Source organism: Escherichia sp. B1147 (assembly GCF_001660175.1).
GTDB classification, from domain to species: domain Bacteria; phylum Pseudomonadota; class Gammaproteobacteria; order Enterobacterales; family Enterobacteriaceae; genus Escherichia; species Escherichia whittamii.
Window position 1 is genome coordinate 1 of record NZ_LFHY01000016.1, and the last position, 54913, is coordinate 54913.

Annotated in this window: 69 protein-coding genes, 1 other RNA gene and 1 other annotated feature (1 of these 71 cut by a window edge); of the genes, 20 read left to right on the plus strand and 50 right to left on the minus strand. The window is 51.2% G+C overall.

What is annotated here, in order from left to right; genetic code table 11:
• Positions 1-358: 358 nt before the first annotated feature.
• The 3 genes from clpB to rluD form a co-directional block, all read right to left on the minus strand.
• Positions 359-2932 (minus strand): ATP-dependent chaperone ClpB, encoded by a 2574-nt coding sequence (gene clpB, locus A9180_RS17440; RefSeq protein ID WP_002431841.1) that lies wholly within the window; start codon positions 2930-2932, stop codon positions 359-361.
• A gap of 129 nt (positions 2933-3061) precedes the next feature.
• Entirely contained in the window at positions 3062-3793 is a 732-nt protein-coding gene (yfiH, locus tag A9180_RS17445; RefSeq protein WP_064529881.1) for a purine nucleoside phosphorylase YfiH, read from the minus strand.
• Positions 3790-4770, minus strand: a complete 981-nt coding sequence (rluD, locus tag A9180_RS17450) for a 23S rRNA pseudouridine(1911/1915/1917) synthase RluD (RefSeq protein WP_059272167.1) — start codon at positions 4768-4770, stop codon at positions 3790-3792. Before rluD ends, yfiH begins: the two co-directional genes overlap by 4 nt.
• Positions 4771-4904: 134 nt before the next feature.
• On the opposite strand from rluD, the gene bamD reads away from it, so the two are divergent.
• The 4 genes from bamD (at position 4905) to pheA (ending at position 7665) form a co-directional block, all read left to right on the plus strand.
• Positions 4905-5642 (plus strand): outer membrane protein assembly factor BamD, encoded by a 738-nt coding sequence (gene bamD / locus A9180_RS17455; protein ID WP_000197669.1) that lies wholly within the window; start codon positions 4905-4907, stop codon positions 5640-5642.
• 270 nt (positions 5643-5912) lie between these two features.
• Complete coding sequence (gene raiA / locus A9180_RS17465; protein ID WP_059272170.1) at positions 5913-6254, plus strand: ribosome-associated translation inhibitor RaiA; 342 nt, start codon at positions 5913-5915, stop codon at positions 6252-6254.
• A gap of 102 nt (positions 6255-6356) precedes the next feature.
• Positions 6357-6482, plus strand: a sequence feature (Phe leader region).
• Positions 6358-6405, plus strand: a complete 48-nt coding sequence (pheL, locus tag A9180_RS24380; RefSeq protein ID WP_100229775.1) for a pheA operon leader peptide PheL — start codon at positions 6358-6360, stop codon at positions 6403-6405. It overlaps the preceding feature by 48 nt.
• Before the next feature lie 22 nt (positions 6483-6504).
• On the plus strand, positions 6505-7665 hold the full coding sequence (pheA, locus tag A9180_RS17470; RefSeq protein ID WP_064529882.1) for a bifunctional chorismate mutase/prephenate dehydratase: 1161 nt from the start codon (positions 6505-6507) through the stop codon (positions 7663-7665).
• Positions 7666-7706: 41 nt separating this feature from the next.
• On the opposite strand, the gene tyrA is transcribed toward pheA, so the two are convergent.
• Positions 7707-8828 (minus strand): bifunctional chorismate mutase/prephenate dehydrogenase, encoded by a 1122-nt coding sequence (gene tyrA, locus A9180_RS17475; RefSeq protein ID WP_064529883.1) that lies wholly within the window; start codon positions 8826-8828, stop codon positions 7707-7709.
• Between the two features lie 10 nt (positions 8829-8838).
• Positions 8839-9909 (minus strand): 3-deoxy-7-phosphoheptulonate synthase AroF, encoded by a 1071-nt coding sequence (aroF, locus tag A9180_RS17480; protein WP_064529884.1) that lies wholly within the window; start codon positions 9907-9909, stop codon positions 8839-8841.
• 212 nt (positions 9910-10121) lie between these two features.
• Between aroF and A9180_RS17485 the strand changes: the two genes are divergently transcribed.
• The 4 genes from A9180_RS17485 to A9180_RS17500 all read left to right on the plus strand — a co-directional run bounded on the left by A9180_RS17485 (position 10122) and on the right by A9180_RS17500 (position 12867).
• On the plus strand, positions 10122-10484 hold the full coding sequence (locus tag A9180_RS17485; protein ID WP_064529885.1) for a DUF2799 domain-containing protein: 363 nt from the start codon (positions 10122-10124) through the stop codon (positions 10482-10484).
• Between the two features lie 150 nt (positions 10485-10634).
• Positions 10635-11153: a YfiR family protein gene (locus tag A9180_RS17490; protein ID WP_064529886.1), complete on the plus strand. Its 519-nt coding sequence runs from the start codon at positions 10635-10637 to the stop codon at positions 11151-11153.
• The gene (gene dgcN / locus A9180_RS17495; RefSeq protein ID WP_064529887.1) at positions 11146-12369 is read left to right on the plus strand and encodes a diguanylate cyclase DgcN; all 1224 of its coding nucleotides are present in this window, start codon (positions 11146-11148) and stop codon (positions 12367-12369) included. Before A9180_RS17490 ends, dgcN begins: the two co-directional genes overlap by 8 nt.
• Before the next feature lie 15 nt (positions 12370-12384).
• Positions 12385-12867 (plus strand): OmpA family protein, encoded by a 483-nt coding sequence (locus A9180_RS17500; RefSeq protein ID WP_064529888.1) that lies wholly within the window; start codon positions 12385-12387, stop codon positions 12865-12867.
• Positions 12868-12943: 76 nt separating this feature from the next.
• On the opposite strand, the gene rplS is transcribed toward A9180_RS17500, so the two are convergent.
• From rplS to ffh, 5 genes are all read right to left on the minus strand, one after another.
• Positions 12944-13291 carry a 50S ribosomal protein L19 gene (gene rplS / locus A9180_RS17505; RefSeq protein ID WP_000065253.1) on the minus strand — a complete coding sequence of 116 codons (348 nt, stop codon included), beginning with the start codon at positions 13289-13291 and terminating at the stop codon, positions 12944-12946.
• A gap of 41 nt (positions 13292-13332) precedes the next feature.
• Positions 13333-14100 (minus strand): tRNA (guanosine(37)-N1)-methyltransferase TrmD, encoded by a 768-nt coding sequence (gene trmD / locus A9180_RS17510; protein WP_064529889.1) that lies wholly within the window; start codon positions 14098-14100, stop codon positions 13333-13335.
• Between the two features lie 30 nt (positions 14101-14130).
• Entirely contained in the window at positions 14131-14679 is a 549-nt protein-coding gene (gene rimM, locus A9180_RS17515; RefSeq protein ID WP_000043335.1) for a ribosome maturation factor RimM, read from the minus strand.
• Between the two features lie 18 nt (positions 14680-14697).
• Complete coding sequence (gene rpsP, locus A9180_RS17520; protein WP_000256450.1) at positions 14698-14946, minus strand: 30S ribosomal protein S16; 249 nt, start codon at positions 14944-14946, stop codon at positions 14698-14700.
• 136 nt (positions 14947-15082) lie between these two features.
• Positions 15083-16444, minus strand: a complete 1362-nt coding sequence (gene ffh, locus A9180_RS17525) for a signal recognition particle protein (protein WP_000460033.1) — start codon at positions 16442-16444, stop codon at positions 15083-15085.
• 166 nt (positions 16445-16610) lie between these two features.
• Here ffh and A9180_RS17530 point away from each other — a divergent pair, with 166 nt between their 5' ends.
• From A9180_RS17530 to A9180_RS17540, 3 genes are all read left to right on the plus strand, one after another.
• Positions 16611-17402 carry an inner membrane protein YpjD gene (locus A9180_RS17530; RefSeq protein ID WP_064529938.1) on the plus strand — a complete coding sequence of 264 codons (792 nt, stop codon included), beginning with the start codon at positions 16611-16613 and terminating at the stop codon, positions 17400-17402.
• A 19-nt stretch (positions 17403-17421) separates the two neighbouring features.
• Positions 17422-18708, plus strand: coding sequence for an HlyC/CorC family transporter (locus A9180_RS17535; RefSeq protein ID WP_077883540.1), 1287 nt, complete (start codon positions 17422-17424; stop codon positions 18706-18708).
• A gap of 121 nt (positions 18709-18829) precedes the next feature.
• The gene (locus A9180_RS17540; protein ID WP_064529890.1) at positions 18830-19435 is read left to right on the plus strand and encodes a hypothetical protein; all 606 of its coding nucleotides are present in this window, start codon (positions 18830-18832) and stop codon (positions 19433-19435) included.
• A gap of 33 nt (positions 19436-19468) precedes the next feature.
• On the opposite strand, the gene grpE is transcribed toward A9180_RS17540, so the two are convergent.
• On the minus strand, positions 19469-20059 hold the full coding sequence (gene grpE / locus A9180_RS17545; protein WP_064529939.1) for a nucleotide exchange factor GrpE: 591 nt from the start codon (positions 20057-20059) through the stop codon (positions 19469-19471).
• A gap of 122 nt (positions 20060-20181) precedes the next feature.
• Between grpE and nadK the strand changes: the two genes are divergently transcribed.
• The 3 genes from nadK to bamE all read left to right on the plus strand — a co-directional run bounded on the left by nadK (position 20182) and on the right by bamE (position 23300).
• Positions 20182-21060 (plus strand): NAD(+) kinase, encoded by an 879-nt coding sequence (gene nadK / locus A9180_RS17550; RefSeq protein WP_001059169.1) that lies wholly within the window; start codon positions 20182-20184, stop codon positions 21058-21060.
• 85 nt (positions 21061-21145) lie between these two features.
• Positions 21146-22807 carry a DNA repair protein RecN gene (gene recN, locus A9180_RS17555; RefSeq protein ID WP_064529891.1) on the plus strand — a complete coding sequence of 554 codons (1662 nt, stop codon included), beginning with the start codon at positions 21146-21148 and terminating at the stop codon, positions 22805-22807.
• Positions 22808-22955: 148 nt separating this feature from the next.
• Positions 22956-23300 carry an outer membrane protein assembly factor BamE gene (bamE, locus tag A9180_RS17560; protein WP_064529892.1) on the plus strand — a complete coding sequence of 115 codons (345 nt, stop codon included), beginning with the start codon at positions 22956-22958 and terminating at the stop codon, positions 23298-23300.
• 57 nt (positions 23301-23357) lie between these two features.
• Here bamE and A9180_RS17565 read toward each other — a convergent pair whose 3' ends face one another.
• Both A9180_RS17565 and ratA read right to left on the minus strand, forming a co-directional pair.
• Positions 23358-23648, minus strand: a complete 291-nt coding sequence (locus A9180_RS17565) for an RnfH family protein (protein ID WP_064529893.1) — start codon at positions 23646-23648, stop codon at positions 23358-23360.
• A complete protein-coding gene (gene ratA, locus A9180_RS17570) occupies positions 23638-24075 on the minus strand; it encodes a type II toxin-antitoxin system toxin RatA (RefSeq protein WP_064529894.1) in 438 nt (145 codons plus the stop codon). Before ratA ends, A9180_RS17565 begins: the two co-directional genes overlap by 11 nt.
• 170 nt (positions 24076-24245) lie before the next feature.
• Between ratA and smpB the strand changes: the two genes are divergently transcribed.
• The 3 genes from smpB to A9180_RS17585 all read left to right on the plus strand — a co-directional run bounded on the left by smpB (position 24246) and on the right by A9180_RS17585 (position 25910).
• Positions 24246-24728, plus strand: a complete 483-nt coding sequence (gene smpB, locus A9180_RS17575) for an SsrA-binding protein SmpB (RefSeq protein ID WP_000162574.1) — start codon at positions 24246-24248, stop codon at positions 24726-24728.
• 213 nt (positions 24729-24941) lie between these two features.
• Positions 24942-25304: a transfer-messenger RNA gene (ssrA, locus tag A9180_RS17580) on the plus strand.
• 123 nt (positions 25305-25427) lie between these two features.
• On the plus strand, positions 25428-25910 hold the full coding sequence (locus A9180_RS17585; protein ID WP_064529895.1) for a hypothetical protein: 483 nt from the start codon (positions 25428-25430) through the stop codon (positions 25908-25910).
• A 26-nt stretch (positions 25911-25936) separates the two neighbouring features.
• Here A9180_RS17585 and A9180_RS23460 read toward each other — a convergent pair whose 3' ends face one another.
• The 26 genes from A9180_RS23460 to A9180_RS17705 all read right to left on the minus strand — a co-directional run bounded on the left by A9180_RS23460 (position 25937) and on the right by A9180_RS17705 (position 43834).
• Positions 25937-26155 (minus strand): ogr/Delta-like zinc finger family protein, encoded by a 219-nt coding sequence (locus A9180_RS23460; RefSeq protein ID WP_000980501.1) that lies wholly within the window; start codon positions 26153-26155, stop codon positions 25937-25939.
• Between the two features lie 68 nt (positions 26156-26223).
• Entirely contained in the window at positions 26224-27324 is a 1101-nt protein-coding gene (locus A9180_RS17590; RefSeq protein ID WP_001011796.1) for a phage late control D family protein, read from the minus strand.
• Positions 27321-27806 (minus strand): phage tail protein, encoded by a 486-nt coding sequence (locus tag A9180_RS17595; protein ID WP_000980413.1) that lies wholly within the window; start codon positions 27804-27806, stop codon positions 27321-27323. The genes A9180_RS17590 and A9180_RS17595 overlap by 4 nt, the downstream gene beginning before the upstream one ends.
• A complete protein-coding gene (locus tag A9180_RS17600; RefSeq protein WP_064529896.1) occupies positions 27803-30880 on the minus strand; it encodes a phage tail tape measure protein in 3078 nt (1025 codons plus the stop codon). The genes A9180_RS17595 and A9180_RS17600 overlap by 4 nt, the downstream gene beginning before the upstream one ends.
• Complete coding sequence (locus A9180_RS17605; protein ID WP_000763311.1) at positions 30873-30992, minus strand: GpE family phage tail protein; 120 nt, start codon at positions 30990-30992, stop codon at positions 30873-30875. The genes A9180_RS17600 and A9180_RS17605 overlap by 8 nt, the downstream gene beginning before the upstream one ends.
• A 14-nt stretch (positions 30993-31006) precedes the next feature.
• Positions 31007-31309, minus strand: a complete 303-nt coding sequence (locus tag A9180_RS17610; RefSeq protein ID WP_001281009.1) for a phage tail assembly protein — start codon at positions 31307-31309, stop codon at positions 31007-31009.
• Between the two features lie 54 nt (positions 31310-31363).
• The gene (locus A9180_RS17615) at positions 31364-31879 is read right to left on the minus strand and encodes a phage major tail tube protein (RefSeq protein WP_001207660.1); all 516 of its coding nucleotides are present in this window, start codon (positions 31877-31879) and stop codon (positions 31364-31366) included.
• A gap of 9 nt (positions 31880-31888) precedes the next feature.
• Positions 31889-33061 (minus strand): phage tail sheath protein, encoded by a 1173-nt coding sequence (locus A9180_RS17620; protein WP_042343489.1) that lies wholly within the window; start codon positions 33059-33061, stop codon positions 31889-31891.
• A gap of 134 nt (positions 33062-33195) precedes the next feature.
• Entirely contained in the window at positions 33196-33798 is a 603-nt protein-coding gene (locus A9180_RS17625) for a tail fiber assembly protein (protein WP_064529897.1), read from the minus strand.
• Positions 33798-35534 (minus strand): phage tail protein, encoded by a 1737-nt coding sequence (locus A9180_RS17630; protein WP_064529898.1) that lies wholly within the window; start codon positions 35532-35534, stop codon positions 33798-33800. The genes A9180_RS17625 and A9180_RS17630 overlap by 1 nt, the downstream gene beginning before the upstream one ends.
• Positions 35531-36136, minus strand: a complete 606-nt coding sequence (locus A9180_RS17635; protein WP_064529899.1) for a phage tail protein I — start codon at positions 36134-36136, stop codon at positions 35531-35533. Before A9180_RS17635 ends, A9180_RS17630 begins: the two co-directional genes overlap by 4 nt.
• Positions 36129-37037 carry a baseplate assembly protein gene (locus A9180_RS17640; RefSeq protein WP_064529900.1) on the minus strand — a complete coding sequence of 303 codons (909 nt, stop codon included), beginning with the start codon at positions 37035-37037 and terminating at the stop codon, positions 36129-36131. The genes A9180_RS17635 and A9180_RS17640 overlap by 8 nt, the downstream gene beginning before the upstream one ends.
• A complete protein-coding gene (locus A9180_RS17645) occupies positions 37024-37383 on the minus strand; it encodes a GPW/gp25 family protein (protein WP_053902277.1) in 360 nt (119 codons plus the stop codon). Before A9180_RS17645 ends, A9180_RS17640 begins: the two co-directional genes overlap by 14 nt.
• Positions 37380-37958: a phage baseplate assembly protein V gene (locus A9180_RS17650; protein WP_064529901.1), complete on the minus strand. Its 579-nt coding sequence runs from the start codon at positions 37956-37958 to the stop codon at positions 37380-37382. The genes A9180_RS17645 and A9180_RS17650 overlap by 4 nt, the downstream gene beginning before the upstream one ends.
• Before the next feature lie 68 nt (positions 37959-38026).
• On the minus strand, positions 38027-38473 hold the full coding sequence (locus tag A9180_RS17655; RefSeq protein WP_000829119.1) for a phage virion morphogenesis protein: 447 nt from the start codon (positions 38471-38473) through the stop codon (positions 38027-38029).
• Positions 38466-38897 (minus strand): phage tail protein, encoded by a 432-nt coding sequence (locus tag A9180_RS17660; protein WP_001039945.1) that lies wholly within the window; start codon positions 38895-38897, stop codon positions 38466-38468. The genes A9180_RS17655 and A9180_RS17660 overlap by 8 nt, the downstream gene beginning before the upstream one ends.
• On the minus strand, positions 38860-39108 hold the full coding sequence (lysC, locus tag A9180_RS24635) for an Rz1-like lysis system protein LysC (protein WP_223704555.1): 249 nt from the start codon (positions 39106-39108) through the stop codon (positions 38860-38862). The genes A9180_RS17660 and lysC overlap by 38 nt, the downstream gene beginning before the upstream one ends.
• Positions 38993-39421 carry an Rz-like lysis system protein LysB gene (gene lysB, locus A9180_RS24795; protein ID WP_042091090.1) on the minus strand — a complete coding sequence of 143 codons (429 nt, stop codon included), beginning with the start codon at positions 39419-39421 and terminating at the stop codon, positions 38993-38995. The genes lysC and lysB overlap by 116 nt, the downstream gene beginning before the upstream one ends.
• Positions 39418-39795, minus strand: a complete 378-nt coding sequence (locus A9180_RS17670) for a DNZ54_00345 family protein (protein ID WP_064034983.1) — start codon at positions 39793-39795, stop codon at positions 39418-39420. Before A9180_RS17670 ends, lysB begins: the two co-directional genes overlap by 4 nt.
• 1 nt (position 39796) lies before the next feature.
• The gene (locus tag A9180_RS17675) at positions 39797-40309 is read right to left on the minus strand and encodes a lysozyme (RefSeq protein ID WP_001069905.1); all 513 of its coding nucleotides are present in this window, start codon (positions 40307-40309) and stop codon (positions 39797-39799) included.
• Positions 40290-40505: an HP1 family phage holin gene (locus A9180_RS17680; protein WP_000171568.1), complete on the minus strand. Its 216-nt coding sequence runs from the start codon at positions 40503-40505 to the stop codon at positions 40290-40292. Before A9180_RS17680 ends, A9180_RS17675 begins: the two co-directional genes overlap by 20 nt.
• 3 nt (positions 40506-40508) lie before the next feature.
• The gene (locus A9180_RS17685; RefSeq protein WP_000868175.1) at positions 40509-40712 is read right to left on the minus strand and encodes a tail protein X; all 204 of its coding nucleotides are present in this window, start codon (positions 40710-40712) and stop codon (positions 40509-40511) included.
• On the minus strand, positions 40712-41176 hold the full coding sequence (locus A9180_RS17690) for a head completion/stabilization protein (RefSeq protein WP_000673530.1): 465 nt from the start codon (positions 41174-41176) through the stop codon (positions 40712-40714). The genes A9180_RS17685 and A9180_RS17690 overlap by 1 nt, the downstream gene beginning before the upstream one ends.
• Before the next feature lie 95 nt (positions 41177-41271).
• The gene (locus A9180_RS17695) at positions 41272-41922 is read right to left on the minus strand and encodes a terminase endonuclease subunit (protein WP_000059191.1); all 651 of its coding nucleotides are present in this window, start codon (positions 41920-41922) and stop codon (positions 41272-41274) included.
• A 3-nt stretch (positions 41923-41925) separates the two neighbouring features.
• Positions 41926-42984 (minus strand): phage major capsid protein, P2 family, encoded by a 1059-nt coding sequence (locus tag A9180_RS17700; protein ID WP_000742511.1) that lies wholly within the window; start codon positions 42982-42984, stop codon positions 41926-41928.
• 16 nt (positions 42985-43000) lie between these two features.
• The gene (locus tag A9180_RS17705) at positions 43001-43834 is read right to left on the minus strand and encodes a GPO family capsid scaffolding protein (protein WP_000216248.1); all 834 of its coding nucleotides are present in this window, start codon (positions 43832-43834) and stop codon (positions 43001-43003) included.
• A 142-nt stretch (positions 43835-43976) separates the two neighbouring features.
• Between A9180_RS17705 and A9180_RS17710 the strand changes: the two genes are divergently transcribed.
• Both A9180_RS17710 and A9180_RS17715 read left to right on the plus strand, forming a co-directional pair.
• A complete protein-coding gene (locus A9180_RS17710; protein WP_001098422.1) occupies positions 43977-45743 on the plus strand; it encodes a terminase ATPase subunit family protein in 1767 nt (588 codons plus the stop codon).
• Positions 45743-46777: a phage portal protein gene (locus A9180_RS17715; protein ID WP_064529902.1), complete on the plus strand. Its 1035-nt coding sequence runs from the start codon at positions 45743-45745 to the stop codon at positions 46775-46777. The genes A9180_RS17710 and A9180_RS17715 overlap by 1 nt, the downstream gene beginning before the upstream one ends.
• Positions 46778-46824: 47 nt before the next feature.
• Here the strand turns inward: A9180_RS17715 and A9180_RS17720 are convergent, their stop codons facing one another.
• The 11 genes from A9180_RS17720 to A9180_RS17770 all read right to left on the minus strand — a co-directional run bounded on the left by A9180_RS17720 (position 46825) and on the right by A9180_RS17770 (position 54232).
• Positions 46825-48234: a hypothetical protein gene (locus tag A9180_RS17720; protein ID WP_000008839.1), complete on the minus strand. Its 1410-nt coding sequence runs from the start codon at positions 48232-48234 to the stop codon at positions 46825-46827.
• Positions 48235-48555: 321 nt separating this feature from the next.
• Positions 48556-48789 (minus strand): DinI-like family protein, encoded by a 234-nt coding sequence (locus tag A9180_RS17725; protein WP_001217575.1) that lies wholly within the window; start codon positions 48787-48789, stop codon positions 48556-48558.
• Positions 48790-48799: 10 nt separating this feature from the next.
• Positions 48800-48988 (minus strand): hypothetical protein, encoded by a 189-nt coding sequence (locus A9180_RS17730; protein ID WP_001154434.1) that lies wholly within the window; start codon positions 48986-48988, stop codon positions 48800-48802.
• 153 nt (positions 48989-49141) lie between these two features.
• Positions 49142-51556, minus strand: coding sequence for a replication endonuclease (locus A9180_RS17735; RefSeq protein ID WP_064529903.1), 2415 nt, complete (start codon positions 51554-51556; stop codon positions 49142-49144).
• Positions 51553-52410 (minus strand): DNA adenine methylase, encoded by an 858-nt coding sequence (locus A9180_RS17740; RefSeq protein ID WP_001513126.1) that lies wholly within the window; start codon positions 52408-52410, stop codon positions 51553-51555. The genes A9180_RS17735 and A9180_RS17740 overlap by 4 nt, the downstream gene beginning before the upstream one ends.
• Positions 52407-52634 carry a TraR/DksA family transcriptional regulator gene (locus tag A9180_RS17745; RefSeq protein WP_064529904.1) on the minus strand — a complete coding sequence of 76 codons (228 nt, stop codon included), beginning with the start codon at positions 52632-52634 and terminating at the stop codon, positions 52407-52409. The genes A9180_RS17740 and A9180_RS17745 overlap by 4 nt, the downstream gene beginning before the upstream one ends.
• On the minus strand, positions 52634-52867 hold the full coding sequence (locus A9180_RS17750; protein ID WP_001244231.1) for a DUF2732 family protein: 234 nt from the start codon (positions 52865-52867) through the stop codon (positions 52634-52636). Before A9180_RS17750 ends, A9180_RS17745 begins: the two co-directional genes overlap by 1 nt.
• Positions 52868-52934: 67 nt before the next feature.
• Positions 52935-53276: a DUF5347 domain-containing protein gene (locus tag A9180_RS17755; protein ID WP_001311552.1), complete on the minus strand. Its 342-nt coding sequence runs from the start codon at positions 53274-53276 to the stop codon at positions 52935-52937.
• Entirely contained in the window at positions 53240-53440 is a 201-nt protein-coding gene (locus A9180_RS17760) for a phage filamentation protein Fil family protein (RefSeq protein ID WP_000956182.1), read from the minus strand. Before A9180_RS17760 ends, A9180_RS17755 begins: the two co-directional genes overlap by 37 nt.
• 7 nt (positions 53441-53447) lie before the next feature.
• Positions 53448-53957, minus strand: coding sequence for a phage regulatory CII family protein (locus A9180_RS17765; protein WP_000460856.1), 510 nt, complete (start codon positions 53955-53957; stop codon positions 53448-53450).
• A 32-nt stretch (positions 53958-53989) separates the two neighbouring features.
• Positions 53990-54232 (minus strand): Rha family transcriptional regulator, encoded by a 243-nt coding sequence (locus A9180_RS17770; protein ID WP_000102105.1) that lies wholly within the window; start codon positions 54230-54232, stop codon positions 53990-53992.
• A gap of 119 nt (positions 54233-54351) precedes the next feature.
• Between A9180_RS17770 and A9180_RS17775 the strand changes: the two genes are divergently transcribed.
• Positions 54352-54913 carry the 5' portion of a phage repressor protein CI gene (locus A9180_RS17775; RefSeq protein WP_000616877.1) on the plus strand. Its footprint extends 71 nt past the window's final position, so the window shows 562 of its 633 coding nt (coding positions 1-562); it begins with the start codon at positions 54352-54354; its stop codon lies beyond the right edge, outside the window.

Genomic DNA, 54913 nt, shown 5'->3' on the forward strand with positions numbered 1-54913 from the left:
GAATCCGTATCTTCGAGTGCCCACACAGATTGTCTGATAAATTGTTAAAGAGCAGTTGCGACGTGGCTTTCAGCTCACTGTCGCGAGGTGGCGTATATTACGCTTTCCCCTTTCAGAGTCAAGCGCTTATTTCGCTTTTCTCTGCCGAAATCCTCAGTAGAACCTCGCTGACCCGGCGGCTTGTTTGCCGTTGTTCCGTGTCAGTGGTGGCGCATTATAGGGAGTTATTCTGAAGTGACAAGCGAAAAATATAAAAAATTTATCGTTCGTTCAATTCTTAAGCAAAACACCTTAAAAACGGCCCTTTTCGGTTGGAAAAGAGGCAAAAAACGAGCCCCGAAGGACTCGTTTTTCTTATTTACTGGACTGCGACAATACGATCTTCATTAACTTCCAGGCGAATGACTTTACCTGGAACCAATTCACCAGACAGTATTTGCTGTGCCAGTGGGTTTTCGATCTGCTGCTGGATTGCACGTTTCAGAGGACGTGCGCCATAGACTGGGTCGTAACCATTCTCGCTCAACAGTTTCAGCGCCTCGTCAGAAATGTGGATTTCATAACCACGCTCTTCCAGACGTTTGTACAGACGTTTCAGCTGAATCTGCGCAATTGATGCTATGTGTTGTTCACCCAGTGGATGGAAGACAACCACTTCATCGATACGGTTAATGAATTCTGGACGGAAGTTATGGCTAACCACGCCGAGCACCAGCTCTTTCATGTGCGCATAATCCAGTTCACCAAAACGTTCCTGAATAAGATCAGAACCGAGGTTAGAGGTCATAATGACCACCGTATTACGGAAGTCGACCGTTCTCCCCTGCCCGTCAGTCAAACGTCCATCATCCAATACCTGCAACAGAATGTTGAAAACATCCGGATGGGCTTTTTCCACTTCATCCAGCAGGATGACGGAATAAGGACGACGACGCACCGCTTCGGTCAGGTAGCCACCTTCTTCATAACCGACATATCCCGGAGGTGCACCAACCAGACGAGACACCGAGTGTTTCTCCATAAACTCGGACATATCAATACGGACCATCGCCTCGTCGCTATCAAACATAAAGTTCGCCAGCGCCTTACAAAGTTCAGTTTTCCCCACACCAGTCGGGCCGAGGAACAGGAATGAACCAATTGGGCGATTCGGGTCAGCAAGCCCTGCACGGCTACGACGAATAGCGTTAGATACCGCATCAACCGCTTCGTTCTGGCCAATGACACGATGGTGCAGTTCTTGCTCCATACGCAGCAGTTTTTCGCGTTCACTTTCCATCATGCGAGAAACAGGAATCCCCGTCCAACGCGCCAGCACTTCAGCAATTTCGGCATCTGTCACTTTATTACGCAGCAGACGCATGGTTTTACCTTCGAGCTGCGTTGCGGCTTCCAGTTGTTTTTCCAGTTCCGGAATTTTGCCGTATTGCAATTCAGACATCCGCGCCAGGTCACCCACACGGCGAGCCTGTTCAATGGCGATTTTGGCCTGCTCCAGTTCCGCTTTAATGGTCTGCGTGCCAGAGAGCGACGCTTTCTCTGCTTTCCATTCTTCTTCTAACTCGGAGTACTGACGTTCTTTGTCGCTCAGTTCTTCGTTGAGCATATCCAGGCGTTTTTTACTGGCTTCATCAGACTCTTTCATTAACGCCTGTTGTTCCAGTTTGAGCTGAATAATACGACGATCGAGTCGGTCGAGTTCTTCCGGTTTTGAGTCAATCTGCATACGAATGCTGGATGCCGCTTCATCGATCAGGTCGATAGCTTTATCCGGCAACTGACGGTCAGCAATGTACCGATGGGACAACGTCGCCGCAGCAACAATTGCCGGGTCAGTAATTTGCACATGATGGTGCAGTTCATAACGTTCTTTCAGACCACGCAGAATAGCAATGGTGTCTTCCACCGTTGGCTCGGCAACAAACACTTTCTGGAAGCGACGTTCCAGCGCAGCATCTTTTTCGATGTACTGGCGATATTCGTCCAGCGTCGTGGCACCCACGCAGTGCAGCTCACCACGCGCCAGCGCCGGTTTCAGCATGTTCCCGGCGTCCATTGCGCCATCGGCTTTACCTGCACCGACCATGGTATGTAATTCGTCGATAAACAGGATGACGTTGCCTTCCTGTTTGGCGAGATCGTTAAGTACGCCTTTTAAACGTTCTTCAAACTCACCGCGATATTTCGCCCCGGCCACCAGCGCGCCCATATCCAGCGCCAGCACGCGGCGGCCTTTCAGCCCTTCCGGCACTTCTCCATTGATAATACGCTGCGCCAGACCTTCAACGATGGCAGTTTTACCAACACCGGGTTCACCAATCAGCACCGGGTTATTTTTAGTACGACGTTGCAGTACCTGAATGGTACGGCGAATTTCTTCATCACGACCAATCACCGGATCGAGTTTGCCCTGTTCGGCACGTTCGGTAAGGTCGATGGTGTATTTTTTCAAAGCCTGACGTTGGTCTTCAGCTCCTTGATCGTTCACGCTTTCACCTCCGCGCATTTGTTCAATCGCTTGAGTAATGTTGGCGGTGGTCGCCCCTGCTGCTTTCAGGATGTCGGCCAGCGTGCCGCGAGACTCAAGTGCCGCCAGAACGAATAGTTCTGACGAGATAAAGTTATCACCACGTTTTTGCGCCAGCTTGTCGCAAAGATTAAGAACGCGCACCAGATCCTGTGATGGCTGGACATCGCCACCTGTACCTTCAACCTGTGGTAAACGGTTTAATGCCTGATTGATATCTGTGCGCAACTGGCCAGCATTGATGCCGGCAGATGTTAATAAAGGACTAACCGAACCCCCTTCCTGATTCAGCAGGGCGCTCATTAAATGAAGTGGTTCGATGAATTGGTTGTCGTGCCCGAGTGCAAGTGATTGGGCATCGGCAAGAGCAAGCTGGAATTTATTAGTAAGACGATCCAGACGCATAACTCCTCCCATAACGGATCAAAGTTGCTACTGGAGATTAAATGAGGTCATCCCTCAATTATTCAAGGTTATTGACCAGATTAATGTGAAAAGAAAATCACGCGTACCGGATCGTCTTGATTCTTTAGGTTATATCAGCCAAATGAAACTTGCCATACGACCCGTGGTCTTGTCGCGACGATAAGAGAAGAATGTCTCATTTTCCGTGTATGTACAGCGGTCACTGCCGAAAATTTGTTCGACACCGACGTTCGCCAGACGCTGCCGGGCAAGCTGATAAATATCCGCCAGATACTTATCACCATGCTGAATGAAAGCTGTACTCGCTTTGGCGTCTACTGCCATAAACGCCTCACGAACCTCCGGCCCAACTTCAAACGCGCGTGGACCGATTGCCGGACCTAACCAGGCAAGAATGTTTTCGGGCTTATCGGCAAAACAGGAAACCGTCTCTTCCAGAACGCCAGCGCACAATCCGCGCCAGCCTGCATGGGCAGCAGCGACTTCCGTTCCCGCCCGATTGCAAAACAGCACGGGCAGGCAATCGGCTGTCATCACGGCACAAACCGTGCCGGGTGTGTTGCTATAAGAGGCATCCGCTCGTTTTGAAGCATAAGGTTCGCCAGTAAGCTTAAGCACATCTTTGCCGTGTACCTGCTCAAGCCAGACCGGTTTTGAAGGCAAATTGCCCGCAGCAAAAAGCCGCTTGCGATTCTCCTCAACGTGCTCCGGGTTATCACCACAATGGGCCCCCAGGTTGAGCGAGTCGTAAGGCGGTAAGCTTACGCCGCCGATACGGGTAGAGCTACAGGCCGCAACGCCTTTTGGCAGCGGCCACTGCGGGACAATCAACTTACTCATAACCAGTCCACTTCATCCTTATGCTCTTCGAAATCGGCACGCATCACCTCAATCAGCTCCACCATATCTTGTGGAATAGGCGCATGCCATTCCATTTCGATGCCGGAGATTGGGTGATAAAGACGCAGCATGGTTGCATGAAGCGCCTGACGGTCAAACTTACGCAGCGTGGAGATAAACGCTTCCGAAGCACCCTTCGGCGGACGCGGACGACCACCATAAACCGGATCGCCCACCAGCGGATGGGTGATATGCGCCATATGCACGCGGATCTGGTGCGTACGTCCAGTTTCCAGACGCAGCCGCAGACGCGTGTGCACACGGAAGTGTTCCATAATGCGATAGTGAGTGACCGCCGGTTTGCCCATCGGATGCACCGCCATATGGGTACGTTTTGTCGGATGGCGACTGATTGGCTCGTCCACCGTGCCACCTGCTGTCATATGGCCAATTGCCACCGCTTCGTACTCACGGGTAATTTCACGCCGTTGCAGAGATTCCACCAGGCGCGTCTGGGCCGGAACAGTTTTTGCGACAACCATGAGGCCAGTGGTGTCTTTATCCAGACGATGGACAATGCCCGCACGCGGTACATCGGCAATGGGCGGATAATAATGAAGCAATGCATTCAATACCGTGCCATCCGGGTTACCCGCACCGGGGTGTACCACCAGGTCGCGCGGTTTATTAATTACGATAATGTCTTCATCTTCATAGACGATATCCAGCGGGATATCCTGTGGTTCAAAACGCGCTTCTTCTTCAATCTCAGCGTTGATGGCAACCTGCTCGCCACCTAATACTTTTTCTTTCGGCTTATCACAAACTTTGCCGTTAACCAGCACGCGCTGGTCGAGGATCCATTCTTTTATACGCGAACGTGAATAATCCGGGAACATTTCGGCCAAAGCTTGATCTAAGCGTTGACCGAGTTGGTTTTCGGACACTGTTGCAGTGAGTTCTACTCGTTGTGCCATATATACTGCTTCTTCGTTTATCGTTGGGGTTTTACGGCTTTGCCGTTTAATATAGTGTGCTATTGTAGCTGGTCTTAACCGGGAGCAGGAACAGAGAATCTCCCGTAATACATTTTGAGGAAAGTCAAAACGTCATGACGCGCATGAAATATCTGGTGGCAGCAGCCACATTAAGCCTGTTTTTGGCGGGTTGCTCGGGTTCAAAGGAAGAAGTACCTGATAATCCGCCAAATGAAATTTACGCGACTGCGCAACAAAAGCTGCAGGACGGTAACTGGAGACAGGCAATAACGCAACTGGAAGCGTTAGATAATCGCTATCCGTTTGGCCCGTATTCGCAGCAGGTGCAGCTGGATCTCATCTACGCCTACTATAAAAACGCCGATCTGCCGTTAGCGCAGGCTGCCATCGATCGTTTTATTCGCCTCAACCCGACCCATCCGAATATCGATTATGTCATGTACATGCGTGGCCTGACCAATATGGCGCTGGATGATAGCGCATTGCAAGGGTTCTTTGGCGTCGATCGTAGCGATCGCGATCCTCAACATGCACGAGCTGCGTTTAATGACTTTTCCAAACTGGTCCGCGGCTATCCAAACAGCCAGTACACCACTGATGCAACCAAACGTCTGGTGTTCCTGAAAGATCGTCTGGCGAAATATGAATACTCCGTTGCAGAGTACTACACCGAACGTGGCGCATGGGTTGCCGTCGTCAACCGCGTCGAAGGTATGCTGCGTGACTACCCGGATACCCAGGCTACGCGTGATGCGCTGCCGCTGATGGAAAATGCTTACCGCCAGATGCAGATGAACGCTCAGGCTGAAAAAGTCGCGAAAATTATTGCCGCTAACAGCAGCAACACCTAACAGGTGTTATATACGCAAAACGGCAGCCCTGGAGCTGCCGTTTTTTTATTCGATTTGAACGCTAACTAAAGCGATTTAGTCGCGACTGATCCTATCAAATATGGCTCGCTTTGAGACATTCCTCAAGTAAAAAAACACCTCTTCCTGCGATTTCTCACAAAAAAACTTCGTTGACAAAAAGTGACAAAATTATGAGATTTTCATCACACATTTTGACATCAGGAGCGGTATGCTGAATTCACCAAGACGGGAAGACAAGAGGTAAAATTTATGACAATGAACATTACCAGCAAACAAATGGAAATTACTCCGGCTATCCGCCAACATGTCGAAGACCGTCTCGCCAAACTGGAAAAATGGCAAACTCATCTGATTAACCCACATATCATCCTGTCTAAGGAGCCACAGGGATTCATCGCTGACGCCACTATCAACACACCTAACGGCGTTCTGGTTGCCAGTGCAAAACACGAAGATATGTACACCGCTATTAACGAATTGATCAACAAGCTGGAACGGCAGCTCAATAAACTGCAGCACAAAGGCGAAGCACGTCGTGCCGCAACATCGGTGAAAGACGCCAACTTCGTCGAAGAAGTTGAAGAAGAGTAGTCCTTTATATTGAGTGTATCGCCAACGCGCCTTCGGGCGCGTTTTTTGTTGACAGCATGAAAACAGTACGGGTACTGTACTGAAGTCGCTTAAGGAAACAAACATGAAACAAACGCCGTTTTTCTTCGCATTCTTTTTTACCTTCCCCTGAATGGGAGGCGTTTCGTCGTGTGAAACAGAATGCGAAGACGAACAATAAGGCCTCCCAAATCGGGAGGCCTTTTTTATTGATAACAAAAAAGGCAACACTATGACATCGGAAAATCCGTTACTGGCGCTGCGCGAGAAAATTAGCACGCTGGACGAAAAATTGCTGGCGTTACTGGCAGAGCGGCGCGAGCTGGCCGTTGAGGTGGGAAAAGCCAAACTGCTTTCTCATCGCCCGGTGCGTGATATCGATCGTGAGCGCGATTTGCTGGAAAGACTCATTACGCTTGGTAAAACACACCATCTGGATGCCCACTACATTACTCGCCTGTTCCAGCTCATCATTGAAGATTCCGTATTAACTCAGCAGGCTTTGCTCCAGCAACATCTCAATAAAATTAATCCGCACTCAGCCCGGATTGCTTTTCTCGGCCCCAAAGGCTCTTATTCGCATCTTGCGGCGCGCCAGTACGCTGCCCGTCACTTTGAGCAATTCATTGAAAGCGGCTGCGCCAAATTTGCCGATATTTTTAATCAGGTGGAAACCGGCCAGGCCGACTATGCCGTCGTACCGATTGAAAATACCAGCTCCGGTGCAATAAACGACGTTTACGATCTGCTGCAACATACCAGCTTGTCGATTGTTGGCGAGATGACGTTAACTATCGACCATTGTTTGCTGGTTTCCGGCACCACCGATTTATCGACTATCAACACGGTCTACAGCCACCCGCAGCCGTTCCAGCAATGCAGTAAATTCCTTAACCGTTATCCACACTGGAAGATTGAATATACCGAGAGTACGTCCGCGGCGATGGAAAAAGTCGCACAGGCAAAATCACCACATATCGCTGCGCTGGGAAGCGAAGCTGGCGGTTCCTTGTATGGTTTACAGGTGCTGGAGCGCATTGAGGCGAATCAACGACAAAACTTCACCCGATTTGTCGTGCTGGCACGTAAAGCCATTAACGTGTCTGACCAGGTTCCGGCAAAAACGACGCTGTTAATGGCTACCGGGCAACAAGCTGGTGCACTGGTTGAAGCGTTGCTGGTATTGCGCAACCACAATCTGATTATGACCCGTCTGGAATCACGCCCGATTCACGGTAATCCGTGGGAAGAGATGTTTTATCTGGATATTCAGGCCAATCTTGAATCAGTGGAAATGAAAAAAGCATTGAAAGAGTTAGGTGAAATCACCCGTTCAATGAAGGTATTGGGCTGTTACCCAAGTGAGAACGTAGTGCCTGTTGATCCAACCTGATGAAAAGAGCCGGATGATGTGAATCATCCGGCACAGGATTATTACTGGCGGCTATCGTTCGCCTGACGTAATAACACGCGGCTTTCATTCTGGAAGCGTTGTGCATAATCGCCGAACCAGTTCTCCACCTTGCGGAAACTGTCAATAAATGCCTGCTTATCGCCCTGCTCCAGTAACTCAATCGCCTCACCAAAACGCTTATAGTAACGTTTGATCAACGCCAGATTACGTTCTGAAGACATAATAATGTCGGCATAAAGCTGCGGATCCTGGGCAAACAATCGCCCGACCATCGCCAGCTCAAGACGATAAATGGGCGAAGAGAGCGCCAGAAGCTGCTCAAGCTGAACATTTTCTTCTGCCAGATGCAGGCCATAAGCAAAAGTGGCAAAGTGGCGCAACGCCTGGATAAACGCCATATTCTGATCATGTTCGACGGCGCTAATGCGATGCAGTCGCGCGCCCCAGACCTGAATTTGCTCAAGAAACCATTGGTACGCTTCTGGCTGGCGTCCATCACACCAGACCACGACCTGCTTCGCCAGGCTGCCGCTATCCGGACCAAACATCGGGTGAAGCCCCAGCACTGGACCATCATGCGCCGCCAGCATGGCCTGTAACGGTCCATTTTTTACTGATGCCAGATCGACCAGAATACAGTCTTTCGGTAAACGTGGTAATTTGCCGATAACTTGTTCTGTAACATGAATCGGCACGCTGACAATCACCATACCGGCATCGGCAACAATCTCAGCCGCGCGCTCCCAGTCATGTTGTTCAAGAATCCGCACCTGATAGCCAGAGAGCGTCAGCATCTTCTCAAACAAACGTCCCATCTGCCCGCCGCCACCAACAATAACTACCGGACGTAGTGACGGACAAAGTGTTTTAAACCCTTTGTCGTTTTCACTGGAGTAGGACTCACGCATTACCCGACGCAGCACATCTTCAATCAGGTCTGGCGGCACGCCGAGGGCTTCCGCCTCTGCGCGCCGCGAGGCCAGCATGGATGCCTCGCGCTCCGGAACATAAATGGGCAACCCAAAGCGGCTTTTCACCTCACCGACTTCGGCAACCAGCTCCAGACGCTTTGCTAATAAATTCAGCAGCTCTTTATCGACTTCATCAATTTGATCGCGCAATGCGGTCAACTCAGCAACCATAATAAACCTCTTAAGCCACGCGTGCCGTCAGCTGCCCATTCAGATCCTGATGAATTTCACGCAGCAAGGCATCGGTCATTTCCCAGCTTATGCAGGCATCTGTTACGGATACACCGTATTTCATTTCACTGCGCGGTTGCTCGGAAGACTGATTGCCTTCGTGGATGTTACTTTCAATCATCAGACCAATAATTGAGCGATTGCCATCTTTAATTTGGGCAACCACGGATTCTGCCACCGCAGGCTGACGGCGATAATCTTTATTGGAATTACCGTGGCTGCAATCTACCATCAGTGAGGGGCGCAGTCCCGCCTGTTCCATCTCTTTTTCACATTGCGCGACATCCGCTGGGCTATAGTTCGGTGCTTTTCCGCCACGCAGGATCACATGTCCGTCCGGATTACCCTGGGTTTGTAGCAGCGCCACCTGCCCTGCCTGATTAATACCAACAAAACGATGCGGTTGTGCAGCGGCACGCATAGCATTGATTGCTGTCGCCAGACTGCCATCAGTGCCGTTTTTAAAACCAACCGGCATGGAAAGCCCGGATGCCATTTCACGGTGCGTTTGCGATTCCGTGGTACGAGCACCAATTGCCGACCAGCTAAACAGATCACCCAAATATTGCGGGCTGTTTGGATCTAACGCTTCCGTCGCCAACGGTAGCCCCATGTCCACCAGCTCAAGCAGCAATTTACGCGCAATTTGTAGCCCGGCTTCTACATCAAAGGAGCCATCCATATGGGGATCGTTAATCAACCCTTTCCAGCCGACGGTAGTACGTGGTTTTTCAAAATAGACGCGCATCACCAGATAGAGGCTATCGCTGACCTCTGCGGCAAGGGCTTTAAATCGACGAGCATATTCCAGAGCGGTTTCAGGATCATGAATGGAACAAGGACCACACACCACCAGCAGCCGGGGATCGCGCCCGGCGATGATATCTGAAATAGTTTTACGCGAATCGGCAATCTGGGCTTCTTGTTGCAGGCTTAACGGAAAAGCTGCCTTCAACTGTTCCGGGGTCATCAGAACCTGTTCGTCGGTAATGTGTACGTTGTTCAGCGCGTCTTTTTGCATGATGGCGATCCTGTTTATGCTCGTTTGCGATAGTTGATCCTCAGCGAGGATGACGCAACGATAACACAACAAGTAAAGATTTCAATCCATATTTCGTGCATAAAAGTTTACACATGCAATTTTATTGCGTTTTTATCACCAAATAATGTAAAAATAAATTTACGCACATAATAAAAACAATCCGCTATGCTTTGAAAAAGGAGAAAAAAACAATGAAACACTTTATCGCCCCGTTGTTAGCCTTGGTTATTAGCGGTTGTCAAATTGATCCCTATACTCACGCGCCAACCTTGACCAGCACTGACTGGTATGATGTTGGTATGGAAGATGCGATATCAGGCGTTGCCATAAAAAATGACGATACTTTTAACGATTCACAGGCTGATCGGGGGATATATCTTAAAGGATATGCCGAAGGGCAAAAGAAAACCTGCCAAATCGATTTTACTTATGCCCGAGGGCTTTCCGGTAAAAGTTTCCCTGCCAGCTGCAACAATGTAGAAAATGCCAGCCAATTGCATGAAGTATGGCAAAAAGGAGCTGATGAAAATGCCCGCACAATGAGACTCAATTAATTTAAATCCCACCACAAAATTAATCATAAGATTTAACTTATTAGATTTTTAATTCTCTTCTGGATGACGACCACACAAAATAATGATATTTTAATGAACATTCTGAAAAATTTTCGATGCGTTTCGAGCGAAGATGGTGAGGATCACTGAATGCGCTTTTCTCACCTACTGTTCTTACTGTCGCTATTCCTTCTGGCAGGCGCGCCATTACTCGCTCAGGAAACCACTGGCGTTGCGAAAAATGTGCGTTTAATGGTTTCCGGTATCGTAAGCTACACTCGCTGGCCGACGATATCTGGCCCGCCAAGACTATGTATTTTTTCATCTTCACGTTTTAGCACCGCCCTGCAAGATAATGGCGCGACGTCTTTACCTTATCTGCCCGTCATCATTCACAGCAAACAAGAAGCACTGATTTCAGACTGCAACGGTTTTTATTTTGGCAGCGAGTCACCGACATTCCAGACAGAATTAATCGAACAATATCCGTCCAGAGCGTTATTATTAATTGCCGAACAAAATACCGAGTGCATTATTGGCAGCGCATTTTGTCTGGTCATCAATAATAATAACGTCAGGTTTGCCGTCAACCTGGATGCCTTATCGCGGAGTGGTGTTAAGGTCAACCCGGATGTCTTAATGCTCGCTCGGAAGAAAAAAGATGGATAACGATAATTCTCTTAATAAGCGACCTACGTTTAAAAGAGCATTACGCAACATCAGCATGACCAGTATCTTTATCACCATGACGCTGATCTGGCTGCTGCTTTCCGTGACGTCGGTACTGACCCTGAAACAATACGCGCAAAAAAACCTGGCGCTCACCGCAGCAACCATGACTTATAGTCTGGAAGCAGCGGTCGTTTTTGCCGATGGTCCGGCTGCGACAGAAACCCTGGCCGCGCTGGGGCAGCAAGGTCAATTTTCAACCGCTGAAGTACGTGATAATCAGCAAAATATCATTGCATCCTGGCACTACACAGCCAGAGAAGCAGGAGATAGATTCAGTAATTTCATTAGCCACTGGCTCTTTCCCGCGCCGGTAATTCAACCCATTCGCCACAATGGAAAAATCATTGGCGAAGTCCAGTTAACCGCACGCGACAGTTCAATCAGCCATTTTATCTGGTTTTCGCTCGCTGTCCTGACTGCATGTATTCTGCTGGCATCAGGCATCGCAATTACCCTCACCCGCCATTTGCACAATGGTCTGGTTGAAGCGTTAAAAAACATCACCGATGTCGTACATGATGTGCGTTCCAATCGCAATTTTTCCCGACGAGTGTCGGAAGAACGTATTGCAGAGTTTCACCGCTTCGCTCTCGACTTCAACAGTCTGCTGGATGAAATGGAAGAGTGGCAGCTTCGTTTACAGGCCAAAAATGCGCAGCTTCTACGTACCGCGCTACATGACCCATTAACCGGGCTGGCTAACCGCGCAGCATTTCGTAGCGGTATCAACACGTTGATGAACAGTTCCGACGCCCGAAAAACGTCGGCATTACTGTTTCTTGATGGTGATAATTTCAAATATATCAATGATACCTGGGGTCATGCGACGGGAGATCAGGTCTTGATTGAGGTGGCAAAACGATTAGCTGAATTTGGCGGGCTGCGACATCAGGCATACCGAATAGGCGGCGATGAATTCGCTATGGTCCTCTATGGCGTACAGTCGGAATCTGAAGTGCAGCGGATTTGTACGGCACTTTCGCAAATTTTTAATCGCCCATTCGATCTTAATAATGGCCATCAAACCACTATGACATTAAGCATTGGTTACGCTATGACCATTGAGCACGCCTCCGCCGAAAAATTACAAGAGCTGGCCGATCACAATATGTATCAGGCCAAACACCAGCGCGCCAAAAAGCTGGTGAAATAACAAGGAAATATCTACATGATAAAGCAACTGGTAGTTCCCCTGGTGTTCTCTTCACTGATACTGACTGGCTGCCAGTCACCACAAGGGAAGTTTACTCCAGAACAAGTCGCCGCTATGCAGTCTTATGGTTTTACTGAATCCGCTGGCGACTGGTCGCTGGGCTTATCTGATACCATTCTGTTTGCTAAAAATGACTACAAACTGCTCCCGGAAAGTCAGCAACAGATCCAGACAATGGCCGCAAAACTGACCTCCACAGGTTTAACCCATGCCCGTATGGATGGACATACCGACAATTACGGCGAAGACAGTTACAACGAAGCTTTATCGCTGAAGCGGGCAAATGTCGTCGCCGATGCGTGGGCTGAGGGGGGACAAATTCCTCGCAGCAATCTCACCACTCAGGGCTTAGGGAAAAAATACCCCATCGCCAGTAACAAGACCGCACAGGGTCGCGCTGAGAACCGTCGCGTCGCTGTGGTGATTAGTGCACCGTAAACACAATTTCAATAGATAAAAAAAGGGCCAGCCAATTGGCCAGCCCTTCTTAACAGGATGTCGCTTAAGCGAAATCTTAGTTAAGACGCTCTTTGATACGAGCAGCCTTACCAGTACGCTCACGCAGGTAGTACAGTTTAGCTTTACGAACAGCACCACGACGTTTGACAGAAATGCTGTCAACTACCGGAGAGTGAGTCTGGAAGACACGCTCAACGCCTTCGCCGTTGGAAATTTTACGAACAGTGAATGCAGAGTGCAGACCGCGGTTACGAATAGCGATAACCACGCCCTCGAATGCCTGCAGACGTTTTTTGGAACCTTCAACAACCCATACTTTCACTTCCACGGTATCACCCGGACGGAAGGAAGGTACGTCCTGCTTCATCTGCTCTTGTTCAAGTTGCTTAATAATGTTGCTCATAATTTAATCTCTTATCCTGGGTAAACTGATATCTCGGGGGCTTACGCCATCCCATCATGTTTATGTTGCTGTTGTGCGTGTTCCGTTTTGAACTCCGCCAGCAACCTTGCTTGCTCTTCAGTCAGAGCCAGGTTTTCCAGAAGTTCAGGTCTTCTAAGCCAGGTACGGCCCAGCGACTGTTTCAAACGCCAGCGACGTATCTCAGCATGGTTGCCCGACAGTAACACTGACGGAACTTCCATCCCTTCTAACACCTCAGGCCGCGTATAGTGCGGGCAATCCAGCAAACCTTCAGCAAAGGAATCTTCCGTTGCTGATGCCTCATGCCCCAGTACTCCCGGAATAAACCGGGAAACGGAGTCAATCAGCGTCATTGCCGGTAACTCACCACCGCTGAGAACGTAATCGCCGATTGACCATTCTTCGTCAATTTCGGTTTGGATCACGCGCTCATCTATACCTTCGTAGCGACCGCACACCAGAATCAATTTTTGATTCGTTGCCAGTTCGCTGACGCCCGCTTGATCAAGCTTGCGCCCCTGCGGTGACAGATAGATCACCTTAGCGCCTTCACCCGCCGCGCTTTTTGCTGCATGAATGGCATCCCGTAAAGGTTGCACCATCATTAACATCCCCGGTCCGCCGCCGTAAGGACGATCGTCCACGGTACGGTGCCGGTCATGCGTGAAGTCACGTGGACTCCAGCTCTGGATGTTCAGCAGGCCATTTTTAACTGCCCGGCCAGTTACCCCGTAATCGGTAATTGCGCGGAACATTTCAGGAAACAGGCTAATTATGCCAATCCACATAGCGCCGTCTTTTACCGTTTATCCGGTGGTTTAAAAACCAGGATCCCAATCTACTTCGATTGAACGAGTAGTGAGATCGACTTTCTTGATAACCTGCCCATCGAGGAACGGTACGAGACGTTCCTTGATACCAAACGCATCTTTCAGGTTTGCCTTAATGACGAGAACGTCATTAGATCCGGTTTCCATCATGTCGACGACTTTACCGAGATCGTAGCCTTCAGTGGTCACTACCTGGCAGCCCATCAGGTCTTTCCAGTAGTAGTCACCCTCTTCAAGCTGGGGCAACTGCGAAGAATCCACGACAATTTCACAATTCGTCAGCAGGTTCGCCGCATCACGATCGTCTACGCCTTTCAGCTTGATGATCATGTCCTGATTGTGGTGCTTCCAGCTTTCCAGCTGAACTTGCTGCCACTGACCCGCCTTCTGAATAAACCAGGGCTGATAGTCAAAAATGCTTTCGGCGTCTTCGGTGGAAGAAAACACTCTGAGCCACCCACGAATACCGTAAGACGAACCCATTTTTCCCAAAACGATGGGATCAACAGGTGCTTGCGCGGTGAGTTGTTTGCTCATCATGACCACCGTGACAGATTAAGCTGCTTTGTTTACTTCTTTGATCAGCGCAGCAACGCGATCAGAAATAGTTGCGCCCTGGCCAACCCAGTGAGCGATGCGATCCAGATCCAGGCGAGTGCCTTCTTCTTTTTCGCTAGCGATTGGGTTGAAGAAACCAACGCGCTCGATGAAGCGACCGTTGCGTGCATTACGGCTGTCAGCGACAACAACCTGGTAGAACGGACGCTTTTTAGCGCCGTGACGTGCTAAACGAATAGTTACCATAACATCCTCTTGTGTGAATAAAACAACCGGACCCCATCGAGGAACGGAGTCCGGTGTCATATTAAAAGCCCGAAAATTTTACTGATTTCTGGAGAAAATGCAATCAGCAGTTAATAACTCTGTCGCATAAGGTCATTTAGCGACCAGGAAATCCCGGTGGCATCATTCCCTTCATGCTTCTCATCATCTTCGCCATTCCGCCTTTCTTCATTTTCTTCATCATGCGCTGCATGTCGTCGAACTGCTTCAGAAGACGGTTAACATCCTGTACCTGCATACCGCAACCGGCGGCGATACGACGTTTACGCGAACCTTTGATGATTTCTGGCTTAGCGCGCTCTTTCAGCGTCATCGAGTTGATGATGGCTTCCATACGCACCAGCACTTTATCGTCCATCTGTGACTTGACGTTATCCGGGATCTGCCCCATACCCGGCAGCTTACCCATCAGGCTAGCCATGCCGCCCATATTTTTCATCTGGCGCAATTGCTCAAGGAAATCGTTGAGATCAAAGCCATCGCCTTTTTTCAGCTTGCTGGCTAATTTCTCAGCCTGCGCGCGGTCAACTTTACTTTCGATATCTTCGATCAGCGACAGCACGTCGCCCATGCCGAGGATACGGGAAGCGATACGATCCGGATGGAACGGCTCCAGCGCTTCGGTTTTTTCGCCGACGCCGAGGAATTTAATCGGTTTACCGGTGATGTGACGAATAGAGAGCGCCGCACCGCCACGGGCGTCGCCGTCGACTTTGGTCAGCACCACGCCGGTCAGCGGAAGCGCTTCGTTGAAGGCTTTCGCGGTATTCGCGGCATCCTGACCAGTCATGGCATCGACGACAAACAGGGTTTCAACCGGATTAATCGATGCATGGACCTGTTTGATCTCGTCCATCATCGCTTCGTCAACGTGCAAACGACCGGCGGTATCCACCAACAGCACGTCGTAGAATTTCAGTTTGGCTTCTTTCAGCGCCGCATTAACGATATCAACCGGCTTCTGACCAACATCTGAAGGGAAGAAATCGACGCCTACCTGTTCGGCCAGCGTCTCAAGCTGTTTGATTGCCGCCGGGCGATAAACGTCGGCAGAAACCACCAGCACTTTCTTCTTGTGCTTCTCACGCAGGAACTTACCGAGCTTACCGACGCTGGTCGTTTTACCCGCACCTTGCAGGCCCGCCATCAGCACGACCGCAGGGGGTTGTGCGGCGAGATTCAGGGTCTGGTTCTCTTCGCCCATCGCCGCAACCAGTTCGTTACGGACGATTTTGACAAACTCCTGCCCCGGCGTCAGGCTCTTATTAACTTCATGACCAACCGCTTTCTCTTTTACGCGATTGATAAACTCACGCACTACCGGCAGGGCGACGTCCGCCTCCAGTAGCGCCATGCGCACTTCGCGCAGCGTATCTTTAACGTTGTCTTCAGTAAGGCGTCCACGGCCACTGATATTGCGCAGCGTGCGCGACAAACGATCGGTTAAATTATCAAACATTGTCTCTCGCCTGGGGTGGAAACGGTTGGCCGCAATCGCGACACATCATCTGTATTTTGCCGCAGTATAACATGAAGGCGTCTTTGTTGTTATGCAACGGTTGGAGCAGCGTTCTCCTGACGCTATACTGCTTCTCTTTCTCATTGCTCAAACTGTCGACATCACTATGCCCGTTTTTGCTCTGCTCGCGCTCGTCGCCTACTCTGTCAGCCTCGCGCTGATTGTTCCCGGTCTGCTGCAAAAAAACGGCGGCTGGCGGCGAATGGCTATTATTTCTGCGGTCATCGCGCTGGTCTGCCACGCAATCGCTCTGGAAGCCCGCATCCTGCCTGGCGGTGATAGCGGACAAAACCTTAGCCTGCTGAACGTTGGTTCGCTGGTCAGTTTGATGATCTGTACGGTGATGACTATCGTGGCTTCCCGCAACCGCGGCTGGCTGCTATTGCCGATCGTCTATGCCTTCGCGCTAATCAACCTGGCGCTGGCGACATTCATGCCCAATGAATACATCACCCATCTTGAAGCAACGCCGGGGATGCTGGTGCACATTGGCTTGTCACTCTTTTCCTATGCCACGCTGATTATCGCCGCCCTGTATGCCCTACAACTGGCGTGGATTGATTACCAGCTGAAGAACAAGAAGCTGGCGTTTAATCAGGAAATGCCGCCGTTGATGAGTATCGAGCGCAAAATGTTCCACATCACACAGATTGGCGTAGTGCTGTTAACGCTCACTCTTTGTACTGGGCTGTTCTACATGCACAACTTGTTTAGCATGGAGAATATCGACAAGGCTGTGCTCTCTATCGTGGCGTGGTTTGTCTATATTGTGCTGCTGTGGGGGCATTACCATGAAGGATGGCGTGGGCGCCGCGTCGTCTGGTTTAACGTCGCTGGCGCGGTCATTCTGACGATGGCCTACTTCGGCAGCCGAATTGTCCAGCAGTTAATCAGCTAAACCAGAAAAGGAGTTTCCCCTGGAACACATATCTACTACCACGCTGATCGTTATTCTGATCATCATGGTGGTCATTTCAGCCTATTTTTCCGGTTCCGAAACCGGAATGATGACACTCAACCGCTATCGTCTGCGGCATATGGCGAAACAGGGCAATCGTTCGGCAAAGCGCGTCGAAAAATTGCTGCGTAAACCAGACCGCCTGATAAGTCTGGTATTAATCGGCAATAACCTGGTCAATATCCTCGCTTCCGCGCTCGGCACCATCGTTGGGATGCGTTTGTACGGTGATGCGGGCGTAGCAATTGCGACCGGCGTGCTGACCTTTGTAGTGCTGGTTTTTGCCGAAGTGTTGCCGAAAACTATCGCTGCGCTATACCCGGAAAAAGTCGCTTATCCGAGTAGCTTTCTGTTAGCGCCGCTGCAAATTTTGATGATGCCGCTGGTCTGGTTGCTGAACGCTATTACCCGCATGTTAATGCGCATGATGGGCATCAAAACCGATATCGTGGTTAGCGGCTCTTTAAGCAAAGAAGAGTTGCGCACCATTGTGCACGAATCGCGCTCACAAATTTCCCGTCGCAATCAGGATATGCTGCTGTCGGTGCTCGATCTGGAAAAAATGACTGTTGATGACATCATGGTGCCGCGCAGTGAAATTATCGGCATTGATATCAACGATGACTGGAAATCGATTCTCCGTCAGCTCTCCCACTCCCCCCACGGACGCATCGTGCTATACCGCGATTCGCTGGACGACGCCATCAGCATGCTGCGAGTACGCGAAGCCTGGCGACTCATGTCCGAGAAAAAAGAGTTCACCAAAGAAACCATGCTACGTGCTGCGGACGAAATCTATTTTGTGCCTGAAGGCACACCGCTCAGTACGCAATTAGTTAAATTTCAACGCAATAAAAAGAAAGTCGGTCTGGTGGTCAACGAATACGGAGACATTCAGGGGCTGGTCACGGTCGAAGATATTCTGGAAGAGATTGTCGGAGATTTCACCACGTCGATGTCGCCAACACTTGCCGAAGAAGTCACGCCGCAAAACGACGGTTCGGTGATTATTGATGGCACAGCCAACGTGCGAGAAATCAACAAAGCCTTTAACTGGCATCTACCGGAAGATGATGCCCGCACAGTTAATGGCGTTATTCTGGAAGCGCTGGAAGAGATCCCGGTTGCAGGCACTCGCGTACGTATTGGCGAGTACGATATCGATATTCTCGATGTACAAGACAATATGATTAAGCAGGTAAAAGTTTTTCCTGTAAAACCGCTGCGCGAGAGTGTGGCGGAGTAACACAAGGGCGAACTCCGGTTCGCCTTTTTTATCGCCATCTTTTAGGATTCCATCAATTCCTGTCATTTACTTAGCGATGCAATAATGTCCTTTTCAATCATTAAGAAAGGATCTTGATGCTATGTCAGATGATTATGTAATTGAATGGGATAAGGATTTTGCGGACGATCTCAACGTCGTCGCCAACGTTTTTTTACCGCACAACCCAACATTATGGCCCACTATTTTCTCTCAACTTTCGACGCAACCTGAAATCTTTGAAGACGAAGATGAGGACGAGTATGGATTGCAAGACGTTCTCGATTGCAGTGGTGGCGACCTGGGAAATCGCGATCTGGCACAGGCATTTTTACAGGTTCTGCGCGGCGAAGAATTAATTCACCTCGTTGACTGGAAAGGCGAAGATGAAGATGGCGAACTGGCCAATTTTGCTGCTGATCGTTTTTATGAACTAACAAAAGACCTGACGGCATCTGAGGAATTAAGATGCCTTCTTGTCGAAATAACCCAGGAAGATGAAATCGCCGATGCCTGCGAAGCCGGGGATCGTTACCTTGACGAGATATTTGAACGCATCCAGACCGAACTCAATAAGCGGGGTTACCAGATTTTTGATCTGAATGAAGGAGCGGACGCCTATAATGTGGTCGTTCTGCCAATGAGCGAATATGAAAAAATAGATGATTTCAACACGCCGTGGCTGGAAGTGCAGGATTTTTTAAGCTAAAAAATGGCCGACTTTAGGTCGGCCATCTGACATTTACTTCGCTTTCGCTACAGTAACCATCGCTGCGCGAATCGTACGACCGTTCAGCGTATAACCTTTCTGCATAATGCCCAGCACGTTACCCGGTGCTACGTCGTCAGATTCCACCATTGCGATGGCCTGATGCACATTCGGGTCCAGCGGCACGTTGGTTTCAGAGATAACGTCAACGCCAAATTTACGCACTACATCCAGCATCGACTTCAGCGTCAACTCAATGCCTTCAACCATCGCGGACATATCCGGATTAGCTTTATCAGCCACTTCCAGCGCGCGATCCAGACTATCAATTACCGGCAGCAATTCGTTGATGAATTTCTCCAGCGCGAATTTATGCGCTTTTTCGATATCCAGTTCAGTACGACGACGCAGGTTTTCCATTTCGGCTTTTACGCGCAAAATGCCGTCACGTTCACGGGTCTGAGCTTCAGCCAACTGAGCTTCGAGATTCGCAATTTTTTCATCGCGCGGATCCACCTGCCCAGCAGAAGCGTCTGGCTCAACTGCCTCAATCTCTTCGTGCTGATCCATGATAATTTCTTCCGGGGCTTGCCCCTCAGGCGTTTTCTGTTCTTTACTACTCATGAATTTCTCCGCGTTTTTTTTCGCATTCATCTCGCTAACTTCGCTTATTATGGGGATCAGTTTCAGGGTTTCAAGGGAAGCACTCACATTGTCATCAATCTTCGCAACAAGGACCTCGGAAAATGAATAATCATTTCAAGTGTATTGGCATTGTGGGACACCCACGGCACCCCACTGCACTGACAACACATGAAATGCTCTACCGCTGGCTGTGCACAAAAGGTTACGAGGTCATCGTCGAACAGCAAATCGCGCACGAACTGCAACTGAAGAATGTGAAAACTGGCACACTCGCCGAGATTGGGCAACTGGCTGACCTCGCAGTAGTTGTTGGCGGCGACGGTAATATGCTCGGCGCAGCGCGCACGCTCGCCCGCTATGACATCAAAGTTATCGGCATTAACCGTGGCAACCTGGGTTTCCTGACCGACCTTGATCCCGATAACGCCCAGCAACAGTTAGCCGATGTGCTGGAAGGTCATTACATCAGCGAAAAACGTTTTTTGCTGGAGGCGCAAGTTTGCCAGCAAGATTGCCAGAAGCGCATCAGCACCGCGATTAATGAAGTGGTGCTACATCCTGGCAAAGTGGCGCATATGATTGAATTCGAAGTATACATCGACGAGATCTTTGCGTTTTCTCAGCGTTCTGATGGACTGATTATTTCGACGCCTACAGGTTCTACCGCCTATTCCCTGTCGGCGGGCGGCCCGATTCTGACCCCCTCTCTGGATGCGATTACCCTGGTACCAATGTTCCCGCATACGTTGTCAGCGCGACCACTGGTCATAAACAGCAGCAGCACCATCCGTCTGCGTTTTTCGCATCGCCGTAACGACCTGGAAATCAGTTGCGACAGCCAGATAGCACTGCCGATTCAGGAAGGTGAAGATGTCCTGATTCGGCGCTGTGATTACCATCTGAATCTGATTCATCCGAAAGATTACAGCTATTTCAACACATTAAGCACCAAGCTCGGCTGGTCAAAAAAATTATTCTAATTTTTCGCCAGCCTCTTTACTGTATATAAAACCAGTTTATACTGTACACAATAACAGTAATGGTTTTTCATACAGGAAAACGACTATGTTGGCACAACTGACCATCAGCAACTTTGCTATCGTTCGTGAGCTTGAGATTGATTTTCACAGCGGCATGACCGTAATAACCGGTGAAACCGGCGCGGGTAAATCTATCGCGATAGATGCCCTCGGCCTTTGTCTCGGTGGTCGAGCTGAAGCCGACATGGTACGTACCGGCGCTACTCGCGCTGACCTGTGCGCCCGTTTTTCACTGAAAGATACACCAGCGGCTCTGCGCTGGCTGGAAGAAAACCAACTGGAAGATGGCCGTGAATGTCTGCTTCGTCGCGTAATCAGTAGCGATGGTCGCTCCCGTGGTTTCATCAACGGCACGGCTGTTCCGCTGTCACAACTGCGCGAGCTGGGTCAGTTGCTCATTCAGATCCATGGTCAGCACGCTCATCAATTACTCACCAAATCCGAGCACCAAAAATTCCTGCTTGATGGCTACGCCAATGAAACCTCTCTGCTCCAGGAAATGACCGCACGTTATCAGTTGTGGCATCAGAGCTGCCGCGACCTCGCGCACCATCAACAATTAAGTCAGGAACGCGCCGCCCGCGCGGAGCTGCTGCAATACCAATTAAAAGAACTTAACGAATTTAATCCGCAGCCCGGCGAATTCGAACAAATCGACGAAGAGTACAAGCGTCTGGCAAACAGCGGTCAATTGCTGACTACCAGCCAGAATGCACTGGCATTAATGGCCGACAGTGAAGACGCGAACCTGCAAAGCCAGCTTTACACTGCAAAACAATTGGTCAGCGAATTGATCGGTATGGACAGCAAACTGTCCGGCGTACTTGATATGCTGGAAGAGGCCACCATCCAGATTGCTGAAGCCAGTGACGAACTGCGCCACTACTGCGATCGTCTGGATCTCGACCCTAATCGGTTGTTCGAACTTGAACAACGTATTTCAAAGCAAATTTCGTTGGCACGTAAGCACCACGTCAGCCCGGAAGCATTACCACAGTATTATCAATCACTGCTGGAAGAGCAGCAGCAACTGGACGATCAGGCTGACTCGCAAGAAACCCTCGCGTTGGCAGTCACTAAACACCATCAGCAGGCACTGCAAACAGCACGCGCGTTACACCAGCAACGCCAGCATTATGCAAATGAGTTGGCGCACCTGATCACCGACAGTATGCATGCGCTCTCCATGCCGCATGGGCAATTTACGATTGATGTTAAATTTGACGAGCACCACCTGGGCGCTGACGGTGCTGATCGTATTGAGTTTCGGGTAACCACCAACCCAGGCCAACCAATGCAGCCCATCGCCAAAGTCGCATCCGGCGGTGAATTGTCGCGTATCGCACTGGCAATCCAGGTCATTACCGCACGGAAAATGGAAACCCCGGCGCTTATTTTCGATGAAGTGGATGTGGGAATTAGCGGCCCGACAGCGGCAGTCGTCGGCAAACTGCTACGTCAACTTGGCGAATCAACCCAGGTGATGTGTGTTACCCATTTGCCGCAAGTCGCAGGATGCGGTCATCAACACTATTTTGTCAGCAAAGAAACCGATGGCGCGATGACCGAAACGCATATGGAGTCGCTGGACAGAAAAGCGCGGTTACAGGAACTGGCGCGCTTATTGGGCGGTAGTGAAGTTACACGCAATACGCTGGCAAACGCGAAAGAACTGTTGGCGGCGTAAACTTTTTTACCGCTTCACGGTCAGAGTAGACAGCAAAACGCCGTAGGACCGGAAAGCAAAAGGTTTTAAAGTGATGAAAGGTCTATTATCATCGGCATATTACATATGAGCCACGTACTGCTCGGGCCCGAAAAGGAATCAAATCACTATGCGCTGTAAAACGCTGACTGCTGCCGCAGCAGTACTATTGATGTTGACCGCAGGCTGTTCCACTCTGGAGCGAGTGGTTTACCGTCCTGACATCAACCAGGGGAACTATCTGACCGCTAACGACGTTTCCAAAATACGTGTTGGCATGACGCAACAACAAGTTGCGTACGCATTGGGTACACCGCTGATGTCTGATCCATTTGGTACAAATACCTGGTTCTATGTGTTCCGCCAGCAACCAGGTCATGAAGGTGTAACGCAGCAAACGCTGACGCTGACCTTTAACAGCAGCGGTGTGTTGACCAATATTGATAACAAACCTGCGCTGACTGGCAACGAATAAAACTTGCCGTTTATAGCGAATAAAAAAGGTGCTCAGTGAGCACCTTTTTTCTGGTTGTTATTTATTCGCCGATTTTTCTGCTCGTTGCCTGCGAAGCTCCTTCGGATCGGCAATCAGCGGACGATAAATCTCCACCCGATCGCCGTCGTGCACGGTATCGCTCAGTTTGGCCGGACGACTGTAAATACCGACTTTATTTTTAGTTAAATCAATATCAGTACGCAGTTCCAGCAAACCACTTGCGCGAATTGCTTCTTCAACCGTCGCGCCCTCCTGCAATCTTACCCGTTGCAGGTATTGCTTCTCGGGCAATGCGTAAGCCACCTCAACGGCAATTTTACCTGGCACTGTAGACCTCTTTTGCACGAACAGTAAAAGCCTGCACCATATTAGTTGCCAGCTCTTTAAACACACGACCAAAGGCGAGTTCAATCAACTTATTGGTAAACTCAAAGTCGAGATGAAACTCAATACGGCACGCGTCCTGGCTCAACGGCGTAAACTTCCAGCCGCCAATCAATTTCTTAAACGGCCCATCAACCAGATTCATCAGAATACTTTGGTTATTGGTCAACTGGTTGCGGGTTGTAAACGTTTTGCTAATCCCAGCCTTAGACACATCTACCGCAGCGGTCATCTGCCCAGGAGTGGACTCCAGAATCCGGCTTCCAGTGCACCCTGGTAAAAACTGAGGATAAGACTGAACGTCATTCACTAACTGATACATTTGCTCCGCGCTGTAGGGTACCAGTGCGGTCCGGCTAATCTGAGGCATAACAATTTCCATCAACAAAAATCCAACAAATAATATCATTTATCCCGCAGTAAAAAAAACGCTATCCCGGCGCTGGGTAACATCCGGTTCATGCTAAGATAGAGCCTTGTCCCCCGCAGGATTGATATGGGGTATTTTCGATTTCAGATTACCGATGATTCACGACGCTTATGACGAAGAAAAAAGCACATAAACCTGGTTCAGCGACCATCGCGCTTAACAAGCGCGCCCGTCACGAATACTTTATTGAAGAAGAATTCGAAGCGGGACTTGCCCTGCAAGGCTGGGAAGTTAAATCCCTGCGCGCAGGAAAAGCCAATATTAGCGACAGCTATGTCCTTCTGCGCGACGGAGAAGCGTTCCTGTTTGGCGCAAACATCACGCCGATGGCGGTGGCTTCCACGCACGTGGTATGCGACCCTACTCGCACCCGTAAACTGCTTCTCAACCAGCGCGAACTTGACTCTCTCTATGGCCGAGTGAACCGTGAAGGTTATACCGTAGTGGCGCTCTCCCTGTACTGGAAAAATGCCTGGTGCAAAGTAAAAATCGGCGTCGCGAAAGGTAAGAAACAACACGATAAACGTTCTGATATCAAAGAACGCGAATGGCAGGTTGATAAAGCGCGTATCATGAAAAACGCTCACCGTTAAACCTACATAAGCGATACTAATCAAATCCTCACCGCGCCTCCCCATTCGGTGGCGCGAATGAACATCTTGTCGACTGTCAAATCTGACACTGATGTAGCCATCCCATTGCTTAATCGAAGAAAATCATACTATGCAGGTGCTAATTCCAGGATGGTAACGCCTTTGGGACTAGTCATGGGGCTCGAAAATCTGGTATACTTAACGTTACACATTGGGGCTGATTCTGGATTCGACGGGATTTGCGAAACCCAAGGTGCATGCCGAGGGGCGGTTGGCCTCGTAAAAAGCCGCAAAAAATAGTCGCAAACGACGAAAACTACGCTTTAGCAGCTTAATAACCTGCTTAGAGCCCTCTCTCCCTAGCCTCCGCTCTTAGGACGGGGATCAAGAGAGGTCAAACCCAAAAGAGATCGCGTGGAAGCCCTGCCTGGGGTTGAAGCGTTAAAACTTAATCAGGCTAGTTTGTTAGTGGCGTGTCCGTCCGCAGCTGGCAAGCGAATGTAAAGACTGACTAAGCATGTAGTACCGAGGATGTAGGAATTTCGGACGCGGGTTCAACTCCCGCCAGCTCCACCAAATAAATCAAGGGGTTACGTAAAAGCGTAGCCCCTTTTTCTTTGGTAGTGGCGGCAAAATGGCGACAGACTTTTGCGTCCATCTTGCCTGTCGCCATCTTGAAATCATGCAAAGAGGTTTCACATGGAAGAACTTCACTTTGTTTACATCAATGCAAATGGTCGTATCGGAGTTCACTCAATACAGAGCATCAGTTATAGCGAAAATCATATACAGGGCATTTGTAAGAACACCGATCGAATAAAAACCTTCCGAAAAGACCGCATTCTTAAACAGTACGATTCACCAGAACAAGCCATTCAGGAATGCGCGTCATTCCTCCCCGAAAACTACTCACATCTCACTAAGCAGTCTGGTCCGAAAAAAAATACATTCGATGTGTGTTTCACCGGATTTAAGAAAGCAGATAAAGAAAGATTGGTTGATAAGGCGAATGAACAAGGATTAACGGTAAGAACCTCTGTAACCCAAAGCCTTCAGATGCTCTGTTGCGGTTACAATGCAGGCCCATCAAAAGTATCGGCAGCCAGGATGAAAGGCACAATCATCATAGATGAGCTTGGCTTTATACATTTTCTTGAAACGGGTGAGATCCCAGATGAATAAAAACCTGCCGTAGCAGGTTCTCTTTCTCAAAAATTCATATGCCCCTGACCACCTGGCAATGGATGTGGAGGAGCAGTAGCAATCAGTGCGGGTGTCACAATAAACCGGACCACTGTTTCATGGGTAACAAAAGTGCTCCCGCAGTTAATATTTTGGCACTGGCAGTAACGCTCTTTGGTGCTTTCAGTTACTTGAAAACTGCTCCTTGTGTGTGCCGCATGACCACACTTTGGACAATTCATCATATCCAGATCCCTACCTTTGCTATCAGAATCATTGTAATGATACACAAAATATCAATATTGAGAACACTTTATTCCATTTCAAGATCATCAATCTTCACTTCGAGTTCAATACTGGTCGTAAAACCATTATCCGGGCTGACGGTATGAGTCAGAGTCGTAATGGTCCATTCCGCATCATCTATCGGTTGTTTAAAGCCACTAACTTTCACTGGCATTTCCGTGTAAAGATCTGCCCGCCCTTCCGCCAGTTGTAGCGAGAATGACGCAACGCCGCGTTGCAGGCGTTCCCACTGCATTTTCGCTGCCCGTTCAGCGTTGCTCCGGTTGGCATAAGTGCGATTAAGTACCAGCACGTTTTCATCCGTACCCACCAGGTAATCGCCCTGCTTCGCTTCCGGCTCTTTCTTCTGCTTCTTAGTTCTGCGCTTACGCTTCACCGTGGTGCTTTCTTTCTTCGCAGGTTCGCGGGTATGCAACCAGCTGGCAATTACGCCCGTGTAGGCTCCGCGATCTGCCAGGGTAAATCGGTGACTGTCGCCGTCCTTGCGTGTGATAGTGATCACTGGCAGAGGTTTACCAGTGGCGCTTTTGCCCTGCCCCTGCCGGATGAATAACAGATTGCCATTTTTCACCGACGCGATGGCACCGTACTGTCGCGCCAGCCGCATCAGAAAACTGCCGTCACTCTCATTAGTCTGGTCTATATGCTCCACGGGCTTATCCGACAGGTCTTTACCCAGTGCCATCTTCAGCTTGTGCCGCGCGGCTATTTCCTTCACCACTTCCCCGACGGTGGTCTTATGCCACGATTTTTCACGGCGGGTATTCAGCGTTTCCCGAAAATCAGCACTTCGCGCCCGGATAGTCAGGCGGTCCGGTGCGCCAGTGTGTTCAATCTCGTCCACTGTGAATGCCCCTTTCGGGAAAAGCGGCTGCCCCTTCCAGCCCAGCGCCAGCGTAATAACCGCACCACGGCGCGGCAGCACGATTTTTCCGTCAGCGTCATCCAGCTCCAGATCAAGCTGGTCCGCTTCAAAGCCCCGGTTATCCGTCAGCGTCAAACTCATCAGGCGGTTATCCAGCACAGTGGTGATATCCCTGCCCTCAATACTGATGCTGAATGCGGGAGTTTTGTTGCCTTTGTTAAGCAGTTCAGAGCTGAAATTCACGACAGCAGCCCTCCCACCGTTTTACTGATATCGCTTAAGGCAGACGTTGCCGTGTCCTGCAAATTATTCAGTTGCGCACTGAGATCACCGAACATATCGGACAGGGATTCATCCACTCGTTTGAGCGACAGGGTGAACTCAATCCGGCGCGGCATACCGTCGCGGAAAAACTCCGTTTTAGTCTGATTCAGTCCCTCAATCACATACATGCCGTAAATCGTGCCGCTGCCTTCAATCAGGGGCCATGCTTTCCCCTGTTCTGCCATCTGCTCCAGTGCCAGCAACGACAGCCTGCCGCCTGTTATTTCCGGCATAAGAACACCGGAAAGCGTCAGCATGTCGTTTTCCGGTCCCAGAAACTGCGTGGACGGACGTCGGTTTACCCGACTGTTTGCCGCATGTCGCCAGCTGCGTTGATACTGCAGTTCCTGATACGGAACGGTGCGCAGCATAAACACGTACAATCCCAGCACCATCATCATGCGTCGTATCCCCCCTGATCGCTGTAGTTACTCCTGGCTTTTGCCTTCAGCCTGCGTTCACGTTCATCAAGCTGGCGTGCCACCTCCCGCGCAATATCCTGCGCACTTTGTCCTGGCTGCGTCTGAATGATGATCTGCGTCGGTGCCTCAATCCGTTGAACGAGCGGCACAGTGGCTGCGCGACTCACAATTGCTTCTCCACCTTTCGCGGGAAGTGCCAAAGGGTGCAACGGTGGAAGCTCTGCTGGCGCGGCAGCAACGCCCATCATTCCGGCAACAACGGCAGCCAGTGCAGCTGTATTTCTCCGGCTGGTCACATTTGCCGGGCCGTTAACAATTTCCGGCCCGTTTTCACCGACGATGCCAAACTGCCCGCGCGGGATATACCCGCCGCTGTCATACATCCCCGCAAAGCCATATCCCCATGATGGAAAACCACCCGATGGCATCATCACTTTACCGTCTGCATTCACCGTCGCAGGTTGCTGACGCGTCACGCTTTCCGGCAGTTTTGCCTTTGCGGCCTCTTTACTGACAATGCCGAGCTTCTCCAGCAACCAGGAAACGCCGGATTTCAGGGAGTCCAGCGGATGCATGACCATATTCAGCCCTTCCGCCAGTGCCTCCCCGAATCGCCGCCCCATTGCCGCTGCGCTCTGCAGTTCGGCAGAGGTCGACTTAACGGGCGTCAGCAGATCAGTAAACCAGCCCCACAGCGCCTGCACTTTGTCGCCAATCCACTGGAACACGGGCTTAAGCGGTTCGAACGCTGCACTGATGGGACCTGCCGCCGCTTTGAATCCTTCCACCACGCCACCGAGAAATGCGGTGATGGGTTGCCAGTATTTCCAGACAACCAGCGCCACGCCCGCCAGTGCAGTAACCACAAGACCTATCGGACTGAGCAGAGCACCTAACAGACCAGATATGGCATACAGGGCAACGCGCAGCATCGCCAGCGGGCCGGATGCGAGCACACGCAGCACCGCGCCTGCGGCAGCCAGCCCACCGCGTAGTGCTGCCAGTGGATTCATAAACATCACAGCAACAGCACGTAAACCGGATAATCCAGAACGCAAAAGTGCAACCGGCGCACCTGCTACAGTTTTCAGGACATTTCCCGTCAGTGATACCGTGCGACGCAAAGACGACAACGGAGCAGTAAGTAAACCCGCTGCGTTGCCCGATGAAGCAAGCCCGCGTCGCAGCAGTGCCAGTGGTGCGCCAGCCAGCCAGGACAACGCGCTGCTGGTTCGAGTTACTGCTGCCGTAACGGAAGGTAACGTTTTGATACCCAGCACAGAGAATCCCAGACGGATCACTGCCAGCGGCCCCAGCACTGCAGCCAGCGCCACCGCTAAGGTGCCGAGGCCTACGGTAACCGCAGCCACAACAGCCACTACTTTCATCAGTGTGCCTGTCAGTTCCGGGTTAGCTTCCACCCAGCGGCGCAACGCCCCCGTGACGCTTTTCACCGTGTACAGAATATCCATCAGCGGCTGGCGCAGCGTTTCGCCCAGGCTGCTGAAGGTGTTCTGCGCTCCGGTTTTGACCAGCAACCACTGAGCAGAAAGTGAGTCTTTGTTGATGTCGGATTCTTTCTGCATCGAACCGAGCGCATCATTGCCCGCTGTCAGTTTTAGCTGGCGCTGTAGTTCCGGCAGGTTGTTTGCCAGTTTCGCCGCGTCATCGCCAAACTCTTTACCAAACAACATGGTCATGGCAGACAGACGCTTGTCCTGCGGCAGTGCGTTCACCTTCTCCAGTACACGCTGGATGGTTCCCATCGCATCCTTCGTCATCTGCTTTTCAATCACTTCAGGATTGAGTTTCAGCAGATTCATCCCTTCAAAGAAACTCTTGCTTTGCATGGTGGCAATGGACAATTCACGCACCATCGCGTTTGCTGCACTGGCTGCAACCTCCGGCGCAGCGCCCAGTGTCAGAAAGGTGGAACCCAGTGCCGCCGCTTTACGATAATCCAGACGGTCAGCCACACCGCCCAGACGTTGCATCACATCAATGATGTCCGCCCCTTTCGACATGGCGTTATCATCCAGATAGTTCAGCGCATCGCCGAGCTGTTCAATATTGCGGGTAGGTATTTTGTAGAGCTGGGCGATTTTCCCCAGACTTTCTGACAGTTCATCCGCTGGCAGCTCAAAGGCTGTTGCCGCCTTTGCTGCCGTACTGGCGAAGGCCAGCAGGTCACGTTTCTGGTCTTCCCAGCTGTCGTCAGGGTTTGCCACGTTCATGCGCGCACCACCTTCAACCAGTGCAGCGAAGTCCACCGCACCGTTTTCCATCGGCAACTGTTCGCTGGCAGCCTTGATGGCATCCTGCATTTCGTAAAAACGCGCAGTGCGGTTGCCATTATCGTCACGCAGACCATTGACCTGCTTTGCCACACCTTTCATGGCATCTTCCATGCTGGTATAGCTTTTTACCGCCGCCATCACTGGCGCGCCCATTGCCAGCCCTGCAGCCGTGGTGGTGGCTCCGGCTCCTGCGATACGATCGCGCACTTCAAGCCGTCTTGAGTATTGTTCTCTGGCAGCGTTCATCCGTGCCTGTTGTTCACCCAGACGTTTAAGTGCTTTTTGCTGGCCCTCCAGTGCCTGCCTTGTTTCTTCAGCATTTTTCTTAAGTTCTCGCTGGGCACTACTGAGTTGCCTGGTATCAATCCCTGATTCTTTAAGTGCCTGACGTTGTCTCTGGACCGCCCCCAACAAGCCGTTATAGGTCTGCTGAAGTTCCTGTACTCGTGTTTTGGCCTGACTGAATAACTTTGCCTGCGCGGCGGTTGGCCTGTTAGTGGCAGCAAATTGTGTGGCGAGTTTTGCCGCCTCTTCGCGGGCTGCGTTCAGGTTGTTGGCTGTTATGGCTAGTTGCGAGCGCGTCTTGCGAAACTCATCAATTCTGCCAGCCTGCTTATTCAGTTCTTTGAGGCTGTTTCTGGTATTCTGAATTGTGCCAGCCAGCTCTTTCGAACTGGCCTGTGCAGCACGGAATGGGCGGGTGAGTTTGTCAACCGCATTAAGAATGACCTGCAGACGCAGGTTGTTATCACTCATCGTTGGCCCCGCTTCTCTGAATCGCTTTATACCGCCATTCCAGCACTTCGGTCAGCGGCATAACGTCAGTAACGGATGGCGGCCAGTGAAAAATGGTGGCGATATCTGCCACCAGATCGTCAACCGTCAGGCTGTCGGTAAACCGGCAAGCACCGACTTCTTCAACAAAAAAGTGACAACCTCAACCGACATGGCAGTGAGATCTGCCGGGTCCATCTCTGCAATTTCCTGTGCAGTCAGTGCCGGGCTGGAGATGCGGGGGATCACGGTCATCATCGCGTTCACATCCATATCCATAATAGCCTGCAGGCGTGTACCGCGCAGTGCACCGGACTGCGGCTTACGCAGCACAATTTCGGTAATTTCTGTTTTACCGCGCTTGATAGGGGTATCCAGTTGAATGGTCTTTTCAGTCTGCTTATCACTCATTTTGCTGTCCTGTAAATTGGGTTCTGGCGCGGTATCCCGCGCCGTTCAGATACATCAGAGGCCGAGGGCGTTGCGGTGCGCTTCCATCAGGTCCACACCGTCCACAATTTCCACCATGTTGATAAGGTCCACTTCATAGAGCACCTCACCATTGATGGTCAGCTTCGCGTAGCTGTTGGTACTGGTCACTTTGGTGGTGTTGCTTTCGCCCGTCTTCCACTCGCCGGAATCCACTTCTTTGTGACGCCCACGCACCACAAGCTCCACGGCCTGCACTTCCCCGGTATCGTCACGCTGGATAGAGCCGGTAAAGCGCAACTGGATACCATCCACCGTGGCTTTGCCCATCTGCTTAAACAGCAGGAGCTCAGTACCACCAATCGAAAATTCTGTATCCAGTGCACTGTCATCCAGTCCCAAATCCACATCCACCGCCCCCGGCATACCGCCGCCGCGATACTTCTCATATTTGCGGGTGAATTTCGGCAGCGTCAGCGACTCAACGATCCCCTGCCAGTTGTTCCCGTCGTTAAACAGGTTCAGGTGTTTTAATTTGCGTGGTAAAGCCATGTTGTCCCCTTACGCGCTGACCTGGCTGGAGAAATTCACCAGGTACTGATCGGTGATGCGCTGACGCAGCATCAGGTTTTCAAGTGGCGGCACTGGCGTGTAGTCGTAGTCGATGGTGAGCTTCCCGGCTTTCAGCGTGTCTTTATCGTTCACCGACTCATCCAGCCAGCAATCACCACCAATGAGATAGCCCTGACTGACCAGGCTACGCATTTTGGCGCGGATACCTTCGATAATGTCGCGCGCCAGCGACGGGTTCAGCGGTTTATCCACCGCCCACATGTGCGCTTCTGCCATCGTGTCCGTCAGCACCTGCGCCGTGCGGGTGTAGTTTTCGAAAGCAAAAAGCGGATCATCGCTCAGACAGCGGGAACCCCAGAAGCGGAAACCATCCTTGCGCACAAGCGTGGTGACGTCATTCTGGTTCAGCAGACCTGCATCGGTTGCCGGGTCCTGCAGATCCCAGAACACATCAGCAGAAATTCCGGTGACACCGTTCACGCCCACGTTGGACAGGCTTTTGTGCCACCCGGTCTGCTCATCAATTTTGGCACGCAGACCAAGCGCACGAGCGGTGGCATATGCCGTTGCTTCGGCATTCAGCACCGTGTCCCAGCCAGTAAAGTCAGGCCAGATCAGCATTCCTTCGCGCTGGCTGAAGTTTTCACGGTAAGTGATCGCCTCCTGTACCGTCTTGCAGCCATACGCTGACAGGTAGGCAAACCCACGCAGGCTTTGCGCCACACTCAGCAACTCAGTCGCAACGGCTTTGTTATCGTGACCTGGCACGCCGAGAATGCGCGGTTTAACGCCGAGCTGTGTCTGGGCAGATAACAGGGCTTTCATGCCTGTTTTTTTACCTTCAGCGGTCACTGCGCCGATGATATTAGTCGTGGTTTCTTCTTCCGTTTCCCCCTGCGGCACACGCACAACAACGGTCACGGGTTTTGCCTGGTCAGCGATGGCATCCAGCGAACGGGCCAGCGTGCCGGACTCACCCGCTTTACCGCTGGCGGTCAGTACATCAGTGATCAGCACGGGTTTATTAAGAGGAAACATTTTTGCATCGGCATCATCGCCCGTGCAGACCATACCCACGATGGCGGTGCTCACCGTGGTAATGGATCGGGTGCCTTCGTTGACTTCAACAACGCGCACCCCGTGGTGGTAATCCTGAGCCATAAGGCAGTCTCTCCGGTTGTAGAGGGGGTCTGCCTATGTTCTGGTTGATACGCGCAGGGTGCACGCGATGGGGCTTGTATGGAAAATGGCACAACGGCAGGGTGAAAAAATCCCCGCAGACGCGGGGCAGGAATTTAAAATTCTGGTAGTTCGGGCCAGGCAATATCAGGGGCAGTGCTGATATCTGTTGCCGTCACTGCATCGATGTAGTCAAGAACAGCATTAAGTTTTACTGTTTCTGCATCAGTTAATTTTCTTCCGGCCCGTAATTTCAGTTGAATCAAACTAACGGAAGCCATTGCAGTATCAATCAGTGACCGACGCTGTGTTTCTGCCGCTTCTACTGCGGCGCGATGTTGTATTTCAGTATCCGTCACCCATTTCTCACCATCCCATTTATCATATGGCGTTAACGGGGCGATATTGGTTGTATTTTCAGGGTAATCACCCGGATTTGTGATTTCTTTGGCATCTCCCGTTTCGGTGCTATAGACAGTTTCACCGCGATGGTCTGGCACATATTCCCATGAGTTTAAATCCGCAGAGCGGCAGATGGCATAACCAGCTTTATATGTTCCTGGTGCATCTAAACAGGAACATGCCGGAATACCGACACCAACAGCAAGATATTCAGTTGATGTGGAAATATATTCTCGTGTTTCACCATTATAATTATAGACAGTAATATCCCCCGCCTTCGTGGCAATAAACTCGTTATTTAATACAGCATTATCCATTATGCAGCCCTCACTATATAGTTAAATGCAATATTTCGCGCACGTGTTTCCGTTGATGTTCTGGCAACACGTGATGCATCAAAATAATAATTCGCCTGTTTATATGTACCACCTGTCGCAATTGATGCGAGATTTGGTGTCAATGTTGAAGAGGTAAATACGCCGACAGTATTATTATTTGGCCCCGTGGTCATATCCAAAAAGCTCCCTGTAATATTTTGCAGCGTATCGCTCTGAGCACTCAATAACGCTCGCCCACTGTCCACGCCACGCCCGTCATCCCAGCCACGAATAAACTCGCCACGAAGATCGGGTACTTTTCCTGATGGATATGCTGTAGCAAGTCGGGGATATTTCACCTTATCAAAGGCAGCACCATTGCATTTCAACCAGCCTGTCGGTGGAGTGGAAGAAGGCCACGGAACAGGGATACCTACAGGTAATGCTGAACCTTCTCCCAAACCAAGGTACGCGAGAAGACCAGCAACATCCTTTCCACTCAAATTAGTCAGCGTATTGTCCAGCGGTTGTTTACCTGACAGAGCATTCAACATTGTCGTGGCAAAGTTCGGGTCATTTCCCAGCGCCGCCGCCAGTTCGTTCAGTGTATCCAGTGCAGCAGGTGCAGAACCCACCATTGCCGCAATTGCCGATTTCACAAAAGCCGTGGTGGCAATCTGTGTATTGTTGACCGACTGTGCCGCTGTAGGTGCTGTTGGCGTTCCGGTGAGTGCCGGACTCGACAGTGGCGCTTTCAGTGCCAGCGCATTGTTAATGGTGGTACTGAATTTCGGGTCATTATTAATGGCTGCGGCTATTTCTTTCAGCGTGTCCAGCGTGGCGGGCGCGCCATTAATCAGGGCTTTCAGTGCCGCCTGAACAAACGCCGTGGTGGCAATCTGTGTATTGTTGACCGACTGTGCCGCAGTCGGCGCTGTTGGCGTCCCGGTAAGTGCCGGACTTGACAGTGGCGCTTTTAGTTCCAGCGCATTGTTAATGGTGGTGCTGAATTTCGGGTCATTGTTTATGGCTGCGGCTATTTCTTTCAGCGTGTCCAGCGTGGCTGGCGCACCATTAATAAGGGCCTTCAGTGCCGCCTGAACAAACGCGGTGGTCGCAAGTTGCGTGGTATTATTCCCCGCCGCTGGCGTTGGTGCTTTGGGGGTTCCGGTAAACGTCGGGCTGGCTTTTGGCGCGTACTGTGAATGCGGGTCCAGTGCGGCAAGATGTTTTGCCATCAGATCATCCACGTACACCTTCAGCTCCAGTGCCTTGTCATCCACATACTTGCGGGTTGCCAGCACAACGGCAGGGTCGATTTTCAGGGTGATATTGTCCGTGCTGCTGGTTATCAGCACCATGCGCACGGTCTGGGTGCGCCCGCTGCCTTCAGCCAGTTGCGGTTTATAGCTTTCCGGGCAGTTCCCCACGGCAATCAATGCCCCTGACTCATCAAACAGGCCCACTTCACGTATCCACCAACCGCCCTCGTTTTCAGGGATCACCTGTTCAGCAATAATCTGGCTGCTGTTCTGCGGGTCGATATAGAGCATATTCAGCGCAGCCCGGCGTTTCTCATTTACCAGTGCAGTCTGCTTTGCGTCCGGCGTCGGCAATACTCCGCCGCCATCGCCCACCGCCATATGGGTAATTTTTAGCGGCACACCGAGCGCGGCGGCGCTGGCAAGTTTCGCCGCGCCAATATCCGTCAGCAGGGTATAAAATTTTGTGCTCATGGATTCACTCTCATTGTGTCAATAACATGGACCGCCCCGCCTTCATGCGCGGTGCCGCCGGAAATAATTGTTTCGTTGATATACGGATAGATCGTGATTTCTTCGCCAAGATAGCTGGCGGCCCCCACCCAATGCGGACCGCTGGTCTGCAGATTGATGGACATGCCGATCATGTGACGGCTACATGGTTTGGCATCGCTTATCAGTCGCTCAAGTTCCAGATAGGTATCTTCAGTGATGCCCTGGTCCTGCACGCCGATATCCAGGCGAAACGTGCCCGGTGCCTCTCCGGTCTGCCACCACTCAATAATGCGGATCAGAAAGCCGAACGGCTCCACCACCCGCCGCACGGCACTGGTGGTTCCTTTATGCTGATGAATATAAAAAGCATCCTTCACCACCTGGCGCTTGACGCTTTCTGTCCAGCTCTCGTCCCAGCGATCCACAGAGAACGCCCAGGCGAGATAAGGCAGGAAACTGACCGGACAGGTTGCCGGATTCCACAAGTCACGCAGCGGCACCTGCAGATCAGAAATCCCACTGCAGGTTTGCGCCAGTCGTCGCTCCAGTGAAGTTGAACCCGGTGGCAGCAGACTATTCATCCGTTCCCCCGTTGGTCACGCTCCACTGAGTACATGATGCCGCCTGCGTTTTGTTCAGGACCACATCCGCCAGCGGCGAAGCCAGCTCCACACGCTGCACACCCTCAACATGCAGGGCGGCAAAAATGGCGCTACGGCGAATATCCCGACCAAGCCGCGTCTGACTGGCGATGTACTTCTGCAGGCTGGCTTTTGCCGCTGCCATTACCGGCTCGGCTTCCGGCCCCGGATAGAGAAAAATGGTGGCATCCACCCGGTACGGGATGATTTCTGCGCTGCGAACCGTCAGACGGTCAGCCACCGGGCGGACGTTCTCACTGTTCAGAGATTTTTCCACCACGTCCAGCAGGTCTTTTTCTGCAGTTCCATCGCCTTCACGGCTAAGGACAGTCAGCACCACCTCTGCAGGTGCCGGGCTGGTTGCACTGGCATCCGCCACCCGACCGTCGGCGCTTCGGGCATGAAATTCATAAGCTGCAGTTGGCCCCGCGACTGAAAGCCCTTCAAAGGCTGCAGGCACACGCAGGCGTAACGCTTCATCGCTTTCCATCACAGCCGCAACGGGTGGCACAGCGTCATTATCAGCAGGCGTCACCGTCAGGCGTTTCACGTTGTAGTTGGCAGCGAGCTGGTCAAGATCGCCGCCCATCGCGTAAGCCACCATCACCGCCTGCGCGGCTTCGTTAATGCGCTGGCGCAGAAGCAACTCACGGTAAGCGTTCTCCTGCAGCAATTTGGTGACGGGTTCAGATTCCAGTTCCAGCGTGCGGATCACTGCTTCCTGCTCATCTTTCGGATGAAGCGCCACAAATTCTGCCTTGCGTTCGGCAAGCAGCGTCTCAAAGTCCGGCACATCCACAATCTGCGGCGCAGGCAACTGCGAAAGGTCAATCACTGCCATTCTCTGCTCCTGTTGATACGGAAAGGGATACAGGCACACCGTTATTCCGCCGCCCGGTCAGCTCCACCACCATAGAACCGTCAAAGTTGCTGTTGATGGTGATGGAATCCAGCGTCAGCCGTGGCTCCCAGCGACTCAGCGCCACATACACTGCCGACATGACCTGCAGGCGCAATGCCGGATTTTGTGGCTGGTCTATCAGCGCCGACAGCAGGGATCCATATTCCCGACGGGCAATGCGGCTACCCTGTGGCGTCAGCAAAATGTCCCGCACCGACTGGCGCAGATGGTCCGTGTCTGTAATAGCTTTTCCATTGCTCTGACTCATGCCGATATACAGCGTCATACCGGGCCTCCGGTTGTATCGCCGCCTTTCAGGACGCCAGTATGCTGATGCGCATCAACCACGATCCCGTTAGAACTCATCGCTCCGCCGCCCTGGGTAACGCCACCATTGATCACCACTTCGCTGTTAATGCGCGTGCGGTCAACCTCCAGTACAAACTCACTGGTTTTCATGGTGATGTTGTCAGCGGCCTCAATGACCATTGATTTGATGCCCCTGACATACCAGCGCCCGGTGGCGGGTTCGTATTCAAACCAGCCACCGTCAGGATGTTCTGTCACGCAGGCGTCCGCCGACGTCGACGGTGGCGCGAACTGATTCGAATAGATGGCGGGTAACGCAAAGGCGGTTTCCAGATTGCCGCCCAGACTCAGCAGCACCACCTGCTCACCTTCCGATGGTCGCCACCATGTGCGGGCATTCCCGGCACGCAGCGTCAGCCAGCTGATCCAGTTGGTTTCAAGCTCGCCCGTTTTCACCCGGCAAAGCCAGTTTTCCCTGTCCACTTCGGTGACTACCCCTGTGCGGATCAGGTTGGTGATAAGGCGCATGATTTCGGTTAATTGTGCGTTCATAGGGAAAGGTTGCCATCAGGGGAAGAAAGGCGGCAGTGCTGCAACTTGTATCAGTGCTGATACAAAGATCACCCCGCCAGCCATTGCAGAATCATGTCGCGGGTCATTGCCTCAACATCATCATTTACACCCAGCAGGCGGCGCTCTGCGTAACGGACCTCCGGTCCTTTGCGACTGACGCGATCACGCAGGCCGTAATGGTGAACACGGGCAATACGCTGCACCTTGCCTTCAAACTGTACGCTGGCAGAGTCGGCGCTGGCGGCAGTTTTCAGGTATTTTGTGGTGCGCAGCTTTGCAAACATCTGACGTTTGATGCGCCCCTTTTTACTGCGTGCTGTTACCCGTCGAGGTTCATAACTGCTGCCATCTGGATTGCGCTGCATTCTGATATTCTGCTGCTGTGTCCGGCGCAGTTCCTGCGCCAGCTGGCGCATCATGCGGCTTCTTGCGGCTGGTTCCAGATTCGCCAGCAAAGCACTCAGCCAGTCGTCCACCTTCTGCAGTTCAGCCACGTTTCACCGTCCACATTTCTTCAGGTTCATCGGGTTCCGCTACAGCTTCAACACTCGACACACTGCCGTCAGTGCTGACCAGCACACGCTCCGTCAGTTGCAGGTTAAGGCTGATATCACAGACATCGTTACGCAAAATATCCACCTCAAAGGTGAATAGTTTTTCCCGTAACGCCGGGTTATTGATGGCATCGGGCTGGTTATCACGCAGCCACAGCAAAACCGGGGCCATCAGCAGATTCTGGTCGCCGCTGAAATCCTCAATCACCACGTTCAGGGTGTAACGGTACTCCCATGACATAGAGCTGGCCCCCGTAGCAACCAGCGAACCGTTATCCACAAACAGATGCAGTTTGTCCGGGTTATTGCGGACATAAGGCACCGCTTTATTGAGGGCGTGGCGCAGGGATTGTGGTTTGTTCACTGTTTCGCTCCTGACACGCAATAATCATGTCCACTTTGTCTGCACAGACCGCCCAGGCGGCCTCCGTTTCATCCAGCAACGCGTTCAGATCACCGTTAGTGCGCGGCGTTGCCTGATCCAGCCGACACGGCGTCACTCGCGGACAACCACTGACGGTAAGCTGCACCTCCGGTGAATGCCGGACGTTTCCGCAGCCGGATAATGTCAGCAGGCAAAGGAGTATCAGCCCAGCGGCGTAAATCCTCGTTCTCACGTTTCAGTTCCTCAATCCGGTGTTGTCGTTGTCTCAGTAGTGCGCTGGTCTGTTCTGCGTCGGCATAGAGTCGCGCCTGCTCCCGGTTGTTGGTTTCTGTCAGAATGGACAGGCTGATAAGCTGGCTGTTGCTCTTTGCCAGTGCCTGGCTTTTGCTCCGAAGCTCATCTGCCTGCGTGCTGATGGTCTGGCTGGCATCAGCCAGCCGCCACGTCTGCCAGCCCAGCGCCGCCAGTAATAACGCCAGCACAACCAGCAGCAACCGGTTCATGCTGCTACCTGTTGTGCCATCTGATTACGGGTGATCCAGAAGGCAATAACGGTCAGTAGATAAAAGACCAGGGTAATAGCCCATCCCGTCCAGGCGAGACTGACGACAATCAGCAATCGCATCATCCAACTGATAAATACGTTTTCTTTTCGGGTAATTGTCTTCAGCAAAGATGCCCTCAACTCCTGCCAGAGCGGGCCGTTCTTAATTAACGCAGCCAGTGATACCGGAATTACTGCCCATGTCAGCAGACAGGCTACCCAGACACCAGATGCTGCCAGTACCGGAAAAATCCCCTGCGGATACACCATTGCGGCGATTAACAGCGCCATCCATAACATCAGAAACAGCCCGCTGATTAATTTCTTTTTCATTTCAGTTTGCTCCCTGTAAACACCAGGCCATCTCCCGCGCACGGCGGTTATCCAGCCCCTGATTAAACACACCTTTTACATAAACCCAGCGCGGCAACTGTCGGCACGCATCCGCCCAGCGCCGCTGATTGAGTAATTTCACCAGCGTGGAACTGCAGGCATTGCCCGTTCCCACGTTGAAGGCAAACGACACCGCAGCGTCATATACCTTCTGCGGCGGCTGTTGTTTCACACACCTTTCCAGCGCCCGCTCCACACGCAGCACGTTGGAAATCAGTCCTTCTGCTGCCTGTCGTTCCGTAATGGTTTTGCCGGGAATGACGCCTGACGTGTTACCAATGCCGTCGGTCCAGACGCCCGCGCTGCACTGATACGGCTGCAGACGACAGCCTTCGTAATCGGCAATCAGTTTCAGCCCCTCCACGGAGGTGTGAAGCTGCTGAAACCCCGGCAGCGTGGCAGCAATAGCCAGCACGGCCCCGACAAGGCAGCGTTTAACGATTGATGGATTCATAGTCCTCCCGCGAGATCTGCCCGTCGCGCAGAAGCTGGTAGGCTTTGTGTTTGTAGTACCAGTTGATAGCCAGCATCAGCACACCAATCATCAGGCCGCCCAGCGTTGAGGCATCCTTGATGGACAAATCGCCCAGCCAGGCCAGCACAACGGCGATGCAGTACGTGATAAAGGCGCTGATTCGCTCAAGCGTCATAATTCAGTCCCATAGCTGGACGGTCTGCACGGTGGTGGTGGTCGGAATGTCCGGCAGCTCCACCTGCAGCCCGTGAGGTAAAAAGGGGCCATATTCGGCAAGCCCCGGATTTGCCTTCAGTACCTGCTCCGTGACACCCTGCGTGCGCCCGTAATGACGCCAGCAAAGCGCGTCCACCGTGTCATACTGATGCGCACGCACTTTCATCAGATAAGCTCCACTGTGCAGTGCGGCGCATCCTGCACCCGACTGATGGCCCAGCGGGCGTCACGCCACAAATCACCGCTGGATTCCGCCAGTTCCTCGCCTCGCTTCACACCGGATGCCGTGGCGTCATAGTCCTGGTATCGTTCGTTGAGCATGGCGCGTGCCCAGCAGTAAACCGCGTTGAAATAGTGCTGAATGCGCTCACTTTTGCCGTCCAGCTGTTCCGCCGGAACCTCAGCCAGCGACACATACCCCAGCATCTGCTGACGTCTGCGAAACTCATACAGCTCTGCGTTGACCTCCGAAATTGCCGACAGCGCAACCTGCTTTAAACGCGGCTGCGTCACCGTGCCGTCAGTGCGCATGACACTGCGAAACTCCGACAGGTCCACATCAGGCCAGAACGGCGTATTTCTGATGATTTCCGCCTGTTCCGGTGCCTGTTCTGGCGCAACAAACTTCATGCTGCTTTCTCCTGAAATAGAGGGCGGTGGACGGGGTTTTGATGTGGCAGTGCCTTTCGCCACCCCGTGCCGCCCGTGCGCGGGGGCACGTTCTGTCAGCGGCTGTCATTGCGCAGTCTGCGCTCCAGCTGCTGTTTGTCTTTTTTCACGCCACAGCGGGGATCAAGCTGTAACGCATGGTTGAGATGATTAAGGGCGGAAGCCGGATTGCTTTCACTCAGGACAGCGCCAATCGCTTTATGCAGACGCGCCCGTGACTGGTCCGGCATATCCAGACCGTCTGTCAGCTCCAGCGTCTGCAACAACAGATCGGCATCAAAGCCGGTGGCGGCAAGCATTGCGCTCTGCGCGGCGTCTGCCATTTCCTCTGCCAGCACGGTCTGCACGTTGCGGTTACCCAGCGGCATCACCCAGCCATGACGCAGGGCATGACGCCCGATCTCCAGCGCCCCGGCATAATCTCCGGCATCAATGCGCCACAGCATCACGTACATCAGCACGTCATCCTGTTGAGCGCCTCCGGCAGCCAGGACACCCTCTGCCCAGGCGGCGTACTTCGGCAGCAGCTCCACCTTGATTTCCGCTTTTTTGACCGTGGACTGAACGCCCTTGAGACGGCGGCGGTCTTCCGCCAGTTGCAGCAGCATCAGGTCATAGCCCGATGCGTGGCGAACACTGCCGCCCTCGCGGGCGGCCTGTTCAGCCTGAACGCGCAGGCGATGCTGCCGTGCGGGACTCAGGCTCATGGATTACGCTCCGGTTTCGGCTGCGGCGGCGCTGAAATCACCAATCTGGATGTTTTCCACCAGTGCGGCGCAGCGGTAGTCCTCAACCACATAGGCTTCATTAACGGATTCAAAGTTTTCAATCCGGTCACGTTTCGGGTTGTCGATAACTGAACGGCGGCGGGTGTCTTCCTGCCAGTAGATGGACAGGTTATCCAGACGGGTGATCAGCAGTGCATTCGGCGGGAAGAACGGCGCACGCACGGCCTGCAGGCCACCCATGCGTTTCTGACTGATGATCATATCGGCAGCCAGTTTTTCACTGTTTTCCTGCTCTTTGTTGACCAGTGGGAAATACTTGTCAGACAACAGTTCACGACCGCAAATCACCACCAGATCGTCATCGTCCTGGTAGACCACGTCGATAAGCTCATTGACGGCATCCATCACCACGGCGTCCAGGTTGGCATATTCGCCACCTTTCCCGACTTTCACCGCACCCGGTGTGGTTTCACCGCCCGTGGTGGTGCTGCCCATGACGTGATCCGGTGCATCCTCACGGATTTTCTGCAGCCAGCCTTTATTCACATCCTGCAGCAGCGGGTTTTCGCTACGGTTTGAGGTTTTCGCACGCTTCACGCCGTTAAAGCCGATCATGATGCGGTCCAGTGCCTGACGTTTCACGATCGCGTCACGAATACGCACCTGGAAATCCTGAAACTTCGCCCACAGGTCCAGCTTCGCGTAGGTCAGCACCGTGTCAAAGTTGGTCTGCTCGCATTTGTATTCCACATCGACCATCAGCGTCGGATCGACAGGCTCACGCTCTTTTGCGGTGGTATCAGTGGTTCCGGCAATGGTGCTGCCAACACCCAGCCCCAGCAGCTGACCAGACTGCTCGGTCACTGGCGTGACGTTAATCAGCGTCAGGAAAGCGGCGGATTGCTGGATCTGGTCTTCCAGCGTCTGCTGCACAGACGGCTCCACGGTGAACTTGCTGGACAGTTCTTCAACTGCCACACCGTTCAGACGCGCCAGCTGCTGCAGGTAAGCGTTAAAAGCAAAGCGGGTATTCTTCTTCATCAGGTTTTGTGCTCCATCAGCAATTGGTCAGAGTGTCAGCGGGGGCGTTACCGCCTGTTGCACGCTGGCGGTAGTCCTGGCGGCTGTCTTCATGACTCAGCTTATTCACCAGTTCGTTAAAGGCGGTCTGCTGTGCCTGCAGGGCAGTCTCCAGCTCAGACAGACGTTCTTCCTGCTCAGACAGGGATTTTTCGGTGCGTGCGCTCAGGTTCTGCTGCTCAGTAGCGACCAGTTCCACGGCCTTATGCACATCAGAGAACCGGGCGTCATCGGACTGCTCTTTTTTGGTAAACAGCGCCGTGACACGGGCAAACAGGGACGGTTTGTCCTCCTGGATTTCTTCCAGTTCGATCACCGTTTCCTCTGCAGCGGTAAAGAGATTGGCAGGATTCTGCTTGCGGTTTGCCAGCGGGTTATGGGCTGCACTGGCGCTGAATGTCAGCATTTCAGTGCCCAGACTGGCAGGGTCATCTGTAGCAGCCAGGCCGACCAGGTAGGCTTTGCCCGTATCAGCAAACTTCGGGCTGACTTCCATAGAGGTGAATAATTTCTGGCCTTTTTTCACCAGTTCCACCAGGGACTCCGTTGGCTCAACGTCGGCATACAGTGCCATCTTGCCCGCCAGCGGACCTTCCGTGATTTCTTCAGCAAACAGCGCCGTCACCTTGCCGTAGCGGTTAAAGGTGCTGTCCGGCAGATAAGACTTGATGTGCTCAAGGTTAATCAGCGCGGTGTACACCGCCGGGTTGTAGCTGGCTGCCATCTGTTCCAGCCATTCACGCTGGATTTCGCGTCCGTCGGTGGTGGCACCTTCCACCCCGATGCGAAAACGCTTTGCTTTCACTGTCATGAGCCGTGCTCCGTTAGAAAAAACTTACTGGAGCCTTATGGTTGCGGTGATGGGGGCAGTGAAACAATGCGCGGTATTTGTACCGACAACCACACAAACCGCAGGCGGGGAAAGCCTTCATTCAAGGCTGTAGGTTTGTGCCATGAACACCACACTGACACCCGCAGATCTCGATCCCCGTCGGCAGGCCATGCTGCTGTACTTTCAGGGATACCGCGTAGCCCGCATAGCTGAAATGCTGGGCGAGAAAGTTGCAACCGTTCACAGCTGGAAAAAACGCGACAAGTGGGGTGACTATGGGCCGCTGGATCAGATGCAGCTCACCACCGCCGCACGCTACTGCCAGCTCATCATGAAGGAGCACAAAGAAGGGAAAGATTTCAAAGAGATTGACCTGCTGGCGCGCCAGTCGGAGCGCCACGCGCGGATCGGCAAGTTTAACAATGGCGGCAACGAAGCCGACTTAAACCCTAACGTCGCCAACCGCAACAAAGGCCCACGCCGTCAGCCGGAAAAGAATGTTTTCACCGATGAGCAGATTGAGAAGCTGGAAGAAATCTTCCATTCCTCCATGTTCAACTACCAGCGCCACTGGTGGGAAGCCGGAAAAACCAACCGCATCCGCAACCTGCTGAAGTCACGCCAGATCGGCGCGACCTTTTACTTTGCCCGTGAAGCCCTGATTGACGCCCTGCTTACCGGGCGTAACCAGATTTTCCTTTCCGCCAGTAAGGCACAGGCCCACGTCTTTAAGCAGTACATCATCGACTTCGCCAAAGAAGTGGAGGTGGAGCTGAAAGGCGATCCGATGGTGCTTCCTAACGGGGCCACGCTTTACTTCCTCGGCACCAATGCCCGCACGGCCCAGAGTTACCACGGCAACCTGTATCTGGATGAATATTTCTGGATACCGAAATTCCAGGAGCTGCGCAAAGTGGCTTCCGGTATGGCTATTCACAAAAAATGGCGACAAACCTATTTTTCCACGCCATCCAGCCTGACCCACAGTGCTTATCCGTTCTGGTCCGGTGCGCTGTTCAACCGTGGACGCAACAAAGCCGATAAGGTGGACATCGACCTGTCCCACAACAATCTGGCCCCCGGCCTGCTGTGCGCAGACGGGCAATACCGCCAGATAGTCACCGTGGAAGATGCGGTGCGCGGCGGCTGTAACCTGTTCGACCTCGACCAGTTGCGCATGGAGTACAGCCCGGACGAATACCAGAACCTGCTGATGTGTGAGTTCGTAGACGATCTCGCGTCCGTGTTCCCGCTCAGCGAGCTGCAGGCATGCATGGTGGACAGCTGGGAAGTCTGGACCGACTTTCATGCACTGGCCCTGCGCCCGTTTGGCTGGCGCGAGGTGTGGATCGGTTATGACCCGGCAAAAGGTACGCAGAACGGCGACAGTGCCGGATGCGTTGTGGTGGCTCCGCCAGCCGTGCCGGGCGGTAAGTTCCGCATTCTTGAGCGTCACCAGTGGCGCGGGATGGACTTCCGCGCCCAGGCGGACGCCATCAAAAAACTGACCGAACAGTACAACGTGACCTATATCGGCATCGACTCGACCGGCGTCGGTCACGGGGTTTATGAGAACGTGAAAGCGTTCTTTCCTGCCGTCCGGGAGTTTGTCTACAACCCCAACGTTAAAAACGCGCTGGTACTCAAGGCCTACGACATTATTAGCCACCGCCGTCTGGAGTTTGACGCCGGGCACACCGACATTGCGCAATCATTTATGGCAATCCGTCGCGCCACCACCGCCAGCGGCAACCGCCCGACCTATGAAGCCAGCCGCAGCGAAGAAGCCAGCCACGCCGATCTGGCCTGGGCAACAATGCACGCACTGTTTAACGAACCACTGCAGGGCGAGTCCGCCAATACAAGTAATATTGTGGAGATTTTTTGATGGGAAAGAGTAAGAAGAACCGCGCTGCGTCGCAGAACCAGACCCAGCATAAAAGCCAGACTTCAGCCGAAGCATTCAGCTTCGGCGATCCCATTCCAGTACTGGACCGCCGCGAACTGCTGGACTATGTGGAATGCGTACAGACAGATCGCTGGTATGAGCCGCCAGTGAGTTTTGACGGACTGGCGCGCACCTTCCGCGCTGCCGTGCATCACAGCTCACCGATTGCAGTAAAGTGCAATATTCTGACCAGCACCTATATCCCTCACCCGTTGCTCAGCCAGCAGGCGTTTTCACGTTTTGTGCAGGACTATCTGGTATTTGGTAACGCCTACCTGGAAAAACGCACGAACCGCTTCGGTGAAGTTATCGCCCTTGAACCTGCCCTGGCAAAATACACCCGACGCGGGTTAGACCTGGATACCTACTGGTTTGTGCAATACGGCATGACCACGCAACCGTATCAGTTCACGAAAGGCAGTATTTTTCATCTGATGGAACCGGACATCAACCAGGAGATCTACGGCCTGCCCGGTTATCTTTCTGCCATTCCGTCAGCCCTGCTCAACGAATCCGCCACGCTGTTCCGCCGCAAGTATTACATTAACGGTAGTCATGCAGGCTTCATCATGTACATGACCGATGCCGCGCAGAACCAGGAGGATGTGAACAACCTCCGCAATGCGATGAAAAGCGCCAAAGGCCCTGGCAACTTCCGCAATCTGTTTATGTACTCGCCTAACGGCAAAAAGGACGGGCTTCAGATCATCCCGTTGTCAGAAGTCGCAGCGAAAGATGAATTTCTGAACATCAAGAACGTGAGCCGGGACGACATGATGGCTGCACACCGCGTACCGCCTCAGATGATGGGAATTTTGCCGAATAATGTTGGGGGGTTTGGGGATGTGGAGAAGGCAAGTCGGGTATTTGTTCGTAATGAATTAATACCTTTGCAAAAACGTTTCGAAGAATTAAATTTATGGCTAAAAAATAATATTATTACATTCAAAGAATATCAACTATCCCTAGACTAATTAATAACCACCTCTATGAGGTGGTTAACAAGAATAAACCTAATTAATTACTCATCTACTCTGATTTTTTGTTTTTTATTATTTTGAGTTAAGACATTTATGGTAATAGATGTATACGGATGAAAGTCAGGCACTATACTTTTAACCTCTCCATTTTCAAGAAAATGATGTGCTATTGAAGGAAATAAATCAGGATCTACAGGATATTTAGCATTAGGATTATGATACATATTTAAACCTTCTGCCCATGTTTCTGTAATATCGCCTTCTTTCACTTCAAAACTAAATGCTGCTGGATATAATGCCTCTGGGTCATGATCATGGCAGTAACCACTCCTAAATAATCTAAGGTCACTTCTTCCAAAACCAGCCAGTTTTCCCATCCGATTAAACTTCGATATAGTACCACTATTAGAACTAAGGACGGCCGAAATATTTTCAGACTCATCCAAGAAGAAAAAGCCTGAAGGAATTTCCTTTTTCTCAAATTGATGCGATATAATTTTCTTAGTTGCTAAACTGTAACATCCATCTTCAGATTTAACATGCTCATAGCGAATACCATAAAGATACTGCCAAAGTGCACTATGGGACCAAATCATAGAGTTTGGTTCATGAAAATCAGCAATTGCGAAAATTAAAGGATTCCCCTTAACATGTTCTAGATCCCAGTATCGAGTTTTCTTTTTCAGTTTAGAATAGAGAGAACTTCCAAATTTAATCGGCATATAATTCTCTATTTTCTCTAGCAATTCTTCCTTACTTTTAGGTTCAGATAGCATTTCAGATGATTGATTAATATCATTCCCTGTTGGATTAACCGTTACAGCTTCAATGCAAATAGTATTACCATACTTACGTGCCACATAATCAGGGGCATTAAACTGCCTATCTAGCCAAAAGTGTTCCTCTCGTAAATATGCGAAAAGATATAACTCCCATAGTCGGGCATCAAAACCTGTTGTCTGAAACTGCTCTATAAAATTCCCGTCGACATCCTCAAAATGATTCATCATTTCCTTGATTATCCCTGTTGCAGGCGACCAGTTCGCGTACTTACCAAATAATGAAAAATGATGATGAAGTTTATCTGGTGTAACTATAGGTGTGAATAAATCCATTGCTTTATAAGTTTCATCACCTTGTGGAAATACTTTTACGTTTAATTTAGTATGCTTCCGCATTAATTTCTTTAGTTTTGCTCGTGCAGAATTCATTTCTGAAACACTAGTAAATAGGTCAATACATCTATATCTCCCACTTAAGTCTCTTGCTAAAACAATACCGCTATAATCTTCATCGATTTGATCCAATAATAGTGCCCCTAGCAGGAACTCTCTCGGACTACAGTACCACTCAAACTCATAACCTAAAAGTTCAGTATTTGGCATTCTGGTCCAATCAACAAAAGCATTAAACCTCTCTTTACTCATTTTTTTTATATCAAGAAAAGACATCTTTCTACCTCATCACGAAAAAATATTTTTTCCTAAAAAGACTTAAGTTAGCTTAATCTATTGATAAAAAAAAGCTAAGTAACGACCAAATACGCGCGCTCGTATCCCCGCCACGCCTGCCCGCTTTATGTAGTGGTTTTCATGCACCTGCATGATCTACGCAAAAGCCCGCCAGTTCTGGCGGGCCTTAGCAAAAACGATCCTCAAACGATCATGCGATCTCATGCGGCATAGACATGCACTACAGAGCTAACGCCTCGCAAGGGCTCGTTGTTCAACCTTGCTGACGCCAGAAGCAAGTTCAGACGCCAGCAACGTTTCTTAATGCAGCCAGCTGTCGTCTTCCCACACCTTCTGCATAATTTTCATCACTTGTTTTCTTTCTTCGTCCAGTTGCAGTCCGGTTAGTTCCACACCGTTAGAGCTACCTTTGCGAATGCGAATTACCGTTTTGGGATACAGGGGGCGCAGATTGCGGTAAAGCTCGGATTCAAGGGCGTCCAGGGTAGACTGGCTAATCTTCTGCTCTTTATCGATCATTATTTCAATGCGCATAAAAGTCACCTCAGCTGATGACATCCATTGAGCGGTTGTATTCGTGGGTTCTGATTTTTGCCATGAGTTCATCAGTCAATTCAGAAACCCACTGCAGAGCCAGCCCCTTCTCTTCATCACTACACTCACTAGCCGCTACAAGCTTAAGAAAAAAATCAATGCGCTGGAGCTTCAAAGACTCCAAAAAATAGTCCTGCATCTTTCCTCCTATGACACCACACGCAATGCTGTATGCATAACCACTGTTTATATTTACAGTATATAATAATCTTACTGATGTAAAACGATTTTTTACGTTCATCAGCCTGATATGCCTGGTATTATTAAGAGCACGAATTGTTAACCCGCGTAATTAATACAGGTTCCGCCACTGATCATCTTCCTGCAAACGCTGGTTCCGATAGAAGATACGCAGGCCTGCTCCTGACGGAATACTGCCTCCGCGAAGGAGTAAATCGACCTCTTTCTCGCTGCCATCAAATCCTCTGGACTTCAGCTCATACACGAGCTGCAGTCGCTGATGGTCTGTAATTCGCTGTTTGTAGTCTTTACGCCGTTTCGGTTTCACCAGGCGTAACCTTGCTGCCAGTTCCCGGCGCTCTTTTTTGCTCATACTGTGCAGGTAATCGTGCAACTCCTTGTCATCCATGCTGGTAATGTCCGTTCTGGGGTCCCCATCAGCTGATTTATCTTTCTCCTGTTGGTTCAAATTTTCAGCAAGGGGACAGTTATTGCCACGAGTCCAAGGGGCGCAAGCGCCCTGGTCGGCTGCCGCCTCCTGAACATCAACGGCCTTACGAACCATTTTCCACTTCACGGCATGAGTGCAGATCTTGCCCTCTGCAATAGGTGACCAGATGCCATAAATACGAATGCCGTGATCGCCATAGGCGGTCGGCTCTTCGTTGATTTCATAAGCGGTTCTGATGAGGTGATATTTGCGGGGAACCAGTACGCCGCCCTGCTTCATGATGTAGGTGGCAAAACAACCAGCATCAGCAGCAGCCAGGATGGCATCAAGGCGCGGGTTATCCAGTACCGGCGCACCTGCTTTTTTGTCCCCCTGTTGCCTTGCCGCCTGACCAGCCAGCAATCGCAGTTCACGGTAAGCCTGACGCCCCGGAATGCCAAAGAAGCGGAATTGCTGAACACGATGCAGAGACGCCCAGGCATTAACGTATTCAGCATTATCACGCAGGGATTTCCCCGTTTCCTTGCTGATCTCGCCAGCCAGACCACGCCCGTCAATGTTCTTACTGATGTATTTCGCGATGTAGCTTGTTGGCGTACCTTTGCGCGGGTTAATCAACTCAGACTTAAAGCGCGGCCCAGTGTTATTGCCCAGTTCCTCGCGGTCTTCACGGATGGCAAACTTACGCAGTAATGCAGTGATGGCGCGGCGGTCTTTTTTGCGCATAAAACACAACAGGTGCCAGTGAACTGTACCGTCATGATGCGGCTCAGCCACCCGCACGCCATACCACCGCAATCCGGCTTTGTGCATCGCCTTACGAAATGCAGCAAACATGCCGACCAGATAATCACTGCTTTGTCTTACCGTCGCGTTTGTCCAGGTCGGGTTGGGCCTGCCATTATTTAGCGTGGAATGGAAACGTGACGGACAGGTGATGGTGTAGAAAACGGCGCAGTCACCGCGCATTTCCGCGATAAGCTCCAGGCCTTTAACACAGGCCATCATCTCATTGCGGCGATGCGCAGGGTTGCTGCTGCTGGCGTTTACCACATCCTCCATGTCCAGCGTGTCGCCGTCTTCGTTCACCAGTTCATGAGAACGGAAAAACTCCAGTGACTTGCGGCGCTGCTCACGTTTATGCATCACGGCTTCATAGCTAACATAGGGAGATGCTTTTTTGCTGACCAGGCAGACAGCACGCAACTGCTCTTCCCGCCATTCGCAACGCATCTTCCATAATTTCCGATACCACCAGTCGGCGCACAACATACGCGCCAGCGAACCCGGAATGAGTTCATAGGGCACGGGTTTGCGGCGGTTTCTTTTCCGACGAAGTTGCTCAAACGCAGGCGGTATGACATCCAGTCGCAGGGTTTCCGCTGCTACCTTTTCCCATGTCTTGCGGATTTCTTCTGGCTTAACATCATCGGTGGCATACAAATCGCCACAAGCGGCATCAAGGCACATGCTCATATGCGCAGCTACCAGGGTGGACAGGCGTTTTACCTGATCCTGACTCATTTCAGGCAGAATCAGCAGGCCGTCCAGCCCTTCATGGCTTGCCATAAAGCGAAAAGAAGTGGATAGCTGACTGTCGCGTACATGCTCCAGCCGTTCCAGACATGGCTTAATCGTCTTACGCAAATAGCGGGAATAAGCCTTTGGCCTGCCCAGTCTGCTGAAGTATTCAATACGTTGCATCAGCGGCTTGCTGATATGGGAAGGCTGGGCGTTAACGTCCGCCAGAATGACCATGTCTGGATTAAAACGCTGCTGCTCATGCGCCAGCTTTGCCCGGCTAATGAGCTTATCCTGCTCCATTTCGCGTTGGACAGGATCACGGGATTCATTAAAGAAATAACGCTCCCAGACCTGATCACTCAGTGCCTCGCGGCGCAGCTGTTCCTGCTCGTTATCGGTAGCGTACAGAGTGATCAGGTTTGAAAGCGCAGAAACCGGCGCAACTTCCGCCGGGTCCAGATAAGGGTTAATAGCCTTTTTCGGGCTGTTCCATGAGAATGCTGCGGCGACCTCGTTAACGCCGCTGCAGTTGTTCATATCGGCATGACTCATGCACGTACTCCGTACACGGCAGAACTATCCACGCCACGCGAATAATCAAATCCCACCCAGCAGCGCGGCCCGGAAACAGCAATGATTTCTGTTGCTGATTTACCCTCGCCAGCTGCCACACCGATGCTGCGTTTTACCTTGATATAGTGGTGAGTAAAATTGCGATACAGCGAACGGATCAGGGATGTGTCACTGTTAGAAACAATGACCGGATGTCCTTCTGATGACCGATGTTCAAGAACGGATGCAAGGTGATACTGGTCATCTTCAGTGAAACCGTCAGTGTGATAACCGGAAAACGTACCGTCATACGGCGGATCGCAATACACCACATCCCCCGCCTTCAACATCGCCAGCGTTTCATCAAAGCTGGCGCAGATAAACGTTGCCCGCTGGGCTTTTTCTGCAAATGCGCGAATTTCTTTTTCAGGGAAATACGGATTTTTATAATTACCGTAGGGAATGTTGAAATGCCCGCTCTTGTTATAGCGACATAAACCACGGTAACCGTGACGATTGAGATACAGGAAATATACCGCTTTCATGAAATCAGTAATTTCAGTTGAGTAATTAAACTCCTGCCTTATGTTGTAATAAGCCACCTCCCTGTTTGCGATCTCAAATAAAACTCTGGCGCGAGATATAAACGATTCACAATCAGCAGCAACCTTTTTATAGAGGTTGATTAAATCAGGATTAATATCCGCAACAAGATAGCTGGGGTACTCCGTCTCCATCATCACTGCACAGGAACCCGCGAAAGGTTCAACCAGTCGCGGGCCAGCAGGAAGGTGTTTTTTCAGTTCGGACATAATTGCGGTTTTATTTCCCGCCCATTTCAGGATGGTGCTCATACAGCACCTCCGTTGTAATGTTTGCCTTTCAGCTCTGCGATTTCCTGACAGGTAATGCAAAGCTGCACTCCAGGAATGGCGCGGCGGCGTGCTGGCGGAATTGGCACTTCACATTCAATGCAAAGCACGCGAGACACGCCCGGTGTTTTGGCACGGGCAGCACGAATATGGCGCTGGTGTTCTTCTTCAACGCGCTGCTGTACGAGATCCATTGCATCAGCCATTAGTGGATCTCCTGCGCTTCGTTCTGGATTGCTTCAGCGGTCACACGCAGCAGTTCTGCCGCTTCGACGTGGTTTAGCTGGCGGGATGTGATATGACACGCAAGACTATCAAGGCGGGCAGCCATTGCTTCAGCCCTTGCCCGGCGTTCTTCCAGACGAGCCTCTGTCAGTAAAATATTTAGCCCTACGTCATCCGGTCCGGTTTTAGTCGTGAGGGTTTCAATATTACGCATAATCAATTCTCCTGAATTTAGATAAAGGGATGCCCGGCGGGTTTACGCCATTAATTTCATTAGTTGGTTAATTCGGCATGGTTAGCCGTCTGGGAAATAAGCTCACCACTGCACGAAAATGATTCATTGCTTTAATCAACTCCCGCTTTTCGTCAGTGGTCAGCTCATTAATGCTGATGCTATGACGTTCAGCTGGAATTTTTGCCATAAAGAATATGGCAGCCAGTGCCCGTTTATTTTGTTCGCTATTAATATCCCGTGGATCACGCATATCTTTAATAAACCGTTCAAGCTCTGACTCAATATTAAGACCAAAAACTTTCGCCCTTAACTCCGCAATATGATTAAGTCCATTCAGGCGTTCACCGGGGCTTAATGGAACAGTCGCCGCAGCGCCTTCAATAGCCATTTGTTCCCCCGTTTTTTCGTAGATAGTTCTGCCAGCAATTCATCTTGTGAACGGCACGGATGCCAGCGTTTACCATCCTCACCCATGATCCAGCCGTGACCGTAGTGCATTGCCGGGCTTTGTTTAACCAGCAGCGATGCAAATGATGGTTCTTTCGTAAGCATAAGCACCTCACAGCAAACCGAATGAAGCACCGAGGCCAGTCACGGTATCAACTGCACTCGCCATCGCAGGGTTAGCCTGTAAACGGGCCTGCAGTGAAACAGCAGCCAGCGCCATCAGTCGTGTTACAGAGTTAATGCTGCTGATAGCATCACGACGACCTGCACTGGTTTTTACATCGCCAGATACCGCACCTGCAGCAACACGCCCGATCTCTGCGGTTGCACTCATGACGTAATGCGGCAGTTTCTCTTTTGCTACCTCATTAATCGGTACACATGGCAGGCAGTGAATCTGTGCCAGAAAACCATCTATCAGCGTTGAATCTTCAGTCAGATCGGTAAGCAGCCAGATTTCTGGCGCATTGAGCTGATGCGGTTGATCTGGGTTGAGTTTGTTTCGCAGAGTCTGGACATTCATTCCTGCACGTTCTGCCAGCTTCGCCATATTGTGACGAAGTGCAAAAGCTCTACAGGCTTCATCAAAATGCGGGTGTTTGGAAATCTTATAATCAAACATGCTACCCCCTTAGAAAGTTCTCATAATTGAACTCACTTACCAACAATGACGCGGAAGTTGGAATGACCGAGGGATTCACGGACCTGATCGGTTTTGTACATTAAATAACGCAGACTTACGCGGCCTTTGTTTTTTTCTTTCTTGACCATGTATTTAGCAAGCTGACCATGGTGAATTTTTTGATACACGGAGCCGCGGGAGATACCTTCCCATTCCGCGAACTCTGCAGGCGTAGCCATCTCTTTTGGTACACGAATTGAAATATCAGTGCTCATAGTGCAGTATCTCCCGATTAAGGTTTGGTTTACGTCGTTTTATCTCGTTTTACTTGATTCAATATTTGATACATCGAGATACTACGATCCAATATTTGATACGTCAACAGGATTAAAAAATGATACAGGTAAAGGCTGGAGAGAATACAGGGGGAAGAGAGGCTATCCATAGACTAATGGCAGCCTATGATTTCAAGTCCAGACAGCAACTTTGCGATCACTTAGGCGCATCAAAAAGCACCATGGCAAACAGATACTTAAGAGATAGTTTTCCTGCAGAGTGGGTGATTCAGTGCGCCTTGGAAACAGGAGTTTCTTTACTGTGGCTAACCACCGGACAGGGAGAGCCAGGTCCAAACATTAAACCTAAAAAAAATATCAATTCCGTGAACTCCAGCAAGGTTGTACCTCTTTCTGAACTAGTATCTCCTGAAATTGACAAGGCGACTCTCAACGGTGGTTTATTGGTCGATGCTGGAAAAGCAATCATTGATAGCAGCATACTCCCCTCAGACTCAAGCAACCTACTGCTGGTGACTACTTCTGGTGATTCTTATTTAATAGATCGCAACCAAACACCACCAGTAAATGGTATGTGGTTAGTCGATATCGACGGGATAAAAAGCATTGTTAAATTGACTCGGCTCCCGGGAAACAAATTAGTAGTGCATCAGGATGATT

Coding starts and splice junctions, on each gene's coding strand:
- A9180_RS17755 (WP_001311552.1), bottom strand. CDS start 53,276: ATGGCTATTGAAGGCGCTGCGGCGACTGTTCCATTAAGCCCCGGTGAA.
- A9180_RS17705 (WP_000216248.1), bottom strand. CDS start 43,834: ATGACAGTGAAAGCAAAGCGTTTTCGCATCGGGGTGGAAGGTGCCACC.
- yfiH (WP_064529881.1), bottom strand. CDS start 3,793: ATGAGTAAGTTGATTGTCCCGCAGTGGCCGCTGCCAAAAGGCGTTGCG.
- A9180_RS17765 (WP_000460856.1), bottom strand. CDS start 53,957: ATGTTTGATTATAAGATTTCCAAACACCCGCATTTTGATGAAGCCTGT.
- A9180_RS17690 (WP_000673530.1), bottom strand. CDS start 41,176: ATGAAGTTTGTTGCGCCAGAACAGGCACCGGAACAGGCGGAAATCATC.
- A9180_RS17585 (WP_064529895.1), top strand. CDS start 25,428: ATGGAAGAACTTCACTTTGTTTACATCAATGCAAATGGTCGTATCGGA.
- A9180_RS17725 (WP_001217575.1), bottom strand. CDS start 48,789: ATGCGCATTGAAATAATGATCGATAAAGAGCAGAAGATTAGCCAGTCT.
- bamD (WP_000197669.1), top strand. CDS start 4,905: ATGACGCGCATGAAATATCTGGTGGCAGCAGCCACATTAAGCCTGTTT.
- A9180_RS23460 (WP_000980501.1), bottom strand. CDS start 26,155: ATGATGAATTGTCCAAAGTGTGGTCATGCGGCACACACAAGGAGCAGT.
- A9180_RS17715 (WP_064529902.1), top strand. CDS start 45,743: ATGGGAAAGAGTAAGAAGAACCGCGCTGCGTCGCAGAACCAGACCCAG.
- grpE (WP_064529939.1), bottom strand. CDS start 20,059: ATGAGTAGTAAAGAACAGAAAACGCCTGAGGGGCAAGCCCCGGAAGAA.
- tyrA (WP_064529883.1), bottom strand. CDS start 8,828: ATGGTTGCTGAGTTGACCGCATTGCGCGATCAAATTGATGAAGTCGAT.
- A9180_RS17540 (WP_064529890.1), top strand. CDS start 18,830: ATGTCAGATGATTATGTAATTGAATGGGATAAGGATTTTGCGGACGAT.
- A9180_RS17630 (WP_064529898.1), bottom strand. CDS start 35,534: ATGAGCACAAAATTTTATACCCTGCTGACGGATATTGGCGCGGCGAAA.
- A9180_RS17745 (WP_064529904.1), bottom strand. CDS start 52,634: ATGGCTGATGCAATGGATCTCGTACAGCAGCGCGTTGAAGAAGAACAC.
- rplS (WP_000065253.1), bottom strand. CDS start 13,291: ATGAGCAACATTATTAAGCAACTTGAACAAGAGCAGATGAAGCAGGAC.
- A9180_RS17700 (WP_000742511.1), bottom strand. CDS start 42,984: ATGAAGAAGAATACCCGCTTTGCTTTTAACGCTTACCTGCAGCAGCTG.
- A9180_RS17650 (WP_064529901.1), bottom strand. CDS start 37,958: ATGAACGCACAATTAACCGAAATCATGCGCCTTATCACCAACCTGATC.
- raiA (WP_059272170.1), top strand. CDS start 5,913: ATGACAATGAACATTACCAGCAAACAAATGGAAATTACTCCGGCTATC.
- lysB (WP_042091090.1), bottom strand. CDS start 39,421: ATGAACCGGTTGCTGCTGGTTGTGCTGGCGTTATTACTGGCGGCGCTG.
- A9180_RS17490 (WP_064529886.1), top strand. CDS start 10,635: ATGCGCTTTTCTCACCTACTGTTCTTACTGTCGCTATTCCTTCTGGCA.
- ratA (WP_064529894.1), bottom strand. CDS start 24,075: ATGCCTCAGATTAGCCGGACCGCACTGGTACCCTACAGCGCGGAGCAA.
- A9180_RS17675 (WP_001069905.1), bottom strand. CDS start 40,309: ATGAATCCATCAATCGTTAAACGCTGCCTTGTCGGGGCCGTGCTGGCT.
- aroF (WP_064529884.1), bottom strand. CDS start 9,909: ATGCAAAAAGACGCGCTGAACAACGTACACATTACCGACGAACAGGTT.
- ffh (WP_000460033.1), bottom strand. CDS start 16,444: ATGTTTGATAATTTAACCGATCGTTTGTCGCGCACGCTGCGCAATATC.
- A9180_RS17770 (WP_000102105.1), bottom strand. CDS start 54,232: ATGAGCACTGATATTTCAATTCGTGTACCAAAAGAGATGGCTACGCCT.
- A9180_RS17635 (WP_064529899.1), bottom strand. CDS start 36,136: ATGAATAGTCTGCTGCCACCGGGTTCAACTTCACTGGAGCGACGACTG.
- A9180_RS17670 (WP_064034983.1), bottom strand. CDS start 39,795: ATGAAAAAGAAATTAATCAGCGGGCTGTTTCTGATGTTATGGATGGCG.
- A9180_RS17595 (WP_000980413.1), bottom strand. CDS start 27,806: ATGATGATGGTGCTGGGATTGTACGTGTTTATGCTGCGCACCGTTCCG.
- A9180_RS17740 (WP_001513126.1), bottom strand. CDS start 52,410: ATGAGCACCATCCTGAAATGGGCGGGAAATAAAACCGCAATTATGTCC.
- A9180_RS17530 (WP_064529938.1), top strand. CDS start 16,611: ATGCCCGTTTTTGCTCTGCTCGCGCTCGTCGCCTACTCTGTCAGCCTC.
- smpB (WP_000162574.1), top strand. CDS start 24,246: ATGACGAAGAAAAAAGCACATAAACCTGGTTCAGCGACCATCGCGCTT.
- trmD (WP_064529889.1), bottom strand. CDS start 14,100: ATGTGGATTGGCATAATTAGCCTGTTTCCTGAAATGTTCCGCGCAATT.
- A9180_RS17760 (WP_000956182.1), bottom strand. CDS start 53,440: ATGCTTACGAAAGAACCATCATTTGCATCGCTGCTGGTTAAACAAAGC.
- A9180_RS17500 (WP_064529888.1), top strand. CDS start 12,385: ATGATAAAGCAACTGGTAGTTCCCCTGGTGTTCTCTTCACTGATACTG.
- A9180_RS17685 (WP_000868175.1), bottom strand. CDS start 40,712: ATGAAAGTGCGTGCGCATCAGTATGACACGGTGGACGCGCTTTGCTGG.
- pheA (WP_064529882.1), top strand. CDS start 6,505: ATGACATCGGAAAATCCGTTACTGGCGCTGCGCGAGAAAATTAGCACG.
- bamE (WP_064529892.1), top strand. CDS start 22,956: ATGCGCTGTAAAACGCTGACTGCTGCCGCAGCAGTACTATTGATGTTG.
- A9180_RS17735 (WP_064529903.1), bottom strand. CDS start 51,556: ATGAGTCATGCCGATATGAACAACTGCAGCGGCGTTAACGAGGTCGCC.
- A9180_RS17640 (WP_064529900.1), bottom strand. CDS start 37,037: ATGGCAGTGATTGACCTTTCGCAGTTGCCTGCGCCGCAGATTGTGGAT.
- A9180_RS17610 (WP_001281009.1), bottom strand. CDS start 31,309: ATGAGTGATAAGCAGACTGAAAAGACCATTCAACTGGATACCCCTATC.
- A9180_RS17695 (WP_000059191.1), bottom strand. CDS start 41,922: ATGAGCCTGAGTCCCGCACGGCAGCATCGCCTGCGCGTTCAGGCTGAA.
- rluD (WP_059272167.1), bottom strand. CDS start 4,770: ATGGCACAACGAGTAGAACTCACTGCAACAGTGTCCGAAAACCAACTC.
- dgcN (WP_064529887.1), top strand. CDS start 11,146: ATGGATAACGATAATTCTCTTAATAAGCGACCTACGTTTAAAAGAGCA.
- A9180_RS17680 (WP_000171568.1), bottom strand. CDS start 40,505: ATGACGCTTGAGCGAATCAGCGCCTTTATCACGTACTGCATCGCCGTT.
- nadK (WP_001059169.1), top strand. CDS start 20,182: ATGAATAATCATTTCAAGTGTATTGGCATTGTGGGACACCCACGGCAC.
- A9180_RS17485 (WP_064529885.1), top strand. CDS start 10,122: ATGAAACACTTTATCGCCCCGTTGTTAGCCTTGGTTATTAGCGGTTGT.
- A9180_RS17600 (WP_064529896.1), bottom strand. CDS start 30,880: ATGAGTGATAACAACCTGCGTCTGCAGGTCATTCTTAATGCGGTTGAC.
- A9180_RS17615 (WP_001207660.1), bottom strand. CDS start 31,879: ATGGCTTTACCACGCAAATTAAAACACCTGAACCTGTTTAACGACGGG.
- rpsP (WP_000256450.1), bottom strand. CDS start 14,946: ATGGTAACTATTCGTTTAGCACGTCACGGCGCTAAAAAGCGTCCGTTC.
- A9180_RS17625 (WP_064529897.1), bottom strand. CDS start 33,798: ATGGATAATGCTGTATTAAATAACGAGTTTATTGCCACGAAGGCGGGG.
- rimM (WP_000043335.1), bottom strand. CDS start 14,679: ATGAGCAAACAACTCACCGCGCAAGCACCTGTTGATCCCATCGTTTTG.
- A9180_RS17620 (WP_042343489.1), bottom strand. CDS start 33,061: ATGGCTCAGGATTACCACCACGGGGTGCGCGTTGTTGAAGTCAACGAA.
- clpB (WP_002431841.1), bottom strand. CDS start 2,932: ATGCGTCTGGATCGTCTTACTAATAAATTCCAGCTTGCTCTTGCCGAT.
- A9180_RS17730 (WP_001154434.1), bottom strand. CDS start 48,988: ATGCAGGACTATTTTTTGGAGTCTTTGAAGCTCCAGCGCATTGATTTT.
- A9180_RS17750 (WP_001244231.1), bottom strand. CDS start 52,867: ATGCGTAATATTGAAACCCTCACGACTAAAACCGGACCGGATGACGTA.
- A9180_RS17710 (WP_001098422.1), top strand. CDS start 43,977: ATGAACACCACACTGACACCCGCAGATCTCGATCCCCGTCGGCAGGCC.
- A9180_RS17720 (WP_000008839.1), bottom strand. CDS start 48,234: ATGTCTTTTCTTGATATAAAAAAAATGAGTAAAGAGAGGTTTAATGCT.
- recN (WP_064529891.1), top strand. CDS start 21,146: ATGTTGGCACAACTGACCATCAGCAACTTTGCTATCGTTCGTGAGCTT.
- A9180_RS17645 (WP_053902277.1), bottom strand. CDS start 37,383: ATGACGCTGTATATCGGCATGAGTCAGAGCAATGGAAAAGCTATTACA.